Source organism: Curvibacter sp. GW821-FHT09D12 (genome assembly GCF_059416245.1).
Genome location: NZ_JBWKOU010000028.1, coordinates 1 through 56,936, shown reverse-complemented (window position 1 = coordinate 56,936; position 56,936 = coordinate 1). Strand labels below are relative to the sequence as shown.

Here is a 56,936-nt window from a genome sequence, read left to right as displayed (position 1 = left end):
CAGATCGTCAAAAGAGGGATGGGCCACGCCGCCTGGCGAAGGGGGGCTGGCATGCGTGGTGCGCTCGGGTTCCAGGGTCAGCATCGGGGTCTCCGGTAGTGGGGTTGCTGCGTCGAAAAAGGGCTCAACGCGTTGAAGCTATTTTTTAAGTTAGCTCAAAACAACGTGAATTGGCAACTATTTAATGAAAAAAGTTTTCGCACAAGAACAGGGCGATTGAAGACATTGTTGGTGCAGCCACGAGGCGAAAATCGCACCAAAAGTGGGATTGATCGCCGCTTTTGGATCGATTTAAGGATCTTGGTCTTCGGGAATTCCCTAGGGTAAGGAAACGTATTCCATCTGTAATCTCGGCGAAAAGCATGAATGGGAACGTGAATCTGGCATGAAATATGCAGAACTTGCGCCACCAAAATTCAAACTCTCCACCCGCACTACAAAGAGGTTCTCCATGGTTCTGAAAAGCGTTTTCCCCGCCTTGATCGCCGCTGCCGGCGCCCTGTGCTTTGCCGGCTGCGCGCTCGCTCAGGTCAAAATCGGCGTTGTGTCCTCGGCCAGTGGTCCGATTGCCTTGGTCGGCATTCCCCAGAAAAACACCGTGGCGTTGTTGCCCAAGGAGGTGGCGGGTCAGAAGATCGAGTACTTCTCGCTGGACGACGCTTCAGATCCGACGGCTTCGGTTTCTGCCGTCAAGAAGCTCATCAACGAGGACAAGGTCGATGCCTTGATTGGCCCGAGCGGATCGCCCAACGCCATGGGGGTGATCCAGTTCGCCGCAGAAGCCGGTGTGCCCATGTTTGCGCCCGTTGGCACGGCAGCCGTGGTGTTGCCCATGACCGAACAGAAGAAGTGGGTGTTCAAGACCACGCAGAACGACGATCTGATCGCCAACGCGTTGGTGGACCACATGAAGGCCACCGGCATCAAGAGCGTCAGCCTGATCGGCACGGCCGACCCCTATGGCGAGAACTGGGCCAAGGTCATGACCGAGCTGCTGGCGGCAGCCAATATCAAGCTGTTGACTTCGGAGAGCTTTCAGCGCCGTGACACCTCCGTGACGGCGCAGGCACTGAAGACCCTCGCAGCCCGCCCGGAGGCCGTGCTGATCGCTGCACCCGGGAGCTCGGCCGTGTTGCCACAGACCACGCTGTTCGATCAAGGCTACAAAGGCAGGTTCTACCAAACCCACGGTGCGGCGCTGGACGACTTCCTGAAACTGGGCGGCAAGAAAGTGGAGGGCACCATCCTGGCTGCCAGCGGCATGCTGGTGCTGGGCGACATGCCAGCCAGCAACCCCATCAAGGCCATCGCCACCAAGTACGTGGCCGACTACGAAAAACTGTATGGCAGCAAGCCAGCCACCTTTGGCGCCAATGTGTACGACGCCGGTCTGTTGCTGCAGGCGGCTATTCCGGCCGCCTTGAAGAAGGGCAAGCCGGGCAGCCCGGAGTTCCGCTCTGCGCTGCGCGATGCGATTGAGCACACCAAAGAGCTTGCTGCCACCCAAGGTGTTTACAACATGACCGCAGCGGACCACAGCGGCTTTGACAAACGGGGCCGCGAACTCATCACGGTGAAGAACGGTCAGTGGGCCGCCTTGAAGTAAGCCGCCCACAGTTGATCGACATGGATTCACAGATCGTTCTATTGCTGGGGCAGGATGGCCTCACGAGCGGCGCCATTTACGCCTTGCTTGCGTTGTCCATTGTGCTGGTGTTCAGCGTGACACGCGTGCTGTTGGTACCGCAGGGCGAGTTTGTCACCTTCGGCGCCATGGCCATGGCGGGCATGCAGGCGGGGCAGTCGATGGCCCTGGCCTGGCTGTTGTTGGGACTGGCCGTGGCACGGGCCGTGGGCGGCCTCTGGACAAGGCGTCAGTGGCCGGGTCCTGGCGACTGGCTCATGCTGGGCTATGCCGCGGTCCTTTGGGCGCTGTTGCGCCTCCTGCCACTGCAAGCTTTGCCGATGGTGGTGCAGGCACTGCTGACGCTCGCGCTGGTGGTGCCCATGGGGCCGTTGCTGTACGACATCGCCTTCAAGCCGATTGCGTCCGCACACTCCCTGGTGCTGCTGATCGTGTCGATTGCACTGCATGGTGTGTTGGTGGGGCTGTCGCTGCTGATGTTCGGCGCCGAAGGTGCGCGCAGCGAGCCGTTTTCCGAGGGCGGCGTGGAGATCGGGCCGGTGATGTTCAAGTCACAGGCGCTCTGGGTCATCGCCGCTTCCATGCTGCTCATTGCAGCCCTCTATGTGTTCTTCGATCGAACGCTGTACGGCAAGGCGCTGCGTGCAACCTCGGTGAATCGACTCGGGGCGGAGCTGATGGGTATTTCGCCTGAGTTCGCAGGGCAGCTCAGCTTTGGCCTGGCGGCTTTCATTGGTGCCCTCTCGGGCATTCTGATTGCGCCGCTGACCACGCTGTATTTCGACAGCGGCTTTCTGATCAGCCTCAAGGGCTTTGTCGGTGCAGTGACCGGCGGGCTGTTGAGCTATCCGATCGCTGCGCTTGGCGCCACGTCGGTCGGCTTGGTCGAATCGTTCTCGACCTTTTGGGCAAGTGACTACAAGGAGGTGATCGTGTTCACACTGATCTTGCCTTTCCTGCTGTGGCGCTCTTTGACAACCCGCCATTCCGAAGAGGAAGCATGAGCGCCATTTCTACCCCTACCCTTGAACACGGCACGGCCCGTTGGCATGGAGCCTCCCGTCTGCGAAGCATTGGCTTGCTCTTCGTGGCGGTGGCCCTGTTGGCGCTCGTGCCTCTGTTGCCAAGTTTCTATGTCACCTTGTTCAACAACATCGGCCTCGCGGCATTGGTTGTGCTGGGCATCGTGCTGATGACCGGAGTAGCCGGCCTGACCAGCTTTGGCCAGGCCGCCTTTGTCGGCATTGGGGCCTACACAACGGCCTGGCTGGCCAGCAGCACAGCGTTGCCGGGCTGGTTGGCCTGGGCTGGCGGCTCGCCGCTGGCGGCGCTGCTGATGGGGACCTTGGTCACACTGTTTGTGGCCGGCCTGTTGGGGGCCATTACCTTGCGCTTGTCCGGCCACTACCTTCCGCTGGGCACCATTGCCTGGGGGATTGCTCTGTACTACCTGTTCGGCACTTTTCAATCTCTGGGGGGCTATTCCGGCTTGGCCAATCTGCCTGGATTGCGTCTGTTTGGTGTGGCGTTGGAACGCGGTGAGCAAATTTTCTATTTGATCTGGTTGCTGGTGTTGCTGGGAGCCGTCGCTATCCGAAACCTGCTGGACTCCCGCTCGGGGCGCGCCATCCGCGCGCTGAACGGCGGACAGGCCATGGCCGCCTCGATGGGCGTCCATGTGTTTCGTGCCAAGTTGACCGCTTTTCTGTTGGCCGCAGCGATGGCGAGTGTGTCGGGTTGGCTCTACGTCTATACGCAGCGCTTTGTCAGTCCGACCCCTTTCAGCATCAACGCCGGCATCGATTACCTGTTCATGGCACTGATTGGCGGTGTCGGTCAATTGTGGGGCGCCATCGTTGGCGCCGGGCTGTTTGTCTTGGCAAAAAACGGCTTGGAAGACCTGCTGCCCAAGCTGTTTGGCAGCACCGGCAACTATGAGGCGATTGTGTTCGGGGCCCTCATCATCTGGCTGATGCACCGAGCGCCGGTTGGCGTGGCGGGGTGGTGCCAGACCCATCTGGGGCCTCGGCGGGCCACGTTGCCGCGGATCGATGAAAGCGCTGCCGCGTCGCTGCCGCGACGGGAGATGCCCAGCCGTGGCAGTGTGGTGATGAAGGCACGTGGGCTGAGTCGCCGCTTCGGGGGCCTGGTCGCCAACAAGGAGATCGACCTGGACTTGCGTGCGGGTGAAGTCTTGGCCGTGATCGGCCCGAACGGCGCAGGCAAGAGCACATTGTTCAATCTTCTTTCGTGTTGTGATGTGCCGACCTCTGGTGACATCGAATTCCTGGGTCAGCCGGTACAAGGCTGGGATGCCCGGCGCATTGCAGCAGCGGGTCTGGCGCGTACATTCCAGCACGTGAAGTTGCTGCCCAAGATGAGCGTGCTGGAGAACGTAGCCATTGGTGCGCACTTGCGTGGTCAACAGGGCCTGCTGGCCAGTGTGATGAGGCTGGACCGCCGTGAAGAGGCGAGCTTGCTGGCCGAAGCTCGCCGCCAACTGGAGCGCGTGGGCTTGGGCGCCCATCTCGCAGCGGAAGCCGGCAGCCTTTCTTTGGGCCAGCAGCGCTTGATTGAAATTGCCCGCGCGCTTTGTTGTGACCCTTGCGTGCTGCTGCTCGACGAGCCCGCAGCCGGCTTGCGCCATGGCGAGAAGCAGGCGCTGGGCGCGTTGCTGCAGAAGCTGCGCGAAGAAGGCATGACCGTGCTGCTGGTCGAGCACGACATGGACTTTGTCATGAACCTGGTTGATCGCGTGGCGGTGGTGGTGTTTGGCGACAAGATCGTCGAAGGCCTGCCCGCTGAAGTCCAGTCGGACCCGCGAGTCCTTGAAGCCTATCTGGGAGTTGCGCTATGAATGCTGTGCTCAAACCGGCGGTGGCCGAGTCACCGCTGCTGGATGTGTCCGATCTGCATGTGAGTTACGGCAAGATCAGTGCGGTGAGCGGTGTCTCGCTGCGGGTGCGGAAGGGTGAGATCGTCACCGTGGTGGGGCCCAACGGTGCAGGCAAGACCACGCTGATGTCGGCCATCATGGGGGTGTTGCCATCAAGTGGACGCATCGTTGTCGCAGATGAAACCGGCTCGGGCCGTGATGAGGGCCGCGGCATCGCCAGCCGCGTGCGCAGTGGCATCGGCATGGTGCCTGAGACCCGCGCCTTGTTTTCAAGTATGTCGATCGAAGACAACTTGCGGCTTGGTGCGTTCCGGTTTCGCAAAGAGCCCAAGGCCCGACATGCCGAAGCCTTGGAGGAGGTCTTCACGCTGTTCCCGCGCCTGAAGGAGCGCCGCCAGCAAGAGGCTTCGACGCTCTCTGGTGGCGAGCGCCAGATGCTGGCCCTGGGGCGTGCCCTGATGGGCCGGCCACGACTGCTGCTGCTCGACGAGCCCAGCTTGGGTTTGGCGCCACTGATCGTTCGTGAGATCTTCCGCATCCTCGTGCGCCTGCGTGAACAGGGGGTCTCGATCCTGTTGGTGGAGCAGAACGCGCTCGCCGCCCTCAAGATCGCCGACTACGCCTATGTCTTGGAGTTGGGGCAGGTTGCGATGGCGGGCCCGGCAGACCTTGTGGCTGCCGATCCGCGGGTCGTGCAGGCCTATCTCGGTAGTCAGGCGAAGCATCAAGCGATGTTGAGCTCATGATATTTGCAACTGACCGATTCGAAAGCTTGATTCAGACATGACCCGCCATATTCACCCGCGCTCCAGTGCGGTGGCCATCCATGCGGCCATCGCACGCCGCGAAACCACGGCGGAAGCCGTGCTCCTGGACAGCCTGGAACGCATCGCCAACGCCGAACCTGCATTGCAGGCCTGGAAGCATCTGGATCCCGCCGTCGCATTGCAACAGGCCCGTGCGCTGGATGCGCGCATGGCCACTGGCTCAGCCGCAGGCCTGCTCGGCGGCGTACCGATGGGCGTCAAGGATCTGATCGACACAGCAGATATGCCGACCGGGTACGGCTCTGCGGTCTACGAGGGACATCGCCCCGCAGCCGATGCAGAAGTCGTCCGGCTGGTGCGAGCCGCCGATGCCGTCATTGTGGGCAAGACCGTCACCACCGAGTTCGCCTATTTCACTCCTGGACCCACGGCCAACCCCTGGGACACTGCGCACACGCCAGGGGGGTCGTCCAGTGGGTCCGCCGCCGCTGTGGCCAGTGGCATGGTCCCACTGGCCTTTGGATCGCAGACCGCGGGGTCGTTGATTCGCCCCGCGTCCTATTGCGGTGTATTTGCCCTCAAGCCAACCCATGGCCTGGTCAGCGGTGCGGGTGTGAAGGCGTTTGCGCCTTCGCTTGACACCATGGGCTGGCTGTCCAACGGCACGGAAGATCTGGAATTGATGCGTGCGGCACTCGCGGGTGAGCGCTTCGAGCCTTTGCCAGACGCTGTCGGCATGCGTCTGCTGAGCTGTCGTACCCATGAATGGGACTGCTCCGATGCGGGCGGGGGGCAGGTCTGGGAAAGGGCGCACAGCTTGCTGTCGGCCGCCGGGGTGCCGGTGAGTTCCCTGAACATGCCCGCGTCGCTGTCGGGCCTGTTGCAGGCGCAAAAAACCGTGATGGCGAAAGAGGCTGCGCAGAACCTGGGCCGCGAGATCAGCGAATACGGTACCCGGGTGAGCGAGCACATTCGCGATCTGGTTGCCCTTGGCCATGGCATCACCCAGGAGGCTTACGCCGCAGCGAAGGCCTTGGCTGAGCAAGGTGTGCTTGAGGTTCTGGCCTTGATGGGCGAGGCCGATGCTCTGCTCGTGCCCGCTGCGCCGGGCGAAGCGCCGCTCGGGCTGAGCGCCACAGGCGACCCGGTCTTCAGTCGGGTGTGGACGCTGCTTGGTCTGCCTTGTGTCAACGTCCCGGGGCTGTTGGGTCCTGGGGGGCTTCCGGTGGGGCTGCAACTGGTGGGGCGCCCGCGCGAGGAACGCAAGCTCCTTGCCGTGGCGCAGTCGCTGCACCGGGTCATCACCGCGTGATTGCTGCGACCTGGACCTAGGCAGGGTCCGGGTCTGATGCCACTGCGTCCAGAATGGGATGATCGCCGCCGTTGAGGTTGCGGAACACGATCCGCAGCGATTCATTCAGTCTCTCGAGCTTGGCAGGTGTCAGGCCATCGAAGCTGCGCTCGAACAGGCCGTGGGTGGCATCTTTCACCCGTCCCAGGGCGACTCGGCCGGCGTCCGTCAACGACACCATCGTCACCCGGCCGTCACTTTTGGACGTCTCCGTACTCACCAGACCCTCGGCCTTCATGCGGTAGACGATCTTCGTGGTGGTGGAGAGTTTGCCCACTGCGTGCACGGCGATCTCGGAGACGCTGCTGACACCTTGCTCCTGAAGGATGGCCAGGACCCGGTAGGTCGGTACATCGCAATTGACGGCCTTCAGCACGCGTTCAATTTCCTGCGTGTAGAGGGTGTTCACTCGGGCAATCCAGTAAAAGGGCCAATCGGCCCGATGAAATTCGGGGTCGGATGGATTGGAGCGTTTGGAAGAGCGCACAGCCGTGATTGTCCGGGTTGAAAACTGACTTGGATCTTAGCGGATGGCGTGCCCGGCAAAGCCGGCGGACGCATTTGTTTGACCGGAGTGGGGCGCCCAAAGGCCGTGCCCACGCGGCGGGCGGATTACGCCATCGATTGGCGTGCAATGTCTTGAGCCTGATCAACCGGGGTGATTGCCCTCGGCACCACATCTTGGCCAGGTTTTGGGCGGCGTCTGCCATCGCACCGGACGAGGCAGGGCCGCATGGCGGCCGCTGTCGGCAACAAACGTCGATGGGTTTGTGTGAGGCCGAGGCTGCCCGTTTGTCAGCAGGCTGAGCGAAGCGTTGCGGCCTGCCCTGGCACTTCCGGGAGGCACGACCCAGGGTTTGAACCGGATCGGCACAGTACGAAGCCCGGGCCACTGTCAGCCGCGTGCGCCGTTTGCCACGGTGGTTGAGCCACACGTGCGCCACCTCCCCTTTTGAGGTCTTTTGGCCATGGTGCCGCGCGGACTCGCGCCGCCCCATGCCGCCACGGTGCCCCTTTTGTGCCATCAGCCATGGTGATCAGTAGCTTTTGTTGATTGCTTGAAAAAATATCAACATACGCATATCACAAAAAAATGCAAAGCAAAAACACAAATTTAAATCTTGACAATCAGTGTATGTAATTGCTAAATTTCGTCTATGCGATAAAGTGGCAAACATGACCACTGAAAAATACACCACTGGCGCAGACCTGCTTTTGGCCGAACTGGCCGCTCAGGGCGTGGATACTTGCTTTGCCAACCCTGGGACCACGGAACTGGACGTGGTTCGATCCATGGAGACGCAGGATGCGGTCCGTTGTGTGATCGGATTGCAGGAAAACGTGTGCACGGGCGCCGCTGATGGCTATGGCCGCATGCTGGGTCGTCCTGCGGCCACCCTGCTGCATCTGGGCCCCGGATTTGCCAATGGCATCGCCAACCTGCACAACGCCAAGCGTGCCCACACCCCGATCGTCAACCTCATCGGCGATCACACCAGTTGGCATTTGCCGTTCGATGCGCCCTTGAGCTCCGACATCGAGTCCCTGGCCCGTCCTGTGTCCGGCTGGGTGCATCGCATTGACAGCGTGTCCGATGCCGCACCGGCTGCGGCGCAGGCCGTGCGGCAGAGCCTGGCCCATGGCGGGCAGTCAGCGACGCTGATCTTCCCGGCCGACTATCAGTACGGCACGCTTGGCACAGAGGCCGGCGCCAGCGAGTGCGAGGCCGCGGCCGTGTCGTCGCCTTCGCATTTCGACCTGGCCGCATGCGTGCAGGCGCTTCGCCAAGCCAAGTCCCCCATGTTCTTGCTGGGCGGTGGCGGTGCCTTGAGCGGATTGGGTGAGCGTGCTCAAAAGGCCGTGGCCCGCCTGTGCCAGGTGCTGCAAGGCCGCGCCTACGCAGAGACCTTCCCGGCTCGCTCGGAGCGTGGGCAGGGCTTGCCGGTCTTTGATCGCCTGCCGTACTTCCCGGAACCCGCCCGCCAGGTGCTCGACGCATCCGATCTGGTGGTGCTGGCAGGGGCGCTGCCACCGGTGACCTACTTTGGCTACGAGGGCCATGCGAGTGAGATGGTCAACAAGGACCGTCTGCTGCTGCTGAGCCAGCCCGGCGAAGACGCGGCCACCCGGCTGGAGGCGCTGGCAGAGGCGCTGGCAGCACCCGCTTACGTGGCGCCACAGGTGCCGATGCCGGAGCAGCCCACGGGTGAGTTGACGCCCCAGAAGATCGCGGCCGTTCTGGCGCGTGAGCTGCCAGACCAGGCCATCGTGTCGGTCGAAGGCGGAACCTGTGGGTATCCCTTTTATGCCGCTTCTGCCGCGGCCCGTGTGCACACCACCTTGACCAACACGGGGGGGGCCATCGGTCAGGGCCTGCCCGTGGCCATGGGGGCCGCCATCGCCTGCCCCGAACGGCGCGTGGTCGCCCTGGTGTCTGACGGCAGCACGCAGTACACGATCCAAACCCTGTGGAGCATGGCGCATGAAGGGCTGAATGTGGTGGTACTGGTGGCCGCCAATCACCAATACGCCATCTTGCGCAACGAACTGCGGCGTGGCGGGGCCACGCTCGGCGATCGAGCCGCTGCCATGACCAGTCTGGAGAACCCACGCATCGACTGGGTCTTGCTGGCGCAGTCCTACGGCGTCAAAGCCTCGCGTGCCCAGACGGCCGAGGAATTGGCTGAGCAGTTTGCCAAGGCGGTCACCGCTTCCGGGCCCAGCCTGATCGAAATGGCGCTGTGAGCCCAGGCTTCAACAGCGTCATCCCAACCAACCGGGCGCCAGTTGCGCTCATCCATCACCAGGAGCTAATGTGGATCTGAAACTCAAAGGAAAAGTCGCTGTGGTCACCGGCGGCAGTCTGGGCATCGGCCGTGCCGTGACCGAGGCACTGGCCGCCGAAGGCGTGCGTGTGGCGATCGTCGCACGCAGCGCGGGCCCTCTGCAGGCTGCGGCCCGCGACATCAGCGAACAGTACGGTATCGAGGTGTTGGCCGCACCGGCCGACGTGAGCAGTACCGAGCAGGTCGAGGCCATGATTGAACAGGTTGCGCAGCACTTCGGGCGCATCGACATCCTGGTCAACGGGGCGGCCCATCCGGGCGGTTTGGTGCGCAGCGAAATCGAGCATGCCAGCCCTGAAGGCCTGCTGGAAGACATCAACATCAAGGTGGTGGGCTACATGCGCTGCGCCAAGGCGGCGGCAGCACACATGAAGAAGAACGGCTATGGCCGCATCATCAACATCGGCGGCCTCACCGGCCGTGGCAGCAAGCAGCTGTCGGGCATGCGCAATGTGGCCATCTGTCACCTGACCAAGACACTGTCCGACCAATTGGGCCCCTCGGGCATCACCGTCAATGTGATTCACCCGGGTGTGGTGGAAACCCCCCACATCCATGAGCTGTACGCCAAGGAAGCCAAGTTGCAGGGCCTCACGCCCGAGCAAGTCGAGGCCAATTACGCCAAGGTGACCCCGATCCGTCGCGTGCTCCAGCCGCAGGAAATCGCAGACACCGTGCTGTTCCTGGCTTCCGAAAGAGCGGGCGCCATCACGGGCGAATCGATCGCTGTCGACGGTGGCATCACCCGCGGCATCTTCATCTGATGGCTCATTCAACCCCAAAGGAGCACCCATGAAGGGAACCATTCTTGTGGCCACTGCGGGCCAGGGTATTTTGCGCAGCGTTGACAACGGTGCGAGTTGGCATCGCCTGGGGCTCAAGGAGGCCATCGAGTTCGACGGCACGGTGCGAGCCCTGGCGGTGGATCCCTCTGCCCCCAGTCGAGTGCTGGCGGGCGCCGATGCTGGTTTGTGCCTCAGCACCGATGGTGGTGCTCATTTCAGCCGGGTCAGCTCACCCATGGATGGTCAGACGGTCTGGGCGATCGCTTTCGACCCGGTGGACCCGAAGGTCGTCTACGCCGGTACCGGGGCGCCCTCTCGCGCTTTCACCTGCCGCTCCCGTGACGGCGGCTTGAGCTGGGAGCGGCTGGGTGTCGAGCTTCCGGAGTTTTGTCAGGGCGTCAACCGACCCCGGATTCTGACGATGTGCGTCAACCCGGTGAATCACCACGAAGTGTGGTTCGGCGTGGAGGAGGGCGGCGCCTGGCGCAGCACCGACCAGGGCGACCATTGGGAACGGATGGACGTGCCCGGTGCAGGCATCAACAATTCTGACATCCATGCCATCACCATCCTGCCAGCCACGGCGCAGGACCCGATGCGTCATTTCGTGCTGACGGTGAACTCGGTCTGCGAAAGCACTGACGGCGGCAAGTCGTATGTCCACAAGCCTTCGCGAGAACGGTTTGACGGCATGTACTACACCCGCACGGTCCAGGTGACCGGGGCTGGAGGGCAGGCGCTGTTGCTGGCCATCGGCGATGGCACACCGGGCACGCGCACCAAGATCTACCGCTCGGAAGACCGCGGCCAGACCTGGCGTACGACCTTGCTGCACACCGCGCCCAACTCAACGGTCTGGGCTTTCGGCTCGCATGCGTCCGACCCCGACCTGGTCTTTGCCGGGACCAAGTATGGCGACCTGCTGCGTTCTACGGATGCCGGTCGTACCTGGTTCAAGGAGTGGCGCGAGTTCAGTGAAATCACCTCGATTGCCTGGACACCGTTTGAGGCCCCGGTCCATGCGCATCCGCAATCCATCAACTGATCCCTGGGAGCTTCATGTCTACGCCACTAACTGAAGTACGACCCCGCATCCGACGTACCCACTTGGCGTTGTTCGTCAAGAACCCCTTCGAGACCGCCTCCTGGTACGAGGACGTGCTGGGCATGGAGGTCACGGCGCGGGGCGATCGGTGGGTGTTTCTCTCATTCGGGCAGAAGCACCACGACATCGCTCTGATCCAGGTCGACCCGGCCAGTCCGACTGCGGAGGTACGGGGCGACATCAACATGCAGCACTACGGGCTGGAGATCGAGGGGTCGATGGACGACCTGCGCCGGCTCTACGGCATGTTGCTGCGCAAGAACGTGCCGGTGGTGAAGACCACGGACCACGCGGTGGGCTATGGCCTGTACTTCACAGATCCGGACGGGCATCGCTTCGAGTTCTTCCTTGAGACCGTTCACGACGACGAAGAGGGCAAACGCTTGCTGGGTGACTACGACGCCCCGAGCCTCCCTTTTGATCTGACGCCACTTTGAATCCATCCACTTTGAATTGAAAGCCTTTCCATGAGAACCCCCAATTTCGGTGCCTTCCACATCCGCAAGTGGTATTTGCAGGTCGAAGACACCTTGGCCGGCGAGACCGGCGCGCCCGCGGACGGTGAACCCTTGCGCAAGTTCGTGCTGGCGGCATGCATTCACAACCCCTATGCCGGTCGCTATGAAGCAGACCTCAGCGCCTGGATCGAAGGCTCTGTGGCACTGGGCCAGGAGTTCGGCCGCCGTATCCAGCAAGCTGCCAACGGGCAAGCCATCGAAAGCTATGGCAAGGCGATCCTGGTTGGCATCGACGGTGAATACGAGCATGGCAACGCCCTGTTGACCAACCCCGCCGCCAATCCGATCCGCGACGCGCTGGGCGGCGGCAAATCCTGGGTGCCGTCCACGGGCAAGCGAGGCAGCCCAGGCACGGTGCTGGACATTCCGCTGGCACACAAGGACGCACTGTATGTGCGTTCTCACTATGACACGGTCAGCGCGCTGTTCAATGACGGTCCGAATCGAGATGAGGTGATCGTGTGCTGGGCGTTTGCCACGCGTGGTCGTCTCAACGCCCGCCTGGGAGGCTTGAAGGCGGCTGACGTCAAGGGCGTGGACGGACTTGTCTGATCTGAGGCTGTGATGGAACGTCGCGACTACACACTGCCTCTCAATGGGCTCAATTTTCATGTCACGGAGTGGGGCGAACCCAGCGCGCATCCGCTGGTGACGATGCACGGCATCCGGGGCTATGCAGAGACCTTCGCCGGTGTGGCCGCGGCGCTCCAGCCCGGGTGCCGTGTCATCGGCTTTGACCAGCGTGGCCGCGGACAGACGGATTGGGATCCCGCGTGGAACTACTACACCGATGCCTACGTGGCCGATCTGGCGGCGCTCGTCGATCACCTGCAACTGCCCCGCTTCGACCTGCTCGGGCATTCGATGGGAGGGATCAATGCGTTGGTCTATGCCGCGCAAAACCCGGGTCGGGTGGATCGGCTGGTGATCGAGGATGCCGGCCCAGGTGCCTTCGACGTCAGCGCTGGTGCGACCAGGATCCGCAAGGAACTGGCGACCACCCCGAGCCATTTCGAGAGCTGGGAACTGGCTGCAGACTTCATGCGGGCGCTTCGTCCCACCGTGTCTGAGGCGGCTCGGCAGCAGCGCCTGCAGCAGATGCTCAAACAGACCCCCGAGGGGCGATGGACCTGGCGTTACGACCATGCCGGCATCGCCGCAACGCGGCTTGAGCCTGATCCGGCGCGTGCGGTCGACCTGCGCCCCTGCGTGCAAGCCATCCGATGCCCCGCGCTGGTGGTCCGTGGCAGCCGTTCAGACTATTTGCAGCCGGAGATGGTGAGTGAAATGTTGCGCCTCAACCCGACGCTGCAAGCCACCGAGATTGCGGATGCAGGCCATTACATCCATGACGATCAACCCGAAATTTTCAACCAGGTGGTGCGGCAATTCCTGTCGCGTCAGCCTTGATCGCACTGCAGTCCTGACGTCTTTTCTGCTCGACGGAAACCCGAACAAATGATTTACGAACTGAGAACCTACACCCTGGTCCCTGGCGGCCTGCGGGACTACGTGAAAACCTACAACGAACTGGGGCGCGAGGTCCAGGTTGGCATCCTGGGGCAATTGGTCAGCCTGTTGCAGCCCGAGAGCGGCGACCTCAATGAACTGAAGTTCCTGTGGGCATTCGACAACTTCGAAGAACGAGCCCGACGGCGTGCCCAGTTGCTGCAAGACCCGCGCTTCACGGAGTTTCGCAAAGCGGTGCGACACCTGTTGATCCGCCAGGAAAACCAGTTGCTGAGCCCTGTTTGACATCCCTCGAATCACGATCACCCCCACATGACCCAAGATAAGAAAGAAATTCCGGTCCTGATCGTTGGCGCTGGCCCTTGCGGGGTCACCATCGCCAACCTGCTGGGCAGCTATGGGATCGAGACCCTGCTGATCGACCGAAGCCCGGCGATTCTGGATTTCCCGCGTGCAGTAGGCCTCGACGATGAAGCCTTGCGTACCTTTCAGGCCGCTGGCTTGGCCGAAGACATGCTGCGCGACATGATCCAGAACGTGCCCATGCGCATGTACACGGCCGCCAAGCAGTGCTTTGCCGAAATCTTGCCAAGCACGCGTGAATTCGGCTGGTGCCGTCGCAATCTGTTCTCGCAGCCGCTGGGGGAAGCCACCCTGCGCAAGGGGCTGGCTCGTTACCCGCACGTTGAGTTGGCACTGGGGGTGGAGTTGATCTCTTTGGTGCAAGATGACCAGGGCGTGGACGCGACTCTGCGCCAGGCCGATGGTGGCTTGAGCACGGTGCGCGCCCAGTATCTGGTGGCTTCGGATGGCGCACGGAGCACCGTGCGTGAAGGCATCCTCAAGGTGCCTTACGAGGGCAAGACGCACCCGCACAAATGGGTGGTCATCGAGTGCGAGGACGACCCCCTCGATGCCCCTTACACCGCGCTGCATTGCGAGCCCCGCCGGCCCTATGTCTGCCTTCGCCTGCCCTACGGCCTGCGGCGCTGGGAGTTCATGCTGTTCCCGGGCGAGGACGGCGACCAGATGCTGACGCCTGACAAGGTGCAGATGTTGCTGAGCCTTCATGTAGAGCACCCCGAGCGACTCAAGGTGATCCGAGCCCGGGTGTACACCCATAACTCCCGGGTGGCCAAGGATTTTGTGATTGATCGGGTTTGCCTGGCGGGGGACACGGCCCACATCACGCCGCCCTGGATCGGACAGGGCCTGAATGCCGGCCTGCGCGACGCCTTCAACCTGGCCTGGAAGCTGGCCTGGATCGTGCGCGGCCGCATGAAGCCCGAATTGTTGGCCAGCTACCACGACGAGCGCCATGCCCACGCCCAGGCCATGATCGATCTGGCAGACCTCTTCGGGTCGGTGCTGTCGCAGCGCAATCGTGCGCTGGCCTGGCTGAGGGACCGCTTTTTTCTGGCGATCAAGGATGTCCCGCGCGTGCGCGACTACGTGCTTCAGATGAAATTCAAGCCCATGCCGCGCTTTGTCAAGGGTGTGGTGCTCAACAGCGGTCATGCCGGCCACGACGAGCTGGTGGGGCGCATGTTCATTCAGCCTGTGGTCGAACAGATTTCGGGTGAGCCGCGCAAGCTGGACGACGTGATCGGTGGGTGCTTTGCGCTGGTCAGTTGGCGGTGCAACCCCTTGGCGCAGATGAGTCCCGCGTTGGCGGAACAGCTGCGACTGCTCAAGTGCGATCAGTTTGTTGCCGTCAGGGCCCGCAGCAGCGCGTGGGAGGTGAATCGCTGCACAGGTGAGGCACCGATGGTCAATGTCATTCAGGACACCGAGAACCTCCTGGGCACTTGGTTTCAGGCCCGAGGTGTGGACTGGGTGTTGATACGCCCTGACCGCTTTGTGGCTGCTGCCGGCACTGCGGCGGGTGCAGCCGAACAGCTGGCTGAGTTCTGTCGCACGGTGGTGCGTCAGGCTTGATTTTTTCCATCGCGTCGTGACTGCAGGGTCGTGTCTGCAGGGTCGTGTCTGGTCGCGCTCAGGCGGCGGCCGACATGGCTGTTTTCCGTGTTTCGTTCCAACAAGAAAGCCCCCCCATGAACCGCTCGAAATTTTGTCTTCTGAGTGCCTGCCTGATGGCGCTCGGTGCCACCTCAGCGTTGGCTCAGTCCTGGCCGCCGGCCACCGTGCGCATTGTGGTCCCCTACCCGCCAGGAACAGAACCTGATGTGCTCGCCCGCGACCTGGGCAATGCCCTCAGCAAGCAGACCGGCAAGGCCTTTGTGGTGGACAACCGCCCCGGGGCGAACGCCATCGTCGGGACGGAGGTGGTGACCAAGGGTGATGGTGACGGCAGTACCTTGCTGATGGTGGACCGCCTGGCCGTGGTCACCAATCCGGTGCTATACGCCAAGATGCCTTACCAGTGGGAGATGGCCCTGAAGCCGGTATCCGATCTGGCAGGGGTCAACCTGTTCGTGGGGGTGCGTGAGGGTCTTCCGGTCAAGAACTTTGCCGAGTTCCTGAAATACGCCAAGACCGCACCGGGTGGTGTCAACATCGGTACAGGAGGCAATGGCCATGTCAACCACATCGGCATGGAGATGCTCAAGCAGGCCCATGGCCTGAATTTCTCCTACGTGCCCTACCGTGGTGTGGCCCCCGCTGTGCTGGGCTTGTTGTCGGGCGAAGTGGATGCCGTGATGGCGGGTGGCATGGTGATGCAGGCCCACGCCAAGAGCGGCAAGATTCGATTGTTGGCCATGGGTGACACGCAACGTGCCATGTACCTGCCTGATGTGCCAACACTGGCGGAGGCCGGAGGCAAGCCCGGCACCATTCCCTCGACCGTCTTCGCCTTGTTTGCCCCCGCCAAGGTGCCCGATGCAGTGGTGTCGCAGATCAACCAGGCCGTGGTCAAGGTCATGGAGTCGCCTCAGGTCCGTGGGACCTATGCCGTTCGGGGCATGGATGTGGCGACCACAACGCCGCAGCAGACCCTGGCAGCCATGAAAAAAGATGCCGTGCGCTACGGAAAAATCATCCGTGAGGCTGGCATCAAGCTGGAGTGACGCACGCTCCCCCTGGGCCTTTGCCGCCGATGCGCGGCAGATCCTCCGCTCCATCCATTCTCTGAGCACCATGTACCCACCACTTTCTCTCTACATCAACGGCCGATTCCTGAGCGCCCAAGGACGTGATGTCCAGGCCATCCGGGATCCCGCCACGCTGGAGCCCCTGGGTGAACTACCCTGGGCCACCCCTGAAGACCTGGATGCCGCGCTTCACGCTGCAGACCTTGCTTTTCAGACCTGGCGCTGCAGTTCGCCCATGGAGCGCTCCGCCGTTTTGCGTCGGGTGGGCGGGTTGGCCCGCGAACGCGCAAGCGACATTGCGCGGGCCATCACGCAGGACAACGGCAAGCCCTTGGCCGAAGCGGTGGCCGAGGTGCTCAACAGCGCCGAGCACGCCGAGTGGGCGGCTGAAGAGTGCAGGCGCATCTACGGCCGCGTCGTGCCGCCCCGCAATCCCCTCGTGCGGCAGTGGGTGGTGCGTGAACCCGTGGGTGTGTGCGCGGCCTTCAGCCCGTGGAACTTTCCGATGGGCCAGGCCATGAAGAAGGTGGTGGCCGCCATTGGCTCTGGCTGTACCGTGGTTCTCAAGGGACCCGAAGAGTCGCCCAGTGCGGTGGATGCCCTGGCCCACTTGTTCCATGACGCCGGATTGCCGCCCGGCGTGCTCAATGTGGTGTGGGGCGTGCCTTCTACCATCTCCAAGCACCTGATCGAGTCGCCTGTCGTGCGCAAGATTTCGTTCACGGGTTCTGTGCCGGTGGGCAAGCACCTGGCCGCCCTGGCTGGTGCCCACATGAAGCGTGTCAGCATGGAGTTGGGGGGCCACTCCCCCGTGCTGGTGTTCGATGATGCCGATGTCGAGCAGGCGGCCACCTTGCTGGCCCGTTTCAAGGTGCGCAACGCCGGGCAGGTGTGCGTTTCGCCCTCGCGCTTCTATGTGCAGAGCCGGGTGTATGACCGCTTTGTGAGTACCTTCACCGAAGTCATCAACTCGGTGACGGTGGGCCATGGCCTGCAGCCGGAGTCGCAAATGGGCCCCCTGGTGCACGCACGACGTCTTGAGGCCGTGCAGTCCTTGGTGGATGACGCCACACGCCAGGGGGGCGAGGTGCTCAGCGGTGGCGGCCGTCTCCCGGGGGCCGGCCACTTCTTTGCTCCGACGGTGATCACTGGCCTGCCTGACACGGCCCGGGTCATGAATGAGGAGCCCTTCGGTCCCATTGCGCCCATCACCCGATTCACTGATCTGGACGAGGTGCTGCGCAGGGCCAACAGTGTTCCGTTTGGTCTGGCGTCTTATGTGTTTACCCACTCGATTCAAACCTCCACGCGCGTGGCCAATGGTTTGGAGGCAGGCATGGTCAACATCAACCACTTTGGCATGGCGCATCCCGAGCTGCCTTTTGGCGGCATCAAGGACAGTGGTATTGGCAGCGAGGGGGGAACCGAGCTGTTTGATGGTTACCTGGCAACCAAGATGATCACCCAGATCTAAAGCCTGCCGCTTCCCATGCCATGGGCAAGGCTTCACCGCCCGTGCTCCTTATCCAATGTTTCGCGGCCTGTTCTCCAGGTTTTTCCCCGGGGCATCGCGCCTCGGGGGCTTTCTCTACTCTCAATGGCGATGCTGAATCTTCAAAATCCTTTCCTGCTGCGCGACCAATGCCTGATCAATGGTCAGTGGATTTCCTCTGAAAATCGAATTGATGTGCGCAACCCTGCCACCGGCGTGCGCGTGGGCTCCGTGCCGCGCCTGGGTGCCGCCGAAGCTGAGCAGGCCGTGCTGGCGGCCCAGGCGGCCTGGCCCGCCTGGCGAGCCCGCACGGCCAAAGAGCGTGCCGCGGTCCTGCGCCGCTGGTATGAGCTGATCCAGGCGAATGTCGACGATCTGGCGCGCATCATGACCGCCGAGCAGGGCAAGCCCTTGGCCGAGGCCCGGGGCGAGATTGCCTATGCCGCCTCATTCATCGAGTGGTTTTCCGAAGAGGCAAGGCGGGTCTATGGCGACACCATTCCGGCGCCCTTGAGCAGTCAGCGCATCGTGGTAACCAAGGAGCCGATTGGTGTGTGTGCCGCCATCACGCCCTGGAATTTCCCGGCCGCCATGATCACTCGCAAGGCAGGCCCGGCCCTGGCCGCGGGCTGCACGATGGTGCTCAAGCCGGCCTCGCAGACGCCCTTGACGGCCCTGGCTTTGGTGGCGTTGGCCGAGCGTGCAGGCGTTCCCGCGGGTGTCTTGTCGGTGGTGACCGGCTCGGCGGGCGACATCGGTCGGGTGCTGGCCACCCATCCCGCGGTCCGCAAGCTGAGCTTCACAGGTTCGACGGAGGTTGGGCGCACGTTGATGAAGCAGACCGCGGACAGCATCAAGAAGGTTTCCATGGAGTTGGGCGGCAATGCACCCTTCATCGTCTTTGACGATGCTGACCTCGATGCGGCGGTCGAAGGGGCTATGGTGTCCAAGTACCGCAATGCGGGGCAGACTTGCGTGTGTGCCAACCGCCTGTATGTCCATGCCAAGGTCTATGACGCCTTCGCTGCCAAATTGACGGCTGCGGTGCAGACCTTGACGGTCGGCGACGGCATGACCGAGGGGGTGCGTGTGGGGCCCCTGATCGACGAAAAGGCCCTGGCCAAGGTAGAGGAGCACGTCGCAGATGCACTTGCCAAAGGGGCTCGTGTTCTGACAGGTGGGAAACCCCACTCGCTCGGGCGCTCCTTCTTCGAGCCCACCGTTCTGGTGGATGTCACCTCGGACATGGCGGTCGCTCGGGAGGAGACCTTTGGCCCGCTGGCGCCGCTGTTCCGCTTTGAATCAGAGGACGAGGTCGTAGCCCTGGCCAATGACACTGAGTTCGGTCTGGCCAGCTATTTCTACGCTCGTGATCTGGGGCGGGTGTGGCGGGTTGCAGAGCGCCTGGAATACGGCATGGTTGGCGTCAATACAGGGCTGATCTCCAATGAGGTGGCCCCCTTTGGCGGGGTCAAGCAATCAGGGTTGGGGCGTGAAGGCTCGCACTACGGAATGGATGATTACCTGGTCATCAAGTACATCAACATGGCAGGCATCCAATGAACACGGCGCTGGCTCTGCGGTGTCGGGCGCACATTGGCGCGCGCGGCGCCTGGCTGCGCACCGGCCTGGTGGGGCTTGGCTTGGCACTGGTAGGTTGGGCTGGCGTGCTACGCGACGCCGGCGCTGTCGATCTGGCCTTTCCCCAGAAGACCATCACATTGGTGGTGCCCTTTGCCAGTGGAGGGGGAACGGATGCGCTGGCCCGTCTTCTGGGAACGCAGCTTCAGCAGGTGTTGGGGCAGGCGGTGGTGGTTGACAACCGGCCTGGTGCCAATGGCGCGGTGGCCTGGCGCAGTGTCCAGCGGCAGCCGGCCGATGGCTACACCTTGCTACTGGGCAGCCATTCGACGCACGTCATTGCGCCTTTGGCTGCACAGCCTTCGCAGAGTCCCCAGGCGGTGATGTCGCAGTTTGCCATCGTCTGCATCGTGGGCCAGGCCCCATTGGTTCTGGCCGTTCGGTCTGATGCCAAGGAGCGCGATCTGGGAGAGTTCGTGCAGCGGGCCAAGGCGCAAGGCCTGAGCTACGGCAGCTTCGGGGTGGGATCCTCGGGCCATGTCATGGGCGAGGTGTTGGCCGATGCGGCCCATCTGCAGTGGGTGCATGTACCCTATAAAGGCTCTGCTCCTGCGCTCACGGATTTGCTGGGCGGGCACCTTGACAGCGTGTTTCTCACGGTCTCAGCCATCGGCTCCGGCGTTGAAAGTGCTCGAATTCGCCCGTTGGCCGTGACCGGCACCCGTCGATTCCCATCCTTGCCTTCCACCCCCACCTTTGTCGAATTGGGCTGGCCCCAAATGGCCGAGTCGGGTTGGTTTGCGCTGTTTGCGCCCACCGGCACGCCGGCCGTGGTCCAGGAGGCCTTGGCCAAAGCCTTGCGTCAGGTGCTGCAGTCGCCCGAGCTGCGGTCGCGCTTGCTGGCGCAGGGAGTGGAGCCGATCGGCAGTACGCCTGAGCAGGCACGGCGCATCTGGGCGGAGGCGTTTCACCAGGCCGAACCGGTGGTGAAGCGCACCCACATTGAGTTTCCCTGAGGCCGGTGTCCTGTCGGGTTTCCATAACGCTTGGGCCTTGAATCGGCCCTGAAAGGGCAGTATGTTGCTGAGCAAGCGGCTTTGCTTGAAGAGTCTGGGTCTTGCAGGGGTGGCTGGGGTGAGCCCCTTGATGGCGCAATCGGTGTCGGGCAAGCCGGTCACCGTGATCGTTCCTTTTGCACCGGGGGGCGCCATCGATGGGGTCGCCCGTCAGTTGTCTGCGCCCCTGGCCCAGTTGCTGGGACAGACCTGGGTGATCGAGAACGTCACAGGCGCCTTCGGCACCCTCGGGACGCAAAAGGTCGCCCATGCCGCTGCCGATGGTCAGACGCTGCTTTTCGCGGTCAGCAGCCCGCTCAATGTGGCTCCTGTGCTCACCCCCAGTGCGGTGCGCTATGACAGCTTTCGCGACTTCCGGGCCTTGGCCGTGGTGGGTCAGATGCCCTTTGCCGTGGTGGGGCGCCTGGGCTTGCCGGCAGACTCGCTGGAGGGGCTGATCCGCTGGGCGCGCGCCCACCCCGGGGTGTTGAACTTCGGCACCGATGGTCGCGGCTCCTTGTTGCACATCTCGGGTGAGCTGATCCATCTGCGCACAGGCCTTGATTGGGTGCATGTTCCCTACAAGGCGGCGCCCCAGGTCGTGACCGATGTGGTGGGCGGGCAACTGGACCTGGCGATCCTGCCCGTGGCTTTGGTGCAGCAGCACGTGCAAGACGGCCGAATCAAAGCTTTGGCCGTGACTTCTGCGCAGCGGATCGGTGTGATGCCCCAGGTGCCTGCACTGTCTGAACTGCCGGCCATGAAGGGCCTGGCCCTGAGCTCATGGTTGGGGTTGCTGGCGCCGGCTGGTCTGCGGCAGAGCGAGGTTGATCGGCTGCAGCAAGCCATCCGCAAGGTGACCGATGGCGAGCCTTTTCAGCAGATGCTGCAGTCACGGGGCATCGAGCCTCAGCTGATCGTGGGGGCAGATTTCGAGCGCCTGATGCGCAGCGAACGAGGCCTGATTGTCGACGTTGTACGGCAAAGCCATATGGCGGTCGAATGAGAGACTGTCCTGTCTGTCGGGCACCGTTTTCATGAATCGACACTGTCCAGCACAGTACTTTCGTTTGGTGCGATCACTCGTCCATGAGTTCTTCATTGATGAAAATAAATGTATTAATATGGCAATAAAATAACACTTTATTGTGCGATAGAATCCAATAGGCAAAATACTGCAATATATCGGACGGCCTTGTCCGATTGCTGTTCAATGGTTCCGACTGTTCAGGTACTTCGATATCGTTGGCAGCGCTGGACTGTCCTGCCAATGCGTTCTCATTCTTAGCCTTCCCGAACCCACCATGAACAGCTTGCGCCGGATGCTGGATGTCTTGGGCCTGTTCAGGCCTGACCAGTCGGTGATCGACATCGATGTCATCTGCCGTGAGCTGGGCTATACCCCAGCCAGTGCCTACCGGTACCTGCGTGAATTGGGTGCTGTGGGTTTGTTGGTGCGCTTGCCTCGTGGCTACGCCTTGGGGCCGCGCATCATCGCGCTGGAGCATCAGATGACAGCCTATGACCCCATGCTGCAATGGGGTCGCGACCTGGTCGACGACTTGGTCACCCAGACGGGGCTGGACGCCCTGATCAGCGAGTTCCATGGTCACTCTGTCATCAATGTGCTGCTTCAACGGGGCAGCGATGCCGGACCGGTAGGCGGTGGGCGGGGCTTGCCGATCGACCTTTTCCACAGCGCCACCTCGCGCGTCGTGCTGGCTTACCTGCTGCCGCGCCAGATACGGCGGATCTACGATCTGCATGCTGAAAGTGCCCAATTGCTGCACTTGGGGCTGGCCTGGAAGGACTTCTCCCGCAGCCTGCTGGACATCCGCAAAAAGGGATATTGTCTGAGCCGGGGGGAGCTTCACCCGGATCGCACCGGTGTCGCCGCACCGGTGTTCGATGAAAAGGGCAGGGTGCTAGGCAGCATCACCCTGGTGGGGCGCAGTGAGCGCTTTCAGGCCTTTCAGGAAACCTTTTTGTGTGATCTGGTCGTGCGGGCCGCCGCCCGATTGACGGATCGCATCGTGGCCCAATAGCGGCAACATGTCTGAAGTCGGGGGCCTGGGTCAGGCAGGGGGCCGTTGCGCCTTCTTTGGCGTTTTGTCTCGGGCTTCGACTGCAGTTCGATTACGCTTGTCGATCTGACCTTCAACCCTCCCACAGAACGATAAATTGATGAATAGCCTTCGACGCATGTTGGATGTTTTGAGCCTGTTCAAGCCCGAGCAGGCCGTGATTGATGTGGAGTTGATCTGCTCCCAGTTGGGCTATGCACCGGCCAGCGCCTACCGCTATGTGCGTGAGTTGAGCGACGTCGGTCTGCTGGTGCGTCTGCCCCGTGGCTACGCTCTGGGTCCGAGAGTGATCGAGCTGGATCGCCTGATGACCGAGTACCACCCGCTGTTGTCCAGCAGCCGCGATCTGACTCAGCACCTGGTGGAGCAGACCGGGCTCAGCGTGCTGATCAGCGAGCTGTATGGCTCGACCGTGATTTCAATTTATCACCAGCCCGGGGCCAGCGTCGATCCACTGAACTTTGGGCGCGGGCGACCCATGGATCTGTTTCGCAGTGCCACATCCCGGGTGATCCTGGCCTACCTGTTGCCGCGCCAATTGCGCAAGATATTCGATGCCCACACCGATCACCCTGGCGTGCAGCGCATTGGAGGCGACTGGAAGGTCTTCTCCAAGACCATGCTGCAGATCCGCAAACAGGGGTTCTGCATCAGCGTGGGTGAACTCGATCCTGAAAAGACAGGCCTGGCCGCGCCGATCTTTGATGAGAAGCAGCGCATTTTGGGCAGCATCACCCTGGTGGGCCCCAGCGAGCGCTTTGCAGCCTTCAACGAAGAATTTCTTGCAAATCTGGTCGTCGGGGCGGCTGCGAGCATCACGGCACATATTTCAGCGGCTTGATTGCTGCCTGAGGCGCCACACCTTTCAGCCTTTGCTCTGGAAATGGCCCTCGAAGGCCACGTCTGCCAGCGGCAGGCGTTCATTCGGACTTTCGCGGGCGAGCAGCGCTTCGGGCAAGCGATCCTGGCGTCCGGGTTTCCCGACCGCAATCACGGTTTCGATGGCGTGGGTCTCAGGCAGTTGAATGGCAGCGCGCAGACGTGGTTCATCAAAGCCCGCCATGGCGTGGCTGGCCAAACCGGACAAGGTGGCCTGAAAGGCCAGGCTGGCCCAAGCTGCGCCGCAGTCGAATGAGTGCCAGGCGTTGGGCGCCGCCGCGGGCTTTCCTGGAAACACCGCCTGCTTGGCGGACACCAACACCAGAAGCGCTGCCGCGTGCTGCGCCCAGCCCTGATTGAACTCCACCAGCGATTCGAGAATGGGGCGCCAGTGTGGTGTGTCGCGGCGCACATGGATCCAACGCCAGGGCTGAGCGTTGTAGGCCGACGGTGCCCAACGCGCTGCTTCAAGCAGCGTCAGCAACTGCTCTTCTGTGATCGGTTCACCGGTGAAGGCCCGCGGTGACCAGCGTTGGGTGAACAGTGGATGGATGGGGTGTTCGGCTTGTCGGGTAGATGACACAGGGAGGGCTCCGGTAGGTGATGTGACCTGCAGCATGGCGCACAGGTCGGGTGGGTTAGGGGGCGGTTTGGGCGGGTTGATTGCGGTGGGCGCGACACTGTGCTCACTGCACCCGGATGCCGCGTTCGCGGATGAGCTTGCCGACACGTTCTGAATCGTGGGCAATCTGCGCGTCCAATTCAGCCGGCTTTGATGCCGCCGCATGAAGCCCCCGTTTGGCGGTCCAGGCTTGCAATTCAGGGCTGCCCAGCACTTTGAACAGGCTGGCATTCACCTTGGCCAGTATTTCGGGCGGCGTGCCCGCTTTGGCGTGGAGGGTGTAAGAGGTGGAGAGCAGCATGTCGGCGCCGCCAGCTTCGAGGATGGTGGGGACCTGGGGTGTGATGGGTGCTCTTTTAGGCGCGCCCACCGCGAGCAATTTCAACGTGCCCTTTTCGACATGGGGCAGCAGTGCCTCGACCCCGCCCGAAGTCACTTGCACTTGGCCTCCCAGCATCGCCGGGATGACCTCCGCAAGGGCCTTGTACGGTACGTGCAGAAACTCCATCCCGGTCCGGGCCTGAAGCAGTTCCATGTTCAGATGCATGATGCTGCCCACCCCTCCCGTGCCAAAGGTGACCTTGCCTGGGTTGGCCTTCACGTACTGAAGAAACGAGGCGAAATCGGTCACCGGCAACTGAGCGCTGGTGACCAGATACAGGTTCACATCGGCAATGTTGCTGACGGAGACCAGGTCTTTGCGGACATCAAACGGCAGCGGTTGATAAAGCAGCGGGTTGACCGACAAGGTCAGGCGATCCAGCAGCAAGAACGTGTAGCCGTCGGCAGGGGCTTTCACCACCGCATCAGTGCCGATGATGGCGTTGGCACCCGGCTTGTTGTCCACGATGAAGCTGGTGTTCAGCTCTTTGGCCAGCCCTTCAGCGACCAATCGGGCCATCACATCCGGGCCAGTGCCGGGGGGATAGGGCACCATGATTTTCACCGGCCGCGCAGGCCAATTCGTTTGCGCCACGGCCGATTCAGTCCATGCCGTGGTGGTGGCGAGCAACAGGCCCAACACGGCCCATTTCTTGAGTGCAGCAAGCATTCCAAGTCCTTTGTCAATCTTCCTGGAAGACACTGGCTTGAGCTGATGGGCCAAGCAGTACGGGTTGTCATTCGTCTTTCTTTTGACGAATGGCGAAATGCAAAGTTATCACAATGAAATAAAAAAGCAAAACAAATAGAAAAATATTTGAGTTTGTGTTGTTGAAGTTTTGTTTTGAGAAATGATCGCTTTTGGTGAGGGGTTTTGAAATTTCGTTTTGGCTGCACTCCTTTGGTGCCTGGACCGGTGTTCCCGCATGCCAATCTGGGCTATCGGCTCCAGGAAGGTCGGCCTAGACTTTGCGTCAGCCCTCAGACCAATGGACGCGTGAACGACACCGGAATCGTTCGCATGACACCCGCGAACAGACCTCACTTGCTGATCAAAATACCTATGGATTCACGCACCCCTTCGATGCCCCGCCTGCCCGATGACGCCACGGGCCTGCGCTCAGGAACCCTGAGTTCGTGGTTCATCACGCTGTTGGTGATCTCCGCAGCCAGCCCGCTGAGTGTGGTGGCCGGTGGCTTTCCCATCGGGATGATGTTGGGCAATGGCGCTGGAACGCCCGCACTGGTGGTCCTGGCCCTGCTGCTGCTGCTGATGTTTGCTGCGGGCTACACCGCCATGGGCACCTGCGTCACCAGCGCCGGTGGTTTCTACGCCATGGTCTCGCGTGGGATTGGCGGTTCGGCAGGCGGGGCTGCAGCATTCATCGCCATTCTGGGGTCTTTGGCCTTGCAGTTTGGGCTGTACGGCCTGCTCGGCGAGGTGGTTTCTGAGTCATTGCGTGCCCAGTTCGACCTCAGCGTGCCTTGGTGGGCGATCGCCATCGCGGCGATTGCCTCTGTCGCCTACTTCGGGTTTCACCAGATCGATTTTTCGGCCAAGATCCTGGCCTGCTTCGTGGTGGCCGAGTACGCATTTGTGCTGCTGTTGGACGTGCTGATTCTGAACCGTGGCGGTGCCGATGGCATCGAGTTTTCGTCATTTCAGCCTGCGGCCCTCAGTGCCGGGAATCCCTCGATCGGGATCCTGTTTTGCTTCGCAGCCTTCATCGGTTTTGAGGCCACCACCATCTACAGCGAGGAGGCCAAGGATCCGAAACGCAGTATCCCGATTGCCACCTACTCGGCCCTGATACTGGTCGGGTGCTTCTATTCGTTTTCGCTGTGGTGCCTGGTGATCGGCACGGGTTCCGAGCGCGTGCAGGCGACGATTACCGGGCTGAGTGATCCGACCAATTTCCTCTACCTGCTGTCCGACACCTATGCGGGCCATTCATTGACCGTTCTCTTGCGCGGCATGTTCATCATCAGCATCTATGCGGGATTGATCGCGTTTCACAACTCTACCGCCCGGTATTTCTATTCGATGGGTCGGGAACGCCTGCTGCCCAGGCGCCTTGGCTGCACCCACCCACAGTACAAAAGCCCCCATGTGGCCTCGCTGTTGCAGACCGTGCTGTGCCTGATCGTGGTGGCCTTGTTTGCTGTGTTCAAGGCCGACCCCGTTCTTCACCTTTTCTCGTGGCTCAGCAACATCGCGACCGTGTGCCTATTGCTGTTGATGATGGCGACAGCGATCGCGGTGATCGTGTTTTTTCGTCGCGATGCGCATGCTTTCACCCGGTTTCGAATTTTCTGGATGCCGCTCGCGGCCCTGCTGGGTCTGAGCTTTGTGTTTGCTCTCGCAGTGCCCAACTTTCAAGTCTTGACAGGGGCCAGCCAGACCTTGTCTTGGGCTCTGCTCGCCTTGTTGCCCTGTGCAGGGCTCGCAGGATGGGGCGCGGCTCTGCGCTTGAAGTCCTTGGACCCTGTGGCCTACGCCACCTTGGGACATGACCGAAGGTAAGGGGCAGACCCGTTCTGCTTGTGCCGTCGTTGAGCCCCTGATCGGACAAGCCAGAACCCGCTGCGCCGGGTCGGGCGGGTAGCGTTCGGCCTGAAGGTCCGGTGTCGCGTCGTGGGTGACGCCCTCGTCGGTGATCGGCCGCTGGGTGTTGCTCCATTGGCACCACAGGGCTTTCAACTGCTCGAGTACCTCGGGGTGTTGGCGGCGCGGGTTGATGAGCGCATCCACGCCACGCTGGCGGCTGAGGCCACAGAGGCCTGTCATCCTTGCCCTATCCATTTGCGGTGACGGCCGCGTCGCCCTTCCTTTGCTAAACGATCGGTTGACCAGGTGCAATATCCAGCAGGTTGAGTGTTCACTGGCAAGCGTCAGAGATGTGGTGAGAAGCAATGGCCCGATCAGTCGTGGGGCCTGGTTCGCCGGGCATGCGGAGGAGCGCTGACCAGGCTCCAGGTGCCGAGCCTCGTTCACTTTCAACCACGGACTCGGGCAGTCCCTGCCCATCGTCAGAACGGCGTGCTGCCTGACAGACTGATGCGTTTGAGCACCCGGCGCTCCGAGGGGTCGAACACGGAGCGTCCATGCAGCGTGATCTGGTTGTCCCAGTAGACGATGTCGCCTACCTGCCAGCGATGGGTGTAGGCAAATCGCTCCTGTAGCAGGTGCTCGCGCAGGCGGGCGATCAGGGCGGCGCCTGCCACCGGGTCGTAGCCCACCAATTCGACCTCGGTGCTTTCATCGAGGTACAGGGCCCGCAGGCCGCTCTCGGGGTGGGTGCGCACCAGCGGGTGGGCCACCCAGGGCGTCAAGGCCTCGATGTCGGGGCTTCGGTACAGCGGGCGCCTGCCCTCCGGCATCGTGCCGCTGGCACGCCATGAGAGTCAGGCCGTGTTGCAGGCCCTGTACCGCCACATCGAGCGCAACCTGGCCTTTCAGGTGCGCGTGCACTGGGAGGCGGGCACGCTGCTGTTCTGGGACAACTGGGCCACGGTGCACCACGCCGTGTGGAACTATTCCCCCTATGAGCGCTGGGGCGAGCGGGTGTCTGTCTCGCAGGGCCACGGCCCGCAGGCCTGATTTCGGCTCAGACGCGCCCCCTCCAGGGCCTCAGCCTGGCCTCGCCACGATCTGGCCCGAGAAGGTGATCAGGCTCCCGTTTTGCTTGATCTTGGCCAACACAGGGTCCCAGACCAAGGTGGCATCGATGTCGCCACGCTCCCTGGCGGCCAGGATCTCGGGGGCGCAGGTTGAGGATCTTCACGTCGCGCATGTTCACGCCGGCGTCCTGCAGGGTTACCAGCGCATGGAAATGGCTGGTCGAGACAAAGGGCACGCCGAGCTTCTCGCCCTTGAGGTGGGCCAGGCTCTGGATCCAGCAGCCCTGGCGTGCGATCAGTGCCTCGGCTTCGTGAGTGTGGTCGAAGATCCAGAAGACCTCGATCTCGACGCCTTGCGGCACGGCGGCGGCCACCTGCGAGGAGCCGGCCTCGCTGATCTGGATAGCGCCTGAGGCCAATGTTCTGCCCCTGGATGGTTTTTGACGACCTGACAGCCTTCTTTGCGCCCATCCTGCGCTCATCCTTCTGCATCCGAACTGCCCGCTCACGCGGGGAGTCTTGTTTTCTGCATAAGAAGCGTCGCAAATATTCGTTTTTCAACACAGCCTGGGCACGAACAATGGCGCCACCATGATCCGTGTCAAGACAGGCTGAGCTGGCGTTGCTGAAGCTGCTCAGGCAGGCTGTTGCGCGCACCGGTCAGATCGGTCCAACGATTCTTTCCAGGAGTGCCAATCATGAGCCAGACCTTGCGGCTGCCCGATGGGGCGCTGGCCCAGGCTGCCCCGTCCCAGGGGGCGACTGTTGCGGGTGCCTTGCCCGGCGGGCAGTTGCAACTGTTGCGGCTGTTGCAACGGGCTGGGAGGGCGCTGCGCCCCTGGTTGTTGCCCTGGCCTATGCCCTTGCTGCTGCTCTTGCTGTGGTGGGTGGCCGCCCGGCAGGGTTGGGTCGCCCCCCAGGTGCTGCCTTCGCCCGAGGAGGTGGGCACCACCCTGGTCGAGCTGGTGCGCAGCGGCGAAATGGCCGACAACCTCTGGATCAGCGCTCAGCGGGTGCTGTTCGGCTTTGGTGTGGGCGCTTCGGCCGGTTTGCTGCTGGGCGTGGGCATGGGCCTGTCGTCGCGCTTCAAAGACTACGTTTACCCCTTGTTCAAGGCCTTCAGCCAGGTGCCGGTACTGGGCTGGCTGCCGCTGCTGATGCTGCTGGTGGGCATTGACGAGGCGCTCAAGATCATCCTCATTTCCAAGGCCGCGCTGGTGCCGGTGGCCCTCAACACCGCCAAGGGCATCGAAAACGTGCCCAACCGCTATGTCGAGGTGGCACGGGTGTTCGGCTTCACGCGCTGGCAGCTCCTGTCGCGGGTGGTGTTCCCGGCCGCTGCCGCGCCGATCTGGAATGGCATCCGCTACGGGCTCACCCATGCCTGGCTGGCGCTGGTGGTGGTGGAGCTGCTGGCCTCGTCCGAGGGGCTGGGTTTCATGATCGTCTATGGCCGCCAGTTGTTTCAGCTTGATGTGGTGATGGCGGCGGTGATCGTTGTGGGGGCGGTGGGCTTTGCGCTCGACAAAGTGCTGGCCCTGGTCGAGGTGCGCCTGCTGCGCTGGCGCCGCGTTGGCTTTTGATGCAAGGGCGTCGCATGTCTGAACCCGTGTCCATTTCTGTTTCCCCAGGGGCTGCGCGCCGGCGCTTGCCTGGCCTGCCCCGGGCCTTGCGCGGCTGGGTGCTGCCGCTGCTGCTCCTGCTGCTGTGGTGGCTCGCGGTGTCGCTGGGTTGGTCCAAGTCGCCCTTGCTGGTGCCGGTCAGCCAGGTCTGGCACACCGCGGTCGAGCAGACCGTGAGTGGCGAACTCTGGCGCGCCTTGCGCTCCAGCCTGTGGCGCGATCTGCTGGGCTTTGCCATTGGCGCCAGCGCGGGCCTGATCTTCGGAACCGTGCTGGGCCTGTCCCGCCTGTTCGAGAGCCTGCTGGGCCCGAGCTTTCACACGCTCAAGCAGATCTCGCTGTTTGCGTGGATCCCGCTGCTCTCGGTGTGGTTTGGGCTGGGCGATGCGGCCAAGGTAGCTTTCCTGTCGCTGGCCGCGTTCTTTCCGGTGGTGCTCAATACCTTCGAAGGTATTCGCAGCGTGGCGCCCGAGTTGATCGAGGTGGGCCGGGTGTTTGAATTCTCGCGTTGGCAGATGCTGCGCCGTGTGGTGCTGCCCTCGGCCCTGCCCTCGGTGTTCGCCGGCATCCACCTTGGTCTGATCTATGCCTGGCTGGCCACCCTGGGCGCTGAGTATCTGCTGGTGTCAGGCCAGGGCATTGGCAACACCCTGATCGATGGGCGCGAGCACTTCAAGATGGACCTGGTGCTGTTCGGCGTCATCGTGGTCGGGCTGGTGGGCTTTGCCCTGAACTGGCTGGCCAGCCAACTCGAGCACCGCCTGCTGGCCTGGCGCGGGCGCTCGGTGGCCCAGTACGAATAAGAAGCTTGCCACGTGCAGCACAACCCCTGTCATTCTCACTTTCCTGGACCAATTCACCATGGCACATGCAGGAACCCTGACGCTGCAAAACGTCAGCAAGCAATACGAGGTCAAGGGCGCTGCCCTGCCGGTGTTGCAAGACATCTCGCTTTCGATCACCCCAGGTGAGTTCGTCAGCATCGTGGGCGCCAGCGGCTGCGGCAAGTCCACGCTACTGCGCCTGATCATCGGGCTGGAGGAGGGCTACCAGGGCCAGATCCTGCTTGACGGCCAGCGCATCAAAGGCACCAGCCTGAACCGCGGCATCGTGTTCCAGGAGCACCGCCTGTTCCCCTGGCTCAATGTGCGCGACAACATCGGCCTGGGCTTGCTCAATGCCGATCTGACCGAAGGGCAGAAGCGCCTGGCTGTCAACGAGCATATTGAGCTGGTTGGTTTGAACGGCTTTGAGACCGCTTACCCGCACCAGCTCTCGGGTGGCATGTCGCAGCGCGTGGCGATTGCGCGCGCGCTGGTCAATCGGCCCGACATCCTGCTGCTCGACGAACCTTTCGGCGCACTCGATGCCCTCACGCGGGCCCACCTGCAGCAGGAGCTGCACCGCATCTGGCAACAGGAAGGCATCACCATGATCCTGGTGACGCACGATGTGGAAGAGGCCGTCTACCTGGGGGACAAGGTGGTGGTGATGGAGCCCCGACCCGGCCGCATCCGCCGGGTGCTGCCTGTGCCCTTGCCGCACCCGCGCGACCGTGTCAGCTACGCTTTTACCCAGCTCAAGGAGTCGGTGTTGCACGAGTTCTCGGGCCACCCGGCTGCCGAGCTGATCGAAGCCCCATTGCGTCAAGAAGCCCCTGCCGCTTCCCAGTGGCAATTTGCCGTCTGACGCCATGCTGAGCTCCCAAGCCCCCAAACTGGCTGCCGCTGCTGGGTCTGCCCCTCGCCGTGCCTTCTTCCGCCGCGCCACCGCTGCCCTGGGTGCCGTGGCCGCCGCGCCCATCATGGCGCAGACTGCGGTACAAAGCGCCGTGCCCGCCGAGACCGGCCCATTGGCGGTGCCCGACTGGAGCCGCCAGCCCGGGGAGCCCGTGCTGTGGCACCCCTATGGCCAGCCCTCCGAGCACGAGCGCCACGTGGTGCGCCGCAGCCGCGGCAATGCGCCTTTCCCGGGGGCGGCTTCCTCGATGACGCCGCTGGCCGATCTGTTTGGCATCATCACCCCCACCGGGCTGGTGTTCGAGCGCCACCACGCCGGCATTCCGCAGATCGACCCGGAGCAGCACCGCCTGGTGATCCACGGCTTGGCCAAGCGGCCCCGCGTGTTCACCATGGACGATCTGGTGCGCTTCCCGTCGGTGTCGCGCATCCACTTCCTCGAGTGTTCAGGCAACACCGGCACCGAATGGCGCACCTCCACTTCGGCCAATGTGCAGCTGTCCCATGGCCTGCTGTCGTGTTGTGAATGGACAGGCGTGCCGTTGTCCGTGTTGCTCGACGAGGTGGGCATTGCGCCCGAGGCGCGCTGGATCCTGGCTGAAGGGGCCGATGGAGCGGCCATGTCGCGCAGCATCCCGGTGCAAAAGGCGTTTGAAGACGCGCTGGTGGTCTATGCCCAGAACGGTGAGCGCCTGCGCCCCGAGAGTGGCTACCCGCTGCGCCTGTTCCTGCCCGGCTTTGAAGGCAACATGAGCATCAAGTGGCTGCGCCGGCTCAAGATCGGCACCGAGCCCTTCCAGACCCGCGAAGAGACCTCCAAGTACACCGATTCGCTGCCCGATGGCACGGCGCGCCAGTTCACCTTCCTGATGGAGGCCAAGTCCGTCATCACCCGGCCCTCGCCTGGGCAGGTGCTGCGCCAGCGCGGCTTCCACGAGATCAGCGGCCTGGCTTGGAGCGGTCTGGGCCGTGTCAAGCGGGTGGAGGTGTCGGTCGACGGCGGGCGCCAGTGGCGCGAGGCCCAGTTGCAAGAGCCGGTGCTCAACCGTGCCTTGACGCGATTCAGCCTGGGCTGGCATTGGGACGGCTTGCCGGCCATCCTGCAAAGCCGGGTGATCGATGAGACCGGCTATGTGCAGCCCACCCGCGAGCAACTGATTGCTGCACGTGGCCTGAACTCGCTCTACCACTACAACGCCATCCAGAGCTGGCAACTGGCCGCCGACGGGAGTCTGAAGAATGTCCATGCCTGAGCGCGCTTTCACCCTGCCCTGCAGCCCGGCCCTGCGGCGGCTGGCACTTACCTGTGCGTTGCTGCTGTCCGTGGGCATGGGCGGCGTCTCGTCTGTCCAGGCCCAGGGCACGCCGGGTGGCGCGCCCTACGGCTTCGGCACGGTTGCCAGCCCGGCGGCCATCGCAGCCTGGGACATCGACATTGACGCCAAGGGCAACGGTCTGCCTCGCGGCCAGGGCAGCGTCGCCGAAGGGGCCCGACTGTACGCCGAGAAATGCGCCGCATGCCACGGCGACCATGGTCAGGGCAAGCCGGCCGATGCCTTGGTGGGTGGCAACGTGTCGCTCAGCGATCAGAAGATCACGCCGCTCAAGACGGTGGGCAACTTCTGGCCCTATGCCACGACCTTGTTCGACTTCATCCGCCGCGCCATGCCCTACAACGCGCCGCAGAGCCTGAAGCCCGACGAGGCGTATGCGCTGACGGCCTGGATCCTCAACGCCAACGGCGTGCTGCCTGCCGATGCGGAGCTGGATGCCCCGCGCCTGAGCGCACTCAAGATGCCGAACCAGGCGGGCTTTGTCAGTGATGCCCGGCCCGACGTCAGCAACTGGGCCTGCCGCACCTGTCGCTGAGGCGGATTCCGCCTCGTTTCATCTACGCTGCATCGATGCCCCGCAGACCTCGGTCACGGGGCTTTGGGCTTGGTGTGCCCGTCAGGGGGCGGCCCGCACTTCGTCATATCCAAATCTGAAAACCTGCGTTCACGGCTGGCCGGGGGCGTCTTACCTTTGAAGGCAGAACACCCACATCCGCCAACCAAGGATCGCACCCATGACATCCGAAAAATCGCCCCGGCGATGGCTGAACGCGCTGCTGGCGCTGTCTGTTTCTCTGCTGGCCGCCCTCGGCTCTGCCCAAGCCGCCGGCCCTGCGCCAAGCGCCATCCGCATCGGCGTCGCCACCGGCGGCGTGGGCAGTCCGCCACGCACGGGGGGCTCCACCGTCGGCATCGTCAATGCCCAGGGCCTGATCGAGAAAGAGTTTGAGAAGGACGGCATCAAGGTCGAGTGGATCTTCTTCAAGGGTGCCGGCCCCGCCGTCAACGAGGCCCTGGTCAACCAGCAACTCGACCTGGCCTGGCAGGGCGATCTGCCCTCCATCGTGCACCGCGCCAACGGCGTTAAAACCCGCATCGTGCTGGGCACCGGCGTGCGCACCGGCCTGTACCTGGGTGTGCCGCCTGACTCCACCATCAGCCGCATCGAAGACCTCAAGGGCAAACGCGTGGCGGTGTTCAAGGGCACCAACCTGCACCTGGCGGCGGTGCGGGCCTTGGCTGCACATGGCTTGCGTGAAAGCGATGTGAAGTTCATCAACCTCGACCCGGCCGGCACCCAGGCAGCGCTCACCACCAAAGACATTGATGCCGCCTTCAGCTATGTCGACCTGTTTCGCCTGCGCGACAGCGGCCTGGTCAAGGTGGTGTGGTCGGCCGCGGCGGACTCGTACCGCTTCACGCGGCAGACCGTGTTGCTGGCCACCGAGGCCTTTGCCACCGAGCACCCCGAGTTGGTGCAGCGGGTGGTGAACGTGGTGGTGCGCACGGCGCGTGAGTACTCCGAGGAATCGCGCCGAGGTGACCTGTTTGCCCAATGGGGCAAGGCCGAGCTGCCCGAGAAATCATGGCGCGAAGACTTTGTGGGCCAGCCCTTGCGCGTGCGCCTGTCACCGCTGCTCGACCCTTTCCTGGTGGCCCGCTACAAGGATGCGGCCGACGAGTCGTTCAAGCTCAAGCTGATCCGCAAGCAGCCCGAGATCGACAGCTGGTTTGACCGCCGCTTTCTGAACACCGCCCTCAAGGAACAAAAGCTTGACGGCTATTGGCCCGAGTACGCCGCCGACGGCAACCTGGTGGGCAGCCAGGGCGTCAAGCACTGACCCAAACCTCAAGAACGGAGATCTCATGAGTCAAAGAAAACTGCGCCTGGGCGCCTTCGTCATGGCCACGGGCCACCATGTGGCCGCCTGGCGCCACCCCGGGTCACAAATCGATTCGGGCGTCAACATCGACCACTACATCGAGGTGGCCAAAACAGCGGAGCGCGGCCTGTTCGATCAGGTCTTCGTGGCCGACAGCCCGGGTTTGTGGCACCGCGGCGATGATGAATCGCTGAGCCGCCAGGGTCGGGTCTCGTACTTCGAGCCGGTCACGCTCTGGGCGGCGCTGTCAGCGGTCACGAAGCACATCGGCTTTGTGGCCACTGCCTCCACCACCTACGAAGCCCCCTACCTGCTGGCGCGCAAGTTCGCCTCGCTGGACCACATCAGCAAGGGCCGCGCCGCCTGGAACGTCGTCACCACCAGCGCCGACAATGTGCACGGCAACTTCGGCATCGAGGCTCACCCCGACCCTGCCGTGCGCTACGAGCGGGCGCATGAGTTTGTTGACGTCGTCAAAGGGCTGTGGGACAGCTTTGACGATGATGCCCTGGTGCGTGACCGCGCCAGTGGCGTGTATGTGGACCCGAACAAGATCCACGCGCTCAACCACGTCGGCAAATACTTCAAGGTCAAGGGCCCGCTGAACATCGAGCGCCCGCCCCAGGGCTACCCAGTCATCGTGCAGGCCGGCTCGTCGGAAGACGGCAAGGAACTGGCCGCCGCCAGCGCCGAGGCCATCTTCACCGCCTGGACCAGCCTGGCCGAGGCCCAGGCCTTCTACCGCGATGTGAAGGGCCGCCTGGCGCGCTATGGCCGCCGCCCCGAGCAACTGCTGGTGTTGCCCGGCATCTCGCCCGTCATCGGTCGCACCGAGGAAGAGGCCCAGGCCAAATGGGCCGAGCTGCAAGGCCTGATCCACCCCTCGGTGGGCCTGGCCACGCTCGAGCCTTTCTGGCCCCGCGAGGAACTGCAGCGCTGGGATCTGGACGCCGTGCCCCCCTACTACCCCGAACCACCCAAGGGTATCAACAGCCGTGCCCATGTGGTGATCGAGCTGGCCCGACGCGAGCGCTTCACCGTGCGCCAGCTCTACGAGTACCTGGCCGGCGCCCGCGGCCACTGGGTGGTGGTGGGCACCCCCAGCACCATCGCCGACCGCATGCAGGAGTGGTTCGAGAACGGCGCGGCCGATGGCTTCAACGTGATGCCCCCGGTGCTGCCCCAGTCGCTCAACGAATTTGTCGACCTGGTGGTGCCCGAGTTGCAACGCCGCGGCCTGTTCCGCACCGCTTATGAGGGCCGCACCCTGCGCGAGAACCTCGGTCTGGAGCGTCCCGCCAGCCGCTACGCGCAACAGGCCAAGGCGGCCTGAGCCACCGCGACCTCTCATGTTGTCCCGCCTTCCGTCCACGTCCATCGATCAGGAGAACCCACGATGAGCAACACCGTTCTGGAACCCACGCACGCCGCCTCAAGCTCGGCGTTCTTTGAACTGCAGCCCCTGGCGGGCAAGCTTGGTGCCGAGGTGCGTGGCCTGCGCCTGTCGGGCGATTTGGCCCCCGCCACCTTCGCCGCCCTCAAGCAAGCCCTACTGCGCCACAAGGTGCTGTTTTTCAAGGGCCAACAGCACCTGGACGATGCTTCGCACCAGGCCTTTGCCCGCCTGTTCGGGCCGCTGGTGGAACACCCGACGGTGCCCTCACGCGATGGCACCCAGATCCTGGAGCTGGATTCGGCCCATGGCGGTCGGGCCGACTCCTGGCACACCGACGTCACCTTTGAGGTCGACTACCCCCAGGTGGCGGTGTTGCGCTCGGTGGTCATCCCGCCCACCGGCGGCGACACTGTCTGGGCCAATACCGTGGCGGCCTACAACGAACTGCCTGCCCCGCTCAAGGGCTTGGCCGATCAGCTCTGGGCCCTGCACGGCAATGACTACGATTACGCCGCCACCCGCGCCAAGCCCGACGCCCATGGCGCCCAGAAATACCGCCAAGTGTTCACCTCTCGCCTGATCGAGACCGAGCACCCTCTGGTGCGTGTGCACCCCGAGACGGGCGAGCGATCCTTGGTTTCGGGCCATTTCATCAAACGCTTCGTGGGCTACAACGGTCAGGACAGCCGCAGCCTGCTGGAACTGTTCCAGAACCACATCACCCGGCTGGAGAACACCGTGCGCTGGCGTTGGAGCGAGGGCGATGTGGCCATCTGGGACAACCGTGCCACCCAGCACTACGCCATCAACGACTATGGCGACCAGCACCGCGTGGTGCGCCGCGTCACCGTGGCCGGGGATGTGCCGGTGTCGGTGGATGGGCAGCGCAGCCGTCCGCGTCAACCGGTCAATTGAGGGTTCGAGGCGCTGCTAGCGCCTCGAATTCGACAAGCGTGCGCTGTTATGGGCGCGGGCTCAAGCCCGTACCCGTTGCCCCCTGTCCGGCGCATAGCGATCGGCCTGGATATCGGGCGTCACGCCGTGGGTAAACACCTCGTCGGTGATGGGCAACTGGGTGCTGTCCCATTGTGCCCACAGGCTCTTGAGATGTTCAAACACCTCGGGGTGCTTGTGGCGCAGATTGGCACGTTCGCGCTGGTCGTTCACCACATCGAACAGGAATTCGTTGTCGTTGATCTTCAGATACTTCCAGTTGCCTTGGCGTACGGCACGCTGGCCCTGCGACTTGTAGCGCCAGAACAGCGTGCGCTGCCAGGGGCGGCGGTCTCCGGTCAGAACGGGCAGGATGTTCTCGCCGTCGCTGGGGTAGTCAGGGTGAGGCTGAAGGCCCATGGCGGCCAGCAGGGTGGGCAGCCAGTCCATGGTGATGGTGACCTGCTCGTTGACCTGTGGGGCCAGGCACTGGGGCCAGCGCAGCAGCGTGGGCACGCGCAGGCCGCCCTCCAGCAATTCGGTCTTCTGCCCCGTGAAGGGCCAGGTCTTGGAGAAGCGCTCGCCACCGTTGTCACTCGTGAAGACCACGATGGTGTTGTGCGCCTGACCCGATTCGTCCAGCGCCTTGAGCACCTGGCCCACGGCGGTGTCCAGTGATTGAACCATCTTGCCGTAGGTGGCCAGGTTGCCGCCGTCGTAATGGAACAGGTCGTTCAGGCTGTGCGACACCGCCTCGTCCTCAGGCCCCACCCAAGGCCAGTGCGGCGCAGTGAAGTGCAGCGACAGAAAGAAGGGCTTGTCGGCCCGGGCCTGTTGCTGCACATAGCGCGAGGCCTCATCGGCCAGGATCTGGGTGTAGTACCCCACGCGTTCCACGGGCACATCGTCTTCCCACAGGTCCCGCGGCACATGCTCGCCCACGCCCGGCTTGTGGGTGAAATAGTCGACGACGCCACTGTAGTTGCCAAAGAACTTCTGATATCCGCTCTTCAGCGGCCCGAAGTGCGGCATGGCGCCCAGGTGCCATTTGCCGATCAGGGCTGTGTGGTAGCCGGCCTCGGCCAGCAGCGAGGGCAGGGTGGGGTGCTCGGGCGGCAGACCCAGGTAGTGGGCGGGTTTGGCGATCGGCTCTTCCAGGCCGCCACGCAGGCGGGTCTGGTAGCGCCCGGTGATCAGCGCGAAGCGGGTGGCCGAGCACACGGCCGAGTTGGAATAGGCCTGGGTGAAGCGAACCCCCTGGTCGGCCAGCCGGTCCAGGTGCGGCGTGGGGTAGTCGGTCTGGCCGTACACGCCCAAATCGGCCCAGCCCAGGTCATCGGCCATGATGAAGATGATGTTGGGGCGGCCGTCGTGCTGGTTGGCGTGGCTCATGGTAGGGGGCGTCCGTTGCGGTCCAGGGCGGGCCAGAACTTCTCGGCCTTCAACTCCTTCAGGGCGGCTTCGACAAACTGCGGGGCTACCCAGGCGTCCACGTCCACGTTCTGCTTGATCAGGCCCAGCTTGAGGCCGTCTGCCACCACCGATTTGTAGACCGACACCGCCGCCTCGTCGATGCGGGGCGAATGGCGTGACTTGAGTGATTCACCATCGAACTCGGCCTTGTACACCGCTTCACCCTGGCCACTCTGATCGCCCCACAGCTGCAGCAGGGCGTTGCGGTTGGCTTCGTCGCTGGCCCATTGCGAAGCGCGAATCAGCTGCTTGACCAGGCGTGTGGTGTGGGCCGGGTAGCGCGTGATGAAGTCATCGGTGGCCAGCAGGCCGGCGTAGATACTGAAGGCTGGGCCCTTGCCCTTGGTGCTGACGGGCAATGTCACGCCCTTGTCCAGCAGCAGGTGCAGGTCTGCGCCGCCAAACGTGGCATCGATGTCGCGGTTGACCACGGCGGCCTTGGAGCCGGGCCAGTCGAGGTTGACGACCTTCAGGTCTTTCTCGGTCAGGCCGGCCTCGGCCAGAAAGACATCGAAGGGGCGCTGGTAGGCCGTCCCCTTGAGCACCGACACCTTGCGCCCCTTGAGGTCGGCAAAGCTCTGGATGCCCGCCCCCGGTGCCACCGCCAGGTAGCTGTTCGAGTTGCGTCCCACCACCGCGATCAATCGGGTGGGCAGGCCGCGCGACTTGCCGATCACCGAGGCCAGGTCGCCCAGGAACACCACATCGAGTTGCTTGGCCGCCACCGCTTCGTTCACAGCTGGGCCGGCGCCGCGGAAGGTGGTCCATTCGATCTTGATGTGCTCGGCCTTGAATTCTTCCTCCAGCCAACCTCGGGCCTTCAGCACCGCGAGCGGATTGGCCCCCGGAAAGGGCTTGGTGCCCGTGCCCAGTTCGGGCGAGCCGATGCGGATCATGGCGGGGGCGCTTTCGGCATGGGTGAACGTGGCGGCTGCGGCCAGCAGCAGGCCAGCGCTGGCGATCAAGGCTCGACGGGTCAGGGCCAGTCGCTTGGAGGGGGTCGAGGGCATGAAATGGGGGCTTGAAGTCTTTGGAACATCGGGGCGGCCTTCAGGCGCGCTCCCGTCATGGCGGAATGTTATGAAAACCCGACTTCATAGCCAAAGAAGTTTGATGCATAAGCTAGCACTTCCAACACATGCCCCGTCGTTTTGTTCTGGAAGGGGACACCTGTGGCGATCATCACCGCTCGAAACCCGCCCGATGAGGTCCACCGAGGCGAGCCAGCGGGCCGGGTGTCGGCTCGGATGGATGCGCAGGTCATCCAAACGCTCTGTCTGCCGGCCCTCGCTTGCGCCCGATCCTCGATCGTTGCACATGCCGTGACCTGGCCTTTCAGCAGGCTGGCCTGGCCGTCTCCATCCCTGGCAGGCGTGACGACCACCCTCAAGCCTGCCGCCGAAGCGCAGTGGCTGGTCCCCTCAGCGCAGCGAGATCCCTGCCGTGCGAATCGCCCGGCTGTAGCGCGGGCGCTCTTGCTGCAGGCTGGTGGCCAGGTCGGCGGCGCTGCCGCCGGCCACTTTGAAGCCCATGTCCTCAAGCTTGTTGCGCAGCTCGGGCGAGTGCAGCACCGTGTCGATGTCGTGGTTCAGTTTGGCCACCACGGCAGCGGGTGTGCCCGCCGGCACGAAGTAGCCCTGCCAGCTTTCCACCGAAAAGCCCGGCACGCCGGCCTCCGCCATGGTGGGCACCTGGGGCAGGGCGGGCGAGCGGTAGTTCGTGGTCACCGCCAGGGCGTGCAGCTTGCCGCTGCGCACATGCTCGGTCACGGCGGCCAGCGTGATCAGGGTGGCCTGGGTGTGCCCGGCCAGCACATCCAGTGCGGCTGGGGCCCCACCCGAATACGGGATGTAGCGCACCTTGGCGCCGGTCTCCTGGCTCAGGATCTCATGGGCCACGTGGGCGATGCCGCCGTTGCCCGGCAGGCCCAGGGTGAGGGTGTCGGGTTGGGCCTTGGCGCGTGCCAGGTAGTCGGCAAAGCTGTTCAGGCCGCTGTTCGGGTTCACCACCAGGATCTGCGGATTCACCACCGCCTTGATCACCGGGGCAAAGGCTTTGTTGGCGTCGTAGGGCAGTTCGGTGAACAGGATGTTGTTCAGCGTCAGGCCCTCACCTTGCTGCAGCAGGGTGTAGCCGTCGGGGGCAGCCCGGGCCACCTTGGCGGCACCGATGTTGCCGCTGGCGCCGGGCACGTTGTCGACCACCACGGGCTGCCCCCACCGCGCGGTCAGCTTCTCGGCCAGGGCGCGTGTCAGCTTATCGGCACTGCCGCCGGCGGCCACGGGTACCACGATGTGCACGGGCCGGTTCGGGAAGGCCGGGGGCTCGGCCGCTGGGGTGGCCGCAGCGGCGGTCAACAGGCCCAGGGCGGCCAGCAGGATCAGCGGGGCGCGCAGCAGGCAGCGGCGGGGCAGGGTGGGGGTGGCATGCATGGTGGGCGCTACTCTAGGCAGGGGTAGCGCTGCCGTGAACGAAGTTCTTCGGCTAAGCATATGCGCACCAGGCGTAGAACCGGGCGCGCAACGGGGCGCGCGGGCCGGCGCGCATATGGTTAGCCGAAATCATTCCTTGGGCGAGCCGGCGGGCGCTTTTAGCCTTGCGCGACCGCAACCTTGCGTTGCCTTGCACCCACCCTTGCACCTGTACTTGTATCTGAAAGACCCATCGCATGAGCCAGACCGACCTCAGCCTCGACTTCAGCGGCAGTGACCTCGCCAGCCGCCGCACCCGTGCGGTGCTGGATTTCATCGCCCATGCGCGCCGCACCGTGCTCGACCCCCAACAGGCCAGCGATGCCCAATTGGCCGAGGTGGCCCAGGCCCTGGCGCAGTTGGGCCTGCGCCGCGAGCTGTTCCCAGAGGCGCACTTTCCGCTCAGCGAAGAGGTGCCGGCCCGGGTCTACCGCCTGTACGAAGACCTGGACGGCCACTATGCCCTGTACGTGTCGGCCGGCCAGCCGGGCAAGGCCCAGCCGCCGCACGACCATACCACCTGGGCCATCATCGCCGGCATCCAGGGCCATGAAGAAAACGTGCTTTACCAGCGCAGCCCAACGGCCGACCCGGCACGTGTCAGCCTGAGCCCCCTCCGCACCGTCGACGTGGGCCCTGGCAGCTACATCACCCTGCAGCCCACGGATGTGCACACCATCGAGCTGGTGGGGGCCGAGACCGGCCTGCACCTGCACTTCTACGGCCTGGGGCTGGACCGCCTGCCCGGGCGCGTGGTGTTTGAAAGCCGCAGCGGTGGCAGCTACCGCACCTTTGCGCCCCCGGCCCTGATCCGCCACCCGCTGATCAGCCCGGCGGCCCTGCGTGAGGCCCTGCTTGACGGCGAAGAGATCGCCTTGCTCGACGTACGCGAAACCGGCGTCTACACCCACGGCCACCTGCTGCTGGCCGCCTCGGCCCCGCTGTGGCGGCTGGAGCTGCTGATCGACCGCCTGGTGCCACGCCGTGGCACCCGCATCGTGCTGGTCGACGGTGACGAGTCGCTGGCTCATGAGGCGGCCCGCAAGCTGGTGCGCCTGGGCTATGCCCAGGTGTCGGTGCTGGAGGGCGGCTCCGAGGCCTGGGCCGCCGCCGGCTTCGAGATCTTTACCGGCACCAACGTGCCCAGCAAGGCCTTTGGCGAGGTCATCGAGCACGACAAGCATACCCCCTGGATCGACGTGGCCGGCCTGAGTCAGGCGCTGGAGAAGGGCCAGAACCTGGTGGTGGTGGACAGCCGCACCCCCGAGGAATTCGGGCAGTTCAGCCTGCCCTTTGCGCACAGCTTGCCCGGGGCCGAGCTGGTCTACCGCATCCATGAGCTGGCGCCCGATCCCGACACCCTGGTGGTGGTCAACTGCGCCGGGCGCACCCGCAGCATCGTGGGTGCCCAGACGCTGATCGACGCCGGCATCCCGAACCGCGTGGTCTCGCTCAAGGACGGCACCATGGCCTGGCTGCTGGCCGGGCAGAGCCTGGCGCACGGGCGCAGCGCGGCCCTGCCCGAGCCTTCGCCCCAGGGCCTGGCCCGGGCGCGTGAGCAGGCTGCCCGGGTGGCCGAACGGGCCGGTGTACAGCGCCTCGACGCAGCGGGCCTGGTCCGTCTGCAGCGCCACCGCCATGAGCGATCGCTGTACCTGTTCGACGTGCGCACCCGTGATGAGTACCAGGCCGGCCACCTCGAGGGCTGGCGCTGGGCCCCGGGTGGGCAGCTGGTGCAGGCCACCGATGAATACGTGGGCACGCGCCGCAGCCGCATCGTGCTGGCCGACTGGGACGGTGTGCGTGCGCTGACCACGGCCGCCTGGCTGGCCCAGCTCGGTGGACATGAGGTCTATGTGTTCACCCCGCCTGCCCAGGCCACCACGGTGACCGGCCCCGAGCCGGTGCGTGTGCTGGCCTCGCAACCTGCCGCAGCCCGGCTGTCGCCGCTGCAACTGCAGGCCTGGCAACAGCAGGGCGACGTGCAGGTCTTCGATGTCGATCGCCGTGCCGAATTTGAGCGCCGCCACATCCCCGGGAGCCGCTTTGCCGTGCCCGACCGGCTACAGGAATTTGCCGGTGGTGCCGACGACCAGACACCGATCGTCATCACCTCGCCCGATGGCGTGCTGGCGGCCACCGTGGCGGCCGAGCTGGCCCGGCGCCTGCTGGCGCGCACCGTGCGCAGCCTGGCCGGCGGCACCGAGGCCTGGGCCGCTGCCGGCCTGCCCCTGCAAAGCGGTGCCGACGGCGTGCTCACGGGGGACGACGACCACTGGTACAGCCCTTATGCCCATGCCGACCTGGCCCAGCGCGATGCGGGCTTCAAGGCCTACCTCGATTGGGAGCTGGGCCTGGTGGCCCAGCTGGAGCGCGAGGGCGATATCGGCATCCAGCTGATCCCGGCCTGACCCGCCGGCACCCACCCCTTGGAGATCTCCATGACCCACGAAACCTTTGACCTGAACCCAGCCCTGACCGCCCGCTACGGCAACCCGCAGGCCACGCTGCCCACCCCGCCCGCACAGGCCCAGACCGCGGTGCTGCAGCACCTGCTGGCACACCGATCCGTGCGCGCCTACCTGCCCGACGCCCTGCCAGAAGGCACCTTGGCCCATCTGGTGGCCGCCGCCCAATCGGCACCCACCTCATCCAACCTGCAGGCCTGGAGCGTCCTGGCCGTCACCGACCCCGAGCGCAAGGCGCGCCTGTCCGAGTGGTCGCGCGATCAGGCTCACATCCGCCAGGCGCCGCTGTTCCTGGTCTGGCTGGCCGACCTCTCGCGCCTGGATCGGCTGGCCCAGCGCCTGGGCCAGCCCTCGGATGCCAACCAGTACCTGGAGCAGTTTCTGGTCGCCAGCATCGACGCCTCGCTGGCCGCGCAAAATGCCGTGGTCGCCGCCGAGGCCCTGGGCCTGGGCACCGTCTACATCGGGGCCCTGCGCAACCGCGCCCCCGAGGTGGCCGCTGAACTGAAGCTGCCGTCGCACGTGTTTCCACTGTTCGGCCTGTGCGTGGGTCACCCTGATCCAGCCCAGCCCGCGGCCGTCAAGCCGCGCCTGGCGCAGTCGGTGGTGCTGCACCACGAGCATTACAGCCCCGAGGCCGAAGCCGGCGAGGTGCCGCGGTACGACCAGTCCATCCAGGCCTTTCAGCGCGATCAGGGCCTGCCCCCCGTGCCGTGGTCGCAGCAGGCCAGCCAACGCGTGGCCGGGCCGCAAAGCCTGTCGGGGCGGGATCACTTGCGGCGCTTCATTACCTGGCAGGGGTTTGAGCTGACTTGAAGCTTCTCCTGGATGCCGCCTTTGGAGCCCGGCCCGGCGCCGGGTTTTTGATTGGATTTGATTTTTAAGGTGAATGCTGGTTGATTATCTCCAACCATGGATATGCAAAATAATGATCACCCCATTTTGTCGTCTGTCACAAAATAGATCCGGAGCACAGAAATCGATTGGGTCTTTCATCGATCCAATGGAGGGGATTTTTTCCTTGTGCTTCTGCGATGTCTCCTAGCTCTGACTTTCGTCAGTTGAATCCCTCGGTCAGTCGATGACTGGGGGTTTTTTTTTGGCATGAAAACCACACGCAAAAAAGCCGCCACCCGAAGGTGGCGGCTTTGGCATTCAAGCGGGTTTGGAGAAGATCAGAAACGCACGCGGATGCCGGCGTCAATACCTGTGGAGGATCCATTCACGTTGGCGGCACCGTTCACGCCACCAAAGCCGGCCGAGCTGAACGAGGCAGCATTGAGGCTGGCGCCACCCGAATTGCTCACGCGCGACACGGTGCCGTAAACAGCGGTGCTCTTGGAGAAGTTGTACACATAACCCACGGCAAACTTGTTGGCCTTGCCGGCGCTGTCGAGTTTGGCGCTGCTCAGTTGGGCCAGCACATTGCCGGCGCCCACCGGTGCATTCACGCCCAGCGACCAGCCCTTGACGGCCTTGGTGTTGCCCAGGCTGATGAAGTCGTTGTACTTCTGCTGTGAGACTGTGGCCAGCAGTTTGGCCACGCCGAAGTCGTACGAGCCGCCGAAGTTGGTGTCGGTGTAGTTGCCGAAGGTGCCGAAGGCACCTAGGCTGTTGGTGGCATTTCCGAACGACTGGGCACCGTTGTTGATGTACTTGGTCTGGCCGTAGGCGGCTGCCACGTCGAACGGGCCCTTGGCGAAGCCGGCGCGCAGACCGTAGTAGCGGCCGTTGTCGGACGAATCCACGGTGGTGCCCGCACTGTTGACCTGGGTGGCGGTGCTGGCCTGGTTGCCGAAAGCGACCGTGCCTTGGCCGTAGAAGCCGCCCAGGTTGGTGGGCAGCAGGTAGCTCACGCCATTGGAGGCCCGCACAAAGGTGGCGGCGGCACCGGTGTAGTTGGTGATGATGGCGCCCACGCTGCCGGCCCCAAAGGGATCGAAGACGGTGTAGTTCCAGAAGCTGGGCACGATGTCGCGGCCCAGGCGTACTTCTCCGAAGTTGCCCGACAGGCTCACGGTGGCACGGCGGTTGAAGGTCAGGCCGCCGGCGGCCACGGCGCCTGTGGAGGTGGCGCCGTTATTGGTGTTGGTACCGCTGCTGCCGATGCCGCTGTTGGCTGCAATGGCGGCTTCCAGCCAGAAACTGGCGGCCAAGCCGCCGCCCAGGTCTTCGGTGCCGCGAAAGCCCAGGCGGCTGGCTGTGTTGCCCGATGGGGCGATGCCGCTTTGGCGGCCAGCGTTGCTTTTTACGCTTTCAAAGGCCAGGTCCACCACACCGAACAGGGTGACGGACGATTGCGCGTGGGCGCTGGCGCCCAAGGCCAGGGTCAGCACGGCGGCGGTAGAAAGGGCGGAGCGGACAAATCGAATCTGCATGGGTTTTCCTGATGGAGTTAATAGGTGAATCGAGGTGAAAGGTGATTTCAAGACCTGAACCCGGTCATGGGGCAGGGGGCGTCGGCCGATTAATTTCGGTCATGGGGCCTCTGTTCAGGTCTTAGGTTGTGACTCTAGAGAGCCCTCGGCCTGGCCCATATCAGGAATTCAAAGAACCATCGATGGATATTTTCGGCACACATGGGTTTTTGAAAGTCGCCTGTCATTAAATGGCTGAGTCTTGGCTTTTCAGATTAATTTGATGTGAATTGCAAGTAATCAAAACTGCATGCATGTGAAATTCAAATGACATCAGCTGGCCCCCTTTCTTCATCAGATATCGATATTCGAACCGGCTGTAGTCAAATCACCACAGTCTGGCTTTTGCCGCACCATGAAAAATGCCGGCCAGGGGCCGGCATGGGGCGAGTGGCTGGGCACCGTGCGGCCGCTCAGTCGCTCAGCAGTTCGCGCAGAAAGCCTTCCGGTCCGTCCAGGCGGCGGGCCGGCCGGCCCAGGGTTTGTGCCACGGTGTCGGTCACCGGGGCGGCCACACCGCTGCTGATCCAGTGATAGAACTGGGCGTGCACCTGTTGCAGGTAGCTGGGGTTGGGGGCCACTGGGGCCGGCGCAGGGGCTTGCCACCGGATTGGTCGGCCGGCCAGCGCGCTCAGGCGCTGGGCCAACTCGGCGTGGTTCAGGGCCTCGGGCCCGGTCAATTCAAGCGGTGTGCTGGGCAGGGCGCCCGGGTGGAGCAGGGTGTGCACGGCCACGTCGGCGATGTCGCGGATGTCGATGTACGACACCTGGGCCTCACCAAAGCCGCCGCCCAGCACATCGCCTGCCCGCAGCGCGGCGGCCAGCGGGGCCAGCACCACTTGGGCCCAGGCGTTGGGGCGCAGCACGGCGTGCGGCAGTCCGCTGTCGGCCAGGGCCTGCTCGACCTCACGGTGGGCGTCGCCGCTCCAGGTGCGGCCGTGCTCTAGGGTCCAGGCCGAGCCCGAGAGCTTGACCAGCCTGGGTACGCCGGCCTGGCGTGCCGCCTGCACAAAGTGGCGCTGGTGCCGGGCCAGATCGGGGCTGATGGGGGAGAGCAGAAACGCCGCCCTCACTCCGCTCAAGGCGCGCTGCAAGGTGCCCGGCTCGCCCAGCTCGCCCTGGCTGAGCTCCACACCGGCCTGGGCCAGGTGGACGGCCAAGGTGTTCTGCCGGCTCAGCACGCGCACTCGCACGCCCTGGGCCAGCAGGCCGGCCACCACCAGGCGACCCAGGCGTCCGCTGCCGCCACCCACCAGCACCGGACGCGGGTCCGGGTGGGGCCGTGGCGGGCTCATGCCGCCTCCGGCACGGGGTGGCTGAGGCTCTCCAGCGGCGTGGCGTCGACCCAGCCGGCCACATCAAAGTCGGCGACCAGAAAGCCCTGCTGCAGCAAGAAGCCCTTGAAATGGTCGACCGCGTCGAGCAACTCGGGTGCCAGGCTCAGACCCAGATGGCGATGCACCTCGGGCCCGTTGCTGGCCAGCACGGCCTCTTCGGTGCTGCCAATCTCGCGGGCCACGAAACGCAGCGTCTCGTCGGGGTGAGCTGCGGCCCACTCGCCGCTGCGGCGCACCACGGCCAGCAGGCGTCGCACCAGATCGGGCCGGTCGCGGGCCAGGGCTTCATCCACCGTCAGCAGCCGTGGGGTGCCGTTGTTGATGCGCACACGCGGGTCGGGATGACGTCCGGTCTCGACCACCGTCTGGGCGCCGATCAGGTTGGCCACCACGATGCCCTCGGCCCCCTTCACGAACACGGCATCGACCTCGCCGCGTTCCAGCGCGCTGATCTCGGCGAAGTAGGGGTGGCGACGGCGCAGGCCATGCAGGCTGGCGTGGCCGGGGCCCAGCAGCACGGGCTCGGTGATCGGCAGATCCACCGGAACGATGTCGCTCCAACTCAGGCCGGCCGTGCCCAGCGCCGAGTAGAGGCCCTTGAGCGCGGTGGCCCGGTGGAAGTCGATGGTCTCGCCAGCGCGCAAGGGCACGCCCAGGCGGCGGCCGGCCAGGTCGGCCGCGCTGCGCAGCGTGCTGTCGCGCCGGGCGATCACCGCCTGGAACTCATCGGTCCAGGTCAGGGACACCAGCCGGGTGGCGGCGCCCTGGGCGCGCGCCCACAACGGCGGGATGTTGCCACCTTGTCGGAACGACCAGGCCAGGTGGTGGCTGAAATGGCTTTCGCGGATGGCCTTCAACGGGCTGTCGATGATCGATTTGACCTGCAGGCCCAGGGGCTGGAACTCGGCCTCCAGCCAGCCCAGGCGGGCGGCGATGCCCAGCGGCGAGGGCACGGGGCAGCGGGTGTACCAGAGCACGGTGCCAGGGGCGTCCGTGCTGGTGTCGGCCGGGGTGGCCTCGGTGTTGCTCATGGGGTCTCCGTTCAGGGTCTCAGGCCGCCAGCCACACATGGGCCAGGTTGCCGGCCACGCCCAGCGCACTCACGGTGTGCTGGTGCACACGGGGGCTGGACACGGTCAGGTTGTCGGGCGCCACCAGGGTGATGTCGGGCAGGTCGCGCACGATGGCTTTCTGGATGGCTATCCACTGCGCCTGGCGTTTGGCCAGGTTGGTCTCGATCGCTGCGGCCTCCAGCCATTGGTCGACCTCGGGGTTGGCATAGCCCGAGCCGTTGGAGAACGGCAGGCCGCGCTTGAAGTTCTTGGACCAGTACAGGCGCTGGATGCCCACCGTGGGGTCGAAGGTATTGCTCATGCCGCCGAAATTGAAGTCGAAGTCGCGGTCGGTGTAGATGCGCTTGATGTCACACCCGAACAGAGGTCAATGGACATCCACACCTACAAGTTGAAAGTTGGACATGCGTATCAATTCTGGACACACTGAATCTGTCATGAGGCCGCGAAGCGGCCCCCCCTTGGCATCTTTCCTGGAGGCAGTCGACAGCACTTGGGCTGTCGTGTTGCGACACGCCACAACCTCGCTCTTAAACCGAGCTAAACGGCGCATACCTCGCAAGCTCCTCAGTTTGCAGACTTGCTACTTTTTAATGTGCATTACGTGCCCGACATAATTTCTTTTTTTCTAAAGTGGGTTTATTTATATTCGGGGGTAAGCTGTGGCGCGACTTGAGTTTATTAATTTTCAACCGTGGCATTTTGATTTTGATAAATTGAATGAATTCCTTGTCATTGATAAATTTAGGAAGTCTGCTAGACAGCTTCCGCAAATATATTGGGATGATGGCACTGATTGGCCGGAGGTGAATTTGTGGGCACTTCATAAAACAACAGCTGATGGCAAGAAGAGTCAAACAGTCCTTGCACTTATGCGGCACATGAAAGCTTACGCCGAATATCTAGAAAATAATGGGCTTGATTGGCGTAGTTTTCCGATGGTCAAAGAGCTTCGGGTCTTAGTTAAATTTAGAGGCTATTTAATAGGGGCAATAAAGAATGGCGATATATCGTCAAGTACTGCAAGTGCTCGTATGTCTGCGATCATTCAATTCTATAGATATTGTCTTGCGAATGATTTCGTGAGTAGTAACGCGGAGATGTGGACGGAGAAGGTAGTTGTCGCGCGTTGGCAGGATACGGCTGGATTTGGGAGATCAATGTCACGTGCAACATCTGATTTAATTATCCCAAATAGAGGAAAGACTGGATCTATCTTGGAGGATGGATTGATGCCTCTCTCTGCTGATTCGGTCATTAAATTGCTTGAATTTGTGGTTAAGACGCAAACGATTGAGGTTTGTCTTATATTGAGCCTTGGATTTTTTACTGGGGCGCGAATTGGGACAATTATCGGAATTCGTTGGGAGAATATTTATATCGCCCAGCCAGATCCGTTTGTGGAAGGTATTTATCTTCTTCCTGTGGGACCAAAATCTGGTGTTCCAACAAAGAATGATGTGAATGGTCATTTAATGATTCCGACTCAGCTTCTTAATGATTTGAAAAAATATTGCGAATCGGAGCGGCGATTGCTTAGGCAGAATCTCGCTATATCTGAGAATAAATCTCTAATTTTTTTGACCCGTTTGGGTAATACGTACACCGTTAAGACAGTTGACCGTTTGGTAGAGAATTTAAGGGCCGCCGCTCTGGCGGCTGGCTTTGAATTCATGAATAATTTTAAATTTCATCAAACACGTGCAACATTCGGAACTTCCTTGATGCAAATGGCGTTAGATGTACTGCGCCCAAGTGATGCAATAGATTTAACGCGAAGGGCGATGCTCCATGCACATGAGGCGACGACTTTTCGATATGTAAAATTTATTCAAGATGCAAAAGTAAAGTCCGCTCTTGCAAATGAATTCACTAGGGTTTTTGGCGGGCTGAATAAGTTGAGTTAAATGGGGGCTCGTATTTTAAGGAAACTGCTATGTTGGATTTTCCGTCCCTTAGTTATGGACGTTTCGTAACCCCATTTGATCTGACCCCTCTTTTGTATTCGGGTGGTGCTAGGGCGAAAGCAAATAAGGTGGCCTCTATGATTGAGAAAGGTGAGTTGGGAGTTTTGCTGAAAGAGCGGATACCTTTGGTTGAAAAAATTCATCAAGAGCTTAACGGTGTTTTGGTCGGCGGTGGTAGCCGGATGACGCTGAATGGTAAAATTCAGGCCTTTAGATGTTTCTTTTCTTGGGTGGATCAGCAAGGCCTTGTACTTAATATTAATGATGTACAGCAAATATATCTGCTCTGGACTGATTCTGAGGTTGATAGAGTCCGGTCAGGTGAGGGATTAGACGAGCGTGGAACTTACATGCGTGCCGCAGCTGTTGGCAATACTCTCATGACTGTTCTTGATGGATGGATTCCATTAATTAGTTTGTCACGATTGAAAATACCTAAGAATCATTCTAGGTCAATAAGCCCAAAGTCTGAGAAGCAGAATCTGCGAAATACATTTCGTTTTGCAGGTGCACTTGTTAAGATTTGTGATGCTTTTACTGCTGACGCCGTTCTTATAGATGATTTACCGTTATGTGTTCATTTTGCAGATGCGCAGAAGCTGGAATTCTGGTGCAAAATGCAGCCTAGTTTCCGTGTTCAGGCACTGAGGGAATGTCGCGGGATTGAAAGGCGTTATCCATTATTAAATATAAGAATAGAGGCTGAATTATTGATTTTTATATCTCAAACTGGAATGAATCTGGCTCAGTCGATTCGATTGCAGATTCGAGATTTTCAATATGTCTCGTATTTGGATGGGTATCGTGTTCGAGATAGAAAAGAGCGTAGAGGTGGAGATGTGATTTTTGAAATATTTTCTGAATATAAGCAGCATTTCGAAAGATACCTCGCATGGAGAAGAAGCATCTTTGGCGAAAGCACGCTGCTATTTCCATTTGTCAAGAAACATGGTGCACTGCAAGATTCTCAAATGCTTTTGAAGAGAGTGAGAGATATCTGCTCAAAACTCAATATTATCTTTGTTCCGCCTCAGTCTCTTAGGAAAACTAGAGTTAACTGGTTGCTTCGAAGGAGCTCTGATCCTGATATCACTGCCGAAATGGCACAGCATACGAAAAAGACACTTTTAGATCAATATGAAAGGCCAAGCCAACAGCGCGCAATGAGTGAAGTCATACAGTTTTGGTCAAAATACGATCCATACTTGGCATCACAAGGTGCTATCGCTCCCGGAGAGTGTGACGGAAAAGCTGTGACTAAGCCAAATATTCCTGATGGTGCACCTGTTCCTGATTGTATTCGCCCATCGGGGTGTATATGGTGCGAGCACCATCGTGATATCGATAGCATGGACTATGTATGGGCACTTATCAGTTTTCGCTTTCTCAAAACTATTGAGCTTTCAAGATGGAGAGGGCCTGTTGAAAGCCGGATGCCTCATCCGGTGGATCTTGTCATTGATGGAATAACAGAGAAGCTGCGCTGGTTTTCTGATTCAAGCCCGATTCGAAAGAAGTGGGTTGTAGAGGCCGAAGCGAGAATTGCTGAAGGTTATTATCATTCATCTTGGGTAAATTTGATCGAGAATGCAGAAAAAACATCATGAGTTTACTAATTGAATCTTTTGGGCTCCGTCTTTCAAACATAGAAATTTCCACTGCTTCACGGTGTTATCGTCCACCGCATTGGCCGCCTCCGAAGGACTGGGTTGTTAGTGTCGATAAGTTGGGTAATCCTCTTTCATATTACGGTGATAGCATTTGGGATTTTTCTCCTTGGGCTGGCAAGGTATTTAGGATTGATTTAAGTGGCGACAATGCGAAGCTGGGGATCAGGCCTCAGAAAATTGAAGGTAAAAATCTGGATATTCTTCGTATGGTCGCTGCTTGGTTCTTGTGGGGGCCGGATGCACTTCGCGAGATTAGAACCTTTAAGACTAATTTCGTGATATTTAGACGTTTTGTTTCATTTTGTAGTGAAAACAATGTGCAAGCGGATAGCTTGAGTAGATTTCCAGCATTGCTGGATCAATATATTTCAATAGTCCCAACGTCGGTGTTTTCGAAGAATTTATATATTTTCCACAAACTCTGGGAGCGTCGAGAGGAAATTGGCATAGAGTTGCTGGACCAACGAGCGCTTGCCAGGTTGGCTGAATTGCAGTCAAAACACGAAGTGGTTCAAACTGCGTATATTCCTCCTAGAATCTGGGGGTATCAGATGCGCAGACTCCGGCAGTGTATCGATGATTTCAATGCGCATCTTGGTGCAATTGAAGATTGTTTTAATTTTTGCTTGAATGCTTATTCATATAATTTTGGTTCCCTTGAGAAAGCTCTTGATAGAAAAGGGATTAAAAATCAGGCTAGGTTGCCATTTCAGGATGGCGACAACAAATATCGTTCTGTTGCAGCAGATGTTGTAGTGCATGGAAGCTTTTCCAAAACTCTTGAACGCCACGGTCTAGAGGAGTTGTTTAATCGATGGATTCCGCGTCCAAAGGTCGGCTGGACAATAAAGCAGTTTTCCACTTATTTTTCACTTGTTCAATTGGCTGGGCGAGCTTATTTGACGAGCTTCACTCTACAAAGGGCGGACGAGTGCCAGTCCTTGCGTTCAGATTGCCTGCTTTGGGAGGATGATCCGAAGTTAGGTCGTATTCCAATGATTTGTGGGGAGACAACAAAAACTAATAAAGATAGTGATGCCCGATGGCCTACAAGTCCAAGTGTGGAGTTCGCAATGAAAGCGCTAATTTCGATCGCTAAAATGAGGATGCGTTGCGCAGTATCTGATCCATACGCAAAGCCATCAAGTAGTGATCAGGTAAATCCTCGACTATTTGATCGCGCTTATGAGCCCTGGGGTGGTCGTAATGATGCGTCTATAACATATGCTCTTCGGCCAACAAATAAAACTTATAAAAAAGAGCTTTTGAGATTTCCTAAGCTTTTCGATCCCGAGGTTTTGAAGATTAAAGAAGATGATTTGCGGACTGCATTGTTATTGACGCCAAATCTAAAGCCTGAGGATGGGTACTCCATTGGTGCGGTATGGCCATTTGCATGGCATCAGCTTCGCCGTACAAGTGCTGTTAATATGTTCGCATCAGGACTTCTATCTGATTCTTCACTTCAATTTCAAATGAAGCATGCATCCCGTTTGATGCCACTATATTATGTGCGTGGATACAATCGTCTCCCTGTTAGTGAGGGTGTGGGTGCTGTGGTTGTAGCTGCTATGTATGAGGTAATGAGTCATCGATTAGTCCAATTAACTAGTGAACGATACGTATCACCATATGGTACTGAAAGAAAGGCGGAAATCATGGTGAAACTAATTGGAGAGAAATCTGCCCAGCAGTTGTCTGTTGCGGGTAGTCGTGGGGAAACAGCTTTTCGCGAAATGCGGTTGGGAGCATGTACTAGGATTGGACCATGCCCATATGGAGGTATTGAGTCTGTTTCCCGCTGTGGAGGTGGTGATGGCAAGGGGCCTTGCGCAGATGCGCTCTTTGATCGTGATAGGCATGCATCAGTTCGTGATCAATTAAGATTGACTAAAATTGAAATGAAAGGACTGAGTAAGACGAGTGTCAAATTCAAAGCATTAAAAGCTGAAATCATTGCATTGGAGATTTTTATTAATGCTCTCAAGTAAAGACCAAAAATCCGTAGAAACGCGCTTGCGTGAAGCTTTTCTAAGATTGAAGAAAAATCAACCAGTGATATTGCCGCCAGGGAGTCGCATAAGTAAAAGCAATGTTGCCCGTGAGGCTGGATATAAAGACCCCAGCTCTTTTAGGCGCGAAAGATTTCCTACACTTGTTTGGGAAATACAGGCGCACGAGGAGATGGTCGCGAGCGCACATCCATCGGCCTATTATAAAAAAAAGCAAAGACGTATTGAAAAGGCATCGTTTGATCAGAGATTCGAGCAGGTAAAGGCGCAAAGAGATGAAGCTCAAAGTAAGCTGATTAGCCTTCGAAGGGCATATCTTGAGTTGTTAAAAGAAAATAACGAGCTCAGGACAAATTTCGATAAAATAAATCCTGTTGTGAAAATACTATGAGGGCTTATGAGATTGGTATCTGTTTTTGCCACGTCATAAAAATTATTTCATTATTTCCACGCTATTAATTTTCCTTCTGAGTAGTTTTTAATGAACTGGCTCAGTTCGCCGGGAAATAAATTGGAATAAAACTTCGGTCAGGGCCGGGTTTCTGTCTTCCCCCCCCCCCCCCCGCGTCAGAATAGTTGTCTACAGGGACTTTCCAAGTGGTTCAAGATGAATTTCTTGATATGGTCCCAGTTGATGGACGTATCGATCGAACTGCTTGAAACAAGGAGCAGACTGCACATCTACAGTCGGGCTTGTCGCATAAAGTGCGGCCCCAGATACAGACCGCTTAACAAGGCTCCATTCGACTTGCGTGCTACACATGGTGTTCACCGGCAACTAGTCGAGCTTGCCTGCTGCCGGTCTGACCTGTTCAATGCATCTTCGATTTCACATCTAAACAGGAAGTGCTGTTCTTCAGGGCTCGCCAGTGTTCAGAGGCATTGGTTAACCCGTTGATAGATATAGGGAAAGTTGTGCGCCAGTGAAAGAAATCGTTCGGGCGAATTTTCGTAAGCAACCGGCTAAGTCATCTATCCAGAGCCCTGGCCATAGGGAATTCATTTCCACGCCCATTAGCGCGGACATGAGGCCACTTCAATTTCTGTCTTGAATTCAGCCTTCGCGTACACCAGTCCATTTGTGGGGCAGTAATTCCGCAATCCGGCTGGCCTTGTGCGTAGGCAGTCGGGTCAGCACATCGCGCAAGTAATCGTACGGGTCAAGTCCGGTGAGTTTGGTGCTCTGGATCAGGCTCATGATGGCCGCTGCTCTTTGGCCTGCTAGTTGGGTGCCCGCAAACAACCAGTTTTTTCGATTATGTGAAGCTTCACATAATCGAAAGGCATGGCTCTTCGCCGGCAGAGAACTTGCTGGCCAGCGCACGGCCATGGCGATGAGCCTGGTGCAGTCGGCACGATTCAAAGGGCACGATCCCTGGGCCTACCTGCGCGACGTGCTGCAGCGGCTGCCGACGCAGCCGAACAGTCGGATCGAGGACTTGCTGCCGCACCGACGGCAGCCATCGTGCAGCGCAGCGCCATGACCTTGCTCACGCAGTCCGTGATGGGTCGGGCGAACATCGACGTTAACCGCATGAGCGCGCAGGACAAGGTTGCACTGGCCGACGACATCCGGTCCCGGCAGCCAAACTTGCTCGCCTCAATCCTCGTGTTGCCCCGCTACGGGGTCGATCTGCTACAGCTTGAGGTGCCAATCCACGTCTTGCTGGTTGTGTTCCAGGCAATGAAGCACTGCGGGTATGCCTTGCCAACGATCTCTGAGGACGTCCAGGAAGCCTGCTTGAAGCGGCTGACGGCGATGATGAGGTTCACCGAGGGCGTGCCGCCAAACTTGGTTGAGCTGATGATCGCGAAGATTTGCGTCGACCACCCGGAGCGGCACCTGCTCGTGTTCGTGTACGGCCACCTCGGCGAGCACGACCTGCTGCGCGTGAGAACCGACGCCGAGAAGTACCTGCTGCTGGCCTGCCTCAACCTCGTTGAGTGCGTGGCCTACATCGGAGCACAGCTGCAGTCCAAATGAGCTGCGTGCGGTCTGTCAAGATGGGTTGACTGGACGCTCACGCTGCGGCGGCTGCACCAACGCATCACCGCCGGCCGGCAAGGGGCGTGAAGGGGCAGCGGATGGAGAATGCAAGCAGCGGACGAAATCGCTGCTACCCCTTGAACGTCTGCTGCTCTGTCTACCCAAGCCTGCACTGAGAAATCCAGAAGCGGGACATTCCAAGCACGTAGCCCACGCGTCAACAATTTACGTTAGCCCTGCGGATCGAATTTTCGACTGGTCCGGATAGTCACGGTCAGGATGCTGAAACCCTCCGGTCGTTCTTCCTCGTCAACACCGTTGGGCGGTGGCCCCCCGCCGCCGCCGAGGGGAAACTTCGGATGGTCTTTGACGATGTTGAAATGAAGCAACTTCTCGATACGCAGCATGTCCACTGCACGTTCGATGAAGGAGGTTGCTATGCCAGCAAGGATCGTCTTGAATGAGTTGGTGTAGGAGCCCGAACTGATAACCCTTGGAATCGTTATCTTCGTGGACTTGAACCGAGCAACTGGTGGCTTGCTTTCGCAGTACGAAACGAGATCGTCTATCAGATACTTCCACGCGATATTTCCAGGCAGATCCAGACGTTCGCCGATCGGTACGGTCCCCGCACTCAATCCGGCCATCGCCAACATGGAAGTCCCCAAATGAGACGCGCTCCCGGCGGCAGCACCAAAGGCTGTGGGCCACAGGAGCATGTAGGGCTGCTTAGGCGGCTGCTTGGTCCTCGGAATGAGCAGATAGCGACCATAGGCTTTCAAGCCAGGATTGGCTGCTGTGACGCCCGGGAGGAGGTAGCTCGCACGGTGGGCATTGATCCGTGTTCCACCCGCGGAAGCTTTTGCGATACCCGTCGTGACTTCGATCGGTCCGCAACAAAGCTCAAACAGTTTCCGCTCTTTTTCTGTAAGCGTCCTGGCAAGTCATCTACCCAACCCTGCGCCGCCGCCTGAGGATCCAACCCACCAATCACTCCCCTTGG

General features: G+C 61.5%; 50 protein-coding genes and 3 pseudogenes (1 of these 53 running past the window's edge). 38 read left to right on the top strand and 15 right to left on the bottom strand.

The window, feature by feature from the left end; translation table 11 throughout:
* Positions 1-84: the beginning of an acyl-CoA dehydrogenase family protein gene (locus AC07PT_RS26980; RefSeq protein WP_492349724.1), read on the bottom strand. It extends 1,095 nt beyond the left edge of the window; the window shows 84 of its 1,179 coding nt (coding positions 1-84); its start codon is at positions 82-84; its stop codon lies beyond the left edge, outside the window.
* 367 nt (positions 85-451) lie between these two features.
* Here AC07PT_RS26980 and AC07PT_RS26975 point away from each other — a divergent pair, with 367 nt between their 5' ends.
* The 5 genes from AC07PT_RS26975 to AC07PT_RS26955 are packed head-to-tail and all read left to right on the top strand — an operon-like array spanning position 452 to position 6,620.
* A complete protein-coding gene (locus AC07PT_RS26975; protein WP_492349725.1) occupies positions 452-1,606 on the top strand; it encodes an ABC transporter substrate-binding protein in 1,155 nt (384 codons plus the stop codon).
* A gap of 20 nt (positions 1,607-1,626) precedes the next feature.
* Complete coding sequence (locus AC07PT_RS26970; RefSeq protein WP_494658743.1) at positions 1,627-2,649, top strand: branched-chain amino acid ABC transporter permease; 1,023 nt, start codon at positions 1,627-1,629, stop codon at positions 2,647-2,649.
* Positions 2,646-4,502: a branched-chain amino acid ABC transporter ATP-binding protein/permease gene (locus AC07PT_RS26965; protein WP_494658742.1), complete on the top strand. Its 1,857-nt coding sequence runs from the start codon at positions 2,646-2,648 to the stop codon at positions 4,500-4,502. Before AC07PT_RS26970 ends, AC07PT_RS26965 begins: the two co-directional genes overlap by 4 nt.
* Positions 4,499-5,287, top strand: coding sequence for an ABC transporter ATP-binding protein (locus AC07PT_RS26960; RefSeq protein ID WP_494658741.1), 789 nt, complete (start codon positions 4,499-4,501; stop codon positions 5,285-5,287). Before AC07PT_RS26965 ends, AC07PT_RS26960 begins: the two co-directional genes overlap by 4 nt.
* A 37-nt stretch (positions 5,288-5,324) precedes the next feature.
* Entirely contained in the window at positions 5,325-6,620 is a 1,296-nt protein-coding gene (locus tag AC07PT_RS26955) for an amidase (protein ID WP_494658740.1), read from the top strand.
* A gap of 16 nt (positions 6,621-6,636) precedes the next feature.
* On the opposite strand, the gene AC07PT_RS26950 is transcribed toward AC07PT_RS26955, so the two are convergent.
* On the bottom strand, positions 6,637-7,068 hold the full coding sequence (locus tag AC07PT_RS26950; RefSeq protein ID WP_492349730.1) for a MarR family winged helix-turn-helix transcriptional regulator: 432 nt from the start codon (positions 7,066-7,068) through the stop codon (positions 6,637-6,639).
* A gap of 767 nt (positions 7,069-7,835) precedes the next feature.
* On the opposite strand from AC07PT_RS26950, the gene AC07PT_RS26945 reads away from it, so the two are divergent.
* The 15 genes from AC07PT_RS26945 to AC07PT_RS26875 all read left to right on the top strand — a co-directional run bounded on the left by AC07PT_RS26945 (position 7,836) and on the right by AC07PT_RS26875 (position 23,489).
* Positions 7,836-9,404, top strand: coding sequence for an acetolactate synthase large subunit (locus tag AC07PT_RS26945; protein WP_494658739.1), 1,569 nt, complete (start codon positions 7,836-7,838; stop codon positions 9,402-9,404).
* 70 nt (positions 9,405-9,474) lie between these two features.
* Positions 9,475-10,269 carry an SDR family NAD(P)-dependent oxidoreductase gene (locus tag AC07PT_RS26940; RefSeq protein ID WP_492349732.1) on the top strand — a complete coding sequence of 265 codons (795 nt, stop codon included), beginning with the start codon at positions 9,475-9,477 and terminating at the stop codon, positions 10,267-10,269.
* 28 nt (positions 10,270-10,297) lie between these two features.
* On the top strand, positions 10,298-11,335 hold the full coding sequence (locus AC07PT_RS26935) for a WD40/YVTN/BNR-like repeat-containing protein (protein ID WP_492349733.1): 1,038 nt from the start codon (positions 10,298-10,300) through the stop codon (positions 11,333-11,335).
* Positions 11,336-11,349: 14 nt separating this feature from the next.
* Positions 11,350-11,832 (top strand): VOC family protein, encoded by a 483-nt coding sequence (locus AC07PT_RS26930; protein ID WP_494658738.1) that lies wholly within the window; start codon positions 11,350-11,352, stop codon positions 11,830-11,832.
* Positions 11,833-11,862: 30 nt separating this feature from the next.
* A complete protein-coding gene (locus AC07PT_RS26925) occupies positions 11,863-12,465 on the top strand; it encodes an amino acid synthesis family protein (RefSeq protein ID WP_492349735.1) in 603 nt (200 codons plus the stop codon).
* Between the two features lie 12 nt (positions 12,466-12,477).
* Positions 12,478-13,323 carry an alpha/beta fold hydrolase gene (locus tag AC07PT_RS26920; protein ID WP_494658737.1) on the top strand — a complete coding sequence of 282 codons (846 nt, stop codon included), beginning with the start codon at positions 12,478-12,480 and terminating at the stop codon, positions 13,321-13,323.
* A 48-nt stretch (positions 13,324-13,371) separates the two neighbouring features.
* Positions 13,372-13,668, top strand: coding sequence for an NIPSNAP family protein (locus AC07PT_RS26915; RefSeq protein ID WP_492349737.1), 297 nt, complete (start codon positions 13,372-13,374; stop codon positions 13,666-13,668).
* A 27-nt stretch (positions 13,669-13,695) separates the two neighbouring features.
* Positions 13,696-15,321 carry a bifunctional 3-(3-hydroxy-phenyl)propionate/3-hydroxycinnamic acid hydroxylase gene (locus AC07PT_RS26910; protein WP_494658736.1) on the top strand — a complete coding sequence of 542 codons (1,626 nt, stop codon included), beginning with the start codon at positions 13,696-13,698 and terminating at the stop codon, positions 15,319-15,321.
* Between the two features lie 116 nt (positions 15,322-15,437).
* Positions 15,438-16,412, top strand: coding sequence for a Bug family tripartite tricarboxylate transporter substrate binding protein (locus tag AC07PT_RS26905; protein ID WP_492349739.1), 975 nt, complete (start codon positions 15,438-15,440; stop codon positions 16,410-16,412).
* Between the two features lie 70 nt (positions 16,413-16,482).
* A complete protein-coding gene (locus AC07PT_RS26900; protein ID WP_494658735.1) occupies positions 16,483-17,910 on the top strand; it encodes an NAD-dependent succinate-semialdehyde dehydrogenase in 1,428 nt (475 codons plus the stop codon).
* A 129-nt stretch (positions 17,911-18,039) separates the two neighbouring features.
* On the top strand, positions 18,040-19,491 hold the full coding sequence (gene gabD, locus AC07PT_RS26895) for an NADP-dependent succinate-semialdehyde dehydrogenase (RefSeq protein WP_492349741.1): 1,452 nt from the start codon (positions 18,040-18,042) through the stop codon (positions 19,489-19,491).
* Positions 19,488-20,525 (top strand): Bug family tripartite tricarboxylate transporter substrate binding protein, encoded by a 1,038-nt coding sequence (locus AC07PT_RS26890; protein WP_494658734.1) that lies wholly within the window; start codon positions 19,488-19,490, stop codon positions 20,523-20,525. Before gabD ends, AC07PT_RS26890 begins: the two co-directional genes overlap by 4 nt.
* 118 nt (positions 20,526-20,643) lie before the next feature.
* Positions 20,644-21,570, top strand: coding sequence for a Bug family tripartite tricarboxylate transporter substrate binding protein (locus AC07PT_RS26885; RefSeq protein ID WP_494658733.1), 927 nt, complete (start codon positions 20,644-20,646; stop codon positions 21,568-21,570).
* Positions 21,571-21,868: 298 nt separating this feature from the next.
* The gene (locus tag AC07PT_RS26880; protein ID WP_492349744.1) at positions 21,869-22,609 is read left to right on the top strand and encodes an IclR family transcriptional regulator; all 741 of its coding nucleotides are present in this window, start codon (positions 21,869-21,871) and stop codon (positions 22,607-22,609) included.
* 139 nt (positions 22,610-22,748) lie between these two features.
* Entirely contained in the window at positions 22,749-23,489 is a 741-nt protein-coding gene (locus AC07PT_RS26875) for an IclR family transcriptional regulator (protein ID WP_492349745.1), read from the top strand.
* 24 nt (positions 23,490-23,513) lie between these two features.
* On the opposite strand, the gene AC07PT_RS26870 is transcribed toward AC07PT_RS26875, so the two are convergent.
* Both AC07PT_RS26870 and AC07PT_RS26865 read right to left on the bottom strand, forming a co-directional pair.
* Positions 23,514-24,110 (bottom strand): nitroreductase family protein, encoded by a 597-nt coding sequence (locus AC07PT_RS26870; protein ID WP_492349746.1) that lies wholly within the window; start codon positions 24,108-24,110, stop codon positions 23,514-23,516.
* Between the two features lie 103 nt (positions 24,111-24,213).
* Positions 24,214-25,254, bottom strand: a complete 1,041-nt coding sequence (locus tag AC07PT_RS26865) for a Bug family tripartite tricarboxylate transporter substrate binding protein (RefSeq protein ID WP_492349747.1) — start codon at positions 25,252-25,254, stop codon at positions 24,214-24,216.
* Between the two features lie 339 nt (positions 25,255-25,593).
* Here AC07PT_RS26865 and AC07PT_RS26860 point away from each other — a divergent pair, with 339 nt between their 5' ends.
* A complete protein-coding gene (locus tag AC07PT_RS26860; RefSeq protein ID WP_492349748.1) occupies positions 25,594-27,054 on the top strand; it encodes an APC family permease in 1,461 nt (486 codons plus the stop codon).
* 506 nt (positions 27,055-27,560) lie between these two features.
* Here AC07PT_RS26860 and AC07PT_RS26855 read toward each other — a convergent pair.
* On the bottom strand, positions 27,561-27,863 hold the full coding sequence (locus tag AC07PT_RS26855; protein ID WP_494658732.1) for a TauD/TfdA dioxygenase family protein: 303 nt from the start codon (positions 27,861-27,863) through the stop codon (positions 27,561-27,563).
* A gap of 7 nt (positions 27,864-27,870) precedes the next feature.
* Between AC07PT_RS26855 and AC07PT_RS26850 the strand changes: the two genes are divergently transcribed.
* Positions 27,871-28,131 (top strand): TauD/TfdA dioxygenase family protein, encoded by a 261-nt coding sequence (locus AC07PT_RS26850; protein ID WP_494658731.1) that lies wholly within the window; start codon positions 27,871-27,873, stop codon positions 28,129-28,131.
* Between the two features lie 33 nt (positions 28,132-28,164).
* Here the strand turns inward: AC07PT_RS26850 and AC07PT_RS26845 are convergent.
* Positions 28,165-28,576 (bottom strand): annotated as a pseudogene (locus AC07PT_RS26845) (ABC transporter substrate-binding protein); the annotation flags it as partial.
* A gap of 273 nt (positions 28,577-28,849) precedes the next feature.
* Here AC07PT_RS26845 and AC07PT_RS26840 point away from each other — a divergent pair.
* From AC07PT_RS26840 to AC07PT_RS26805, 8 genes are all read left to right on the top strand, one after another.
* Entirely contained in the window at positions 28,850-29,734 is an 885-nt protein-coding gene (locus AC07PT_RS26840; RefSeq protein WP_494658730.1) for an ABC transporter permease, read from the top strand.
* A 14-nt stretch (positions 29,735-29,748) separates the two neighbouring features.
* On the top strand, positions 29,749-30,576 hold the full coding sequence (locus AC07PT_RS26835) for an ABC transporter permease (RefSeq protein WP_494658729.1): 828 nt from the start codon (positions 29,749-29,751) through the stop codon (positions 30,574-30,576).
* A gap of 58 nt (positions 30,577-30,634) precedes the next feature.
* Complete coding sequence (locus AC07PT_RS26830) at positions 30,635-31,462, top strand: ABC transporter ATP-binding protein (RefSeq protein ID WP_494658728.1); 828 nt, start codon at positions 30,635-30,637, stop codon at positions 31,460-31,462.
* Positions 31,463-31,466: 4 nt separating this feature from the next.
* Entirely contained in the window at positions 31,467-32,765 is a 1,299-nt protein-coding gene (gene soxC, locus AC07PT_RS26825) for a sulfite dehydrogenase (protein ID WP_494658727.1), read from the top strand.
* Between the two features lie 76 nt (positions 32,766-32,841).
* Positions 32,842-33,381 (top strand): c-type cytochrome, encoded by a 540-nt coding sequence (locus AC07PT_RS26820; protein WP_494658750.1) that lies wholly within the window; start codon positions 32,842-32,844, stop codon positions 33,379-33,381.
* A gap of 199 nt (positions 33,382-33,580) precedes the next feature.
* Complete coding sequence (locus tag AC07PT_RS26815; protein WP_494658726.1) at positions 33,581-34,687, top strand: ABC transporter substrate-binding protein; 1,107 nt, start codon at positions 33,581-33,583, stop codon at positions 34,685-34,687.
* Between the two features lie 25 nt (positions 34,688-34,712).
* Complete coding sequence (locus AC07PT_RS26810) at positions 34,713-36,062, top strand: LLM class flavin-dependent oxidoreductase (RefSeq protein WP_494658725.1); 1,350 nt, start codon at positions 34,713-34,715, stop codon at positions 36,060-36,062.
* A 63-nt stretch (positions 36,063-36,125) separates the two neighbouring features.
* Positions 36,126-37,040, top strand: a complete 915-nt coding sequence (locus AC07PT_RS26805) for a TauD/TfdA dioxygenase family protein (RefSeq protein ID WP_494658724.1) — start codon at positions 36,126-36,128, stop codon at positions 37,038-37,040.
* 60 nt (positions 37,041-37,100) lie between these two features.
* On the opposite strand, the gene AC07PT_RS26800 is transcribed toward AC07PT_RS26805, so the two are convergent.
* The 3 genes from AC07PT_RS26800 to AC07PT_RS26790 form a co-directional block, all read right to left on the bottom strand.
* Positions 37,101-38,450, bottom strand: a complete 1,350-nt coding sequence (locus AC07PT_RS26800) for a sulfatase family protein (protein ID WP_494658723.1) — start codon at positions 38,448-38,450, stop codon at positions 37,101-37,103.
* Positions 38,447-39,541: an ABC transporter substrate-binding protein gene (locus AC07PT_RS26795; RefSeq protein ID WP_494658722.1), complete on the bottom strand. Its 1,095-nt coding sequence runs from the start codon at positions 39,539-39,541 to the stop codon at positions 38,447-38,449. Before AC07PT_RS26795 ends, AC07PT_RS26800 begins: the two co-directional genes overlap by 4 nt.
* 411 nt (positions 39,542-39,952) lie before the next feature.
* Positions 39,953-40,963, bottom strand: coding sequence for a tripartite tricarboxylate transporter substrate binding protein (locus AC07PT_RS26790; RefSeq protein ID WP_494658721.1), 1,011 nt, complete (start codon positions 40,961-40,963; stop codon positions 39,953-39,955).
* Between the two features lie 236 nt (positions 40,964-41,199).
* Between AC07PT_RS26790 and AC07PT_RS26785 the strand changes: the two genes are divergently transcribed.
* Both AC07PT_RS26785 and AC07PT_RS26780 read left to right on the top strand, forming a co-directional pair.
* Positions 41,200-43,413 (top strand): rhodanese-like domain-containing protein, encoded by a 2,214-nt coding sequence (locus AC07PT_RS26785; RefSeq protein WP_494658720.1) that lies wholly within the window; start codon positions 41,200-41,202, stop codon positions 43,411-43,413.
* 30 nt (positions 43,414-43,443) lie between these two features.
* Positions 43,444-44,286, top strand: a complete 843-nt coding sequence (locus AC07PT_RS26780) for an NADPH-dependent oxidoreductase (protein WP_494658719.1) — start codon at positions 43,444-43,446, stop codon at positions 44,284-44,286.
* Between the two features lie 359 nt (positions 44,287-44,645).
* On the opposite strand, the gene AC07PT_RS26775 is transcribed toward AC07PT_RS26780, so the two are convergent.
* The 4 genes from AC07PT_RS26775 to AC07PT_RS26760 all read right to left on the bottom strand — a co-directional run bounded on the left by AC07PT_RS26775 (position 44,646) and on the right by AC07PT_RS26760 (position 48,598).
* The gene (locus AC07PT_RS26775; protein WP_494658718.1) at positions 44,646-45,848 is read right to left on the bottom strand and encodes a porin; all 1,203 of its coding nucleotides are present in this window, start codon (positions 45,846-45,848) and stop codon (positions 44,646-44,648) included.
* Positions 45,849-46,300: 452 nt separating this feature from the next.
* The gene (locus AC07PT_RS26770) at positions 46,301-47,182 is read right to left on the bottom strand and encodes an SDR family oxidoreductase (protein ID WP_494658717.1); all 882 of its coding nucleotides are present in this window, start codon (positions 47,180-47,182) and stop codon (positions 46,301-46,303) included.
* On the bottom strand, positions 47,179-48,255 hold the full coding sequence (locus tag AC07PT_RS26765) for an ABC transporter substrate-binding protein (protein WP_494658716.1): 1,077 nt from the start codon (positions 48,253-48,255) through the stop codon (positions 47,179-47,181). The genes AC07PT_RS26770 and AC07PT_RS26765 overlap by 4 nt, the downstream gene beginning before the upstream one ends.
* Positions 48,256-48,274: 19 nt before the next feature.
* Positions 48,275-48,598, bottom strand: a complete 324-nt coding sequence (locus tag AC07PT_RS26760; RefSeq protein ID WP_494658715.1) for a hypothetical protein — start codon at positions 48,596-48,598, stop codon at positions 48,275-48,277.
* A gap of 361 nt (positions 48,599-48,959) precedes the next feature.
* On the opposite strand from AC07PT_RS26760, the gene AC07PT_RS26755 reads away from it, so the two are divergent.
* Genes AC07PT_RS26755 through AC07PT_RS26740 form a run of 4 tightly spaced genes read left to right on the top strand, consistent with a single transcriptional unit; the run spans position 48,960 to position 54,337 of the window.
* Positions 48,960-50,204, top strand: a complete 1,245-nt coding sequence (locus AC07PT_RS26755; protein WP_494658714.1) for a tyrosine-type recombinase/integrase — start codon at positions 48,960-48,962, stop codon at positions 50,202-50,204.
* 29 nt (positions 50,205-50,233) lie between these two features.
* Positions 50,234-51,871 (top strand): site-specific integrase, encoded by a 1,638-nt coding sequence (locus tag AC07PT_RS26750; RefSeq protein WP_494658713.1) that lies wholly within the window; start codon positions 50,234-50,236, stop codon positions 51,869-51,871.
* On the top strand, positions 51,868-53,925 hold the full coding sequence (locus AC07PT_RS26745) for a site-specific integrase (protein ID WP_494658712.1): 2,058 nt from the start codon (positions 51,868-51,870) through the stop codon (positions 53,923-53,925). Before AC07PT_RS26750 ends, AC07PT_RS26745 begins: the two co-directional genes overlap by 4 nt.
* The gene (locus AC07PT_RS26740) at positions 53,912-54,337 is read left to right on the top strand and encodes a hypothetical protein (protein WP_494658711.1); all 426 of its coding nucleotides are present in this window, start codon (positions 53,912-53,914) and stop codon (positions 54,335-54,337) included. The genes AC07PT_RS26745 and AC07PT_RS26740 overlap by 14 nt, the downstream gene beginning before the upstream one ends.
* 663 nt (positions 54,338-55,000) lie before the next feature.
* Here AC07PT_RS26740 and AC07PT_RS26735 read toward each other — a convergent pair.
* Positions 55,001-55,201: pseudogene (locus AC07PT_RS26735) on the bottom strand (transposase domain-containing protein); the annotation flags it as partial.
* Between the two features lie 22 nt (positions 55,202-55,223).
* On the opposite strand from AC07PT_RS26735, the pseudogene AC07PT_RS26730 reads away from it, so the two are divergent.
* Positions 55,224-55,430: pseudogene (locus AC07PT_RS26730) on the top strand (transposase domain-containing protein); the annotation flags it as partial.
* Positions 55,427-55,930, top strand: a complete 504-nt coding sequence (locus AC07PT_RS26725; RefSeq protein ID WP_494658710.1) for a hypothetical protein — start codon at positions 55,427-55,429, stop codon at positions 55,928-55,930. The pseudogene AC07PT_RS26730 and the gene AC07PT_RS26725, both read left to right, overlap by 4 nt.
* A 233-nt stretch (positions 55,931-56,163) precedes the next feature.
* Here AC07PT_RS26725 and AC07PT_RS26720 read toward each other — a convergent pair whose 3' ends face one another.
* A complete protein-coding gene (locus AC07PT_RS26720; RefSeq protein ID WP_494658709.1) occupies positions 56,164-56,715 on the bottom strand; it encodes a hypothetical protein in 552 nt (183 codons plus the stop codon).
* Positions 56,716-56,936 lie beyond the last annotated feature (221 nt).

Excerpts from the sequence above, each read along its gene's own strand:
- AC07PT_RS26975 (WP_492349725.1), top strand. The coding sequence starts at position 452 with ATGGTTCTGAAAAGCGTTTTCCCCGCCTTGATCGCCGCTGCCGGCGCC.
- AC07PT_RS26970 (WP_494658743.1), top strand. The coding sequence starts at position 1,627 with ATGGATTCACAGATCGTTCTATTGCTGGGGCAGGATGGCCTCACGAGC.
- AC07PT_RS26965 (WP_494658742.1), top strand. The coding sequence starts at position 2,646 with ATGAGCGCCATTTCTACCCCTACCCTTGAACACGGCACGGCCCGTTGG.
- AC07PT_RS26960 (WP_494658741.1), top strand. The coding sequence starts at position 4,499 with ATGAATGCTGTGCTCAAACCGGCGGTGGCCGAGTCACCGCTGCTGGAT.
- AC07PT_RS26955 (WP_494658740.1), top strand. The coding sequence starts at position 5,325 with ATGACCCGCCATATTCACCCGCGCTCCAGTGCGGTGGCCATCCATGCG.
- AC07PT_RS26945 (WP_494658739.1), top strand. The coding sequence starts at position 7,836 with ATGACCACTGAAAAATACACCACTGGCGCAGACCTGCTTTTGGCCGAA.
- AC07PT_RS26935 (WP_492349733.1), top strand. The coding sequence starts at position 10,298 with ATGAAGGGAACCATTCTTGTGGCCACTGCGGGCCAGGGTATTTTGCGC.
- AC07PT_RS26930 (WP_494658738.1), top strand. The coding sequence starts at position 11,350 with ATGTCTACGCCACTAACTGAAGTACGACCCCGCATCCGACGTACCCAC.
- AC07PT_RS26925 (WP_492349735.1), top strand. The coding sequence starts at position 11,863 with ATGAGAACCCCCAATTTCGGTGCCTTCCACATCCGCAAGTGGTATTTG.
- AC07PT_RS26920 (WP_494658737.1), top strand. The coding sequence starts at position 12,478 with ATGGAACGTCGCGACTACACACTGCCTCTCAATGGGCTCAATTTTCAT.
- AC07PT_RS26915 (WP_492349737.1), top strand. The coding sequence starts at position 13,372 with ATGATTTACGAACTGAGAACCTACACCCTGGTCCCTGGCGGCCTGCGG.
- AC07PT_RS26910 (WP_494658736.1), top strand. The coding sequence starts at position 13,696 with ATGACCCAAGATAAGAAAGAAATTCCGGTCCTGATCGTTGGCGCTGGC.
- AC07PT_RS26905 (WP_492349739.1), top strand. The coding sequence starts at position 15,438 with ATGAACCGCTCGAAATTTTGTCTTCTGAGTGCCTGCCTGATGGCGCTC.
- AC07PT_RS26900 (WP_494658735.1), top strand. The coding sequence starts at position 16,483 with ATGTACCCACCACTTTCTCTCTACATCAACGGCCGATTCCTGAGCGCC.
- gabD (WP_492349741.1), top strand. The coding sequence starts at position 18,040 with ATGCTGAATCTTCAAAATCCTTTCCTGCTGCGCGACCAATGCCTGATC.
- AC07PT_RS26890 (WP_494658734.1), top strand. The coding sequence starts at position 19,488 with ATGAACACGGCGCTGGCTCTGCGGTGTCGGGCGCACATTGGCGCGCGC.
- AC07PT_RS26880 (WP_492349744.1), top strand. The coding sequence starts at position 21,869 with ATGAACAGCTTGCGCCGGATGCTGGATGTCTTGGGCCTGTTCAGGCCT.
- AC07PT_RS26875 (WP_492349745.1), top strand. The coding sequence starts at position 22,749 with ATGAATAGCCTTCGACGCATGTTGGATGTTTTGAGCCTGTTCAAGCCC.
- AC07PT_RS26860 (WP_492349748.1), top strand. The coding sequence starts at position 25,594 with ATGGATTCACGCACCCCTTCGATGCCCCGCCTGCCCGATGACGCCACG.
- AC07PT_RS26850 (WP_494658731.1), top strand. The coding sequence starts at position 27,871 with ATGTCGGGGCTTCGGTACAGCGGGCGCCTGCCCTCCGGCATCGTGCCG.
- AC07PT_RS26840 (WP_494658730.1), top strand. The coding sequence starts at position 28,850 with ATGAGCCAGACCTTGCGGCTGCCCGATGGGGCGCTGGCCCAGGCTGCC.
- AC07PT_RS26835 (WP_494658729.1), top strand. The coding sequence starts at position 29,749 with ATGTCTGAACCCGTGTCCATTTCTGTTTCCCCAGGGGCTGCGCGCCGG.
- AC07PT_RS26830 (WP_494658728.1), top strand. The coding sequence starts at position 30,635 with ATGGCACATGCAGGAACCCTGACGCTGCAAAACGTCAGCAAGCAATAC.
- soxC (WP_494658727.1), top strand. The coding sequence starts at position 31,467 with ATGCTGAGCTCCCAAGCCCCCAAACTGGCTGCCGCTGCTGGGTCTGCC.
- AC07PT_RS26820 (WP_494658750.1), top strand. The coding sequence starts at position 32,842 with ATGGGCGGCGTCTCGTCTGTCCAGGCCCAGGGCACGCCGGGTGGCGCG.
- AC07PT_RS26815 (WP_494658726.1), top strand. The coding sequence starts at position 33,581 with ATGACATCCGAAAAATCGCCCCGGCGATGGCTGAACGCGCTGCTGGCG.
- AC07PT_RS26810 (WP_494658725.1), top strand. The coding sequence starts at position 34,713 with ATGAGTCAAAGAAAACTGCGCCTGGGCGCCTTCGTCATGGCCACGGGC.
- AC07PT_RS26805 (WP_494658724.1), top strand. The coding sequence starts at position 36,126 with ATGAGCAACACCGTTCTGGAACCCACGCACGCCGCCTCAAGCTCGGCG.
- AC07PT_RS26800 (WP_494658723.1), bottom strand. The coding sequence starts at position 38,450 with ATGAGCCACGCCAACCAGCACGACGGCCGCCCCAACATCATCTTCATC.
- AC07PT_RS26795 (WP_494658722.1), bottom strand. The coding sequence starts at position 39,541 with ATGCCCTCGACCCCCTCCAAGCGACTGGCCCTGACCCGTCGAGCCTTG.
- AC07PT_RS26790 (WP_494658721.1), bottom strand. The coding sequence starts at position 40,963 with ATGCATGCCACCCCCACCCTGCCCCGCCGCTGCCTGCTGCGCGCCCCG.
- AC07PT_RS26785 (WP_494658720.1), top strand. The coding sequence starts at position 41,200 with ATGAGCCAGACCGACCTCAGCCTCGACTTCAGCGGCAGTGACCTCGCC.
- AC07PT_RS26780 (WP_494658719.1), top strand. The coding sequence starts at position 43,444 with ATGACCCACGAAACCTTTGACCTGAACCCAGCCCTGACCGCCCGCTAC.
- AC07PT_RS26775 (WP_494658718.1), bottom strand. The coding sequence starts at position 45,848 with ATGCAGATTCGATTTGTCCGCTCCGCCCTTTCTACCGCCGCCGTGCTG.
- AC07PT_RS26770 (WP_494658717.1), bottom strand. The coding sequence starts at position 47,182 with ATGAGCCCGCCACGGCCCCACCCGGACCCGCGTCCGGTGCTGGTGGGT.
- AC07PT_RS26765 (WP_494658716.1), bottom strand. The coding sequence starts at position 48,255 with ATGAGCAACACCGAGGCCACCCCGGCCGACACCAGCACGGACGCCCCT.
- AC07PT_RS26760 (WP_494658715.1), bottom strand. The coding sequence starts at position 48,598 with ATGAGCAATACCTTCGACCCCACGGTGGGCATCCAGCGCCTGTACTGG.
- AC07PT_RS26750 (WP_494658713.1), top strand. The coding sequence starts at position 50,234 with ATGTTGGATTTTCCGTCCCTTAGTTATGGACGTTTCGTAACCCCATTT.
- AC07PT_RS26745 (WP_494658712.1), top strand. The coding sequence starts at position 51,868 with ATGAGTTTACTAATTGAATCTTTTGGGCTCCGTCTTTCAAACATAGAA.
- AC07PT_RS26740 (WP_494658711.1), top strand. The coding sequence starts at position 53,912 with ATGCTCTCAAGTAAAGACCAAAAATCCGTAGAAACGCGCTTGCGTGAA.
- AC07PT_RS26725 (WP_494658710.1), top strand. The coding sequence starts at position 55,427 with ATGACCTTGCTCACGCAGTCCGTGATGGGTCGGGCGAACATCGACGTT.